Source organism: Thermodesulfobacteriota bacterium, from assembly GCA_040758155.1.
Taxonomy (GTDB): Bacteria; Desulfobacterota; Deferrimicrobia; order Deferrimicrobiales; family Deferrimicrobiaceae; genus UBA2219.
In genome coordinates, this window is the sequence record JBFLWB010000099.1 from 1 (window position 1) to 40,852 (window position 40,852).

Genomic DNA, 40,852 nt, shown 5'->3' on the forward strand with positions numbered 1-40,852 from the left:
CGCCGCCGCGCGAACCGCCGCCTCCGCGGAATTCTCCGCCGCCGCGCGAACCGCCGCCGCGATCGCCGCCGCGGAACTCGCCGCCGCCGCGCGAGTCGTCCCCGCCGCGCGAACCGCCGCTGCCGCCGCCGATGCTGCGGTCAGGCGCCGGCCTGGCCGGGGCGCGCTCCATCTCGACCGGCGCGCTGTCCCGCGACCTTGCGCCGGATCCGCCGCCCCCTCGCGAGCCGCCGCCGGAGCCGGAGCCGCTCCCTCCGGACCGCGTCGCGCCGTCCCGCACTACCGGCGCGGAGCGCGAGCCGGAAGAGCCGGACGAACCGGATCCGCTGCGCGGGGCCGTCACCTGCGGCTGCCGCTGCTGCGATCCGCCCTGCCCACGGCTGCCCTGCGGCACGCTGCCGCGCAGCTCCGGCCGAACCTGGCGGACGTCCCTGCGCCCGCTGCCGGAGGAGTCGGTCCGGATCGCCGCCTGCCGCTCGGTCCGCACGACCGTCACGTCGCGCCACTCGCTCCGCGAGCCGCCGCCCGACGGGCCGGAGCGCGAGAACACCCGGCCTCCTTCAAGCCGGCGATCGAAACGCGCGAGGCGCGCGTCGCCGCGGGGGATGTCCGCACGGCGGAAACGCTCCCCGGGGCGCAGAGGCACCCAGCGGAAGTCGCGCCCGTCGGACACGAACCGGACGTTGCTGGTGTGGAACCGGAAGTGCCGGTGGTGGAAGAAGGCGTTATGGTGGAAGTGGTCGTGGATCCCGAAGACGAACCCCACCGAGACGAACGAGTGGAACGGCGACCAGCACCATCCGAACACCGGATCGCTGTACCAGTAGCCGCTGTGATACGGGTACCAGCCCCACGGCTCGTACGACACCCATGTCCATCCGTACGGGGAGATCCAGACCCAGCGCCCGTACGTGTACGGCGACCAGCCGGCCGCAACGCGGGGACGCCAGACGTAGCCGTACGCCGGCGTGTGGACCCATTCGCCGTAATCGCGCAGCTCGTATCCGACCACCGGCGGGACGCCGGCGCTGCGCTCGGTCTCCGACAACGGCTCGGGCAGCGGCTCGCTGTCGGGCGGGCCCTCGTACCTCGCGACCGTGATGTCGCGGCCGATCGTCGCCGTGTCCCCCTCGTTCATCCGGTATTTCGCGCCGTCCTGCGAGACCGACGCCTCGCCCCGCCGGACGACGAGCCGCGTGGTGTCGTCGTCGTTCACCGTGAGCCAGTACCGCCCCGGCGTCGGGAATTCCGCCCGGCCGCCGCCGGGGACCCGGACGTTCACGGGCGCGAAGTCGTCGCCCGGCAGGTCGAACCGGATCTCGCCCGCCCGCAGGCGGAAAGCGGTCTTCTGCTCCGCCATCTCCCGAACCTCAAGGTCGGTGCCCGACCGGAGCAGGACGAACTGCCCGCCGTGGAACTGCAGCTCGGCTTCGGATCCCTCGGGGACGCTGACCCGGCTGTTCGGCGTCAAGGGGGTGTTCGTCGAGGCCTCCGCCCAGTCGCCGTCCTCCGCGGACCGGGTCCAGGCCGTCCCGGCGAGCACCTTGAGGCGCGCTATCGAATACGCCGGGATCCCCTCGTCGTCCGTCTCGGCTGCGGATACGGGCGCAACGAAAGCGATCGAGGCGAAAATCATCAGAAAAAGGGCTTGCTTTGCGAGCTTCATGGCAAGCGATCCTCCCCTCGCATCATGCAGATTAGACGGGTCCCGGGGCGGGAAATATTCAATCCGGGCGAAGGTTATCGGCCCGGCGCGGCGATGGCCCTCACCTCGATCGATTCGACCTTCCCGGGGGGATCGAAGAACACCGCCATGAAGGGGACGGATTCCCCCTTCGGGATCTCCCGGCTCCCGGACTTCCGCGTCAGGAACTCCTCGACGGCGTCCTGCTTCATGTGGCGCAGCACCTGGTTCTCGATCCAGTTTCCCGCGAGGACCTCCTTCTCCATGCGGAACGCGTTGTCCTGCCCATAGAGCAGCGCCCGGATGCGGATATCGCCCGTCTCGATCCGGGCGACGTTCGTGACGTTCCCCGCGACGGCGAAGATCGTTCCCCCTTCGTATGCGTTATCCAGGAAATAGCGCACGTCGCTGACCTCGTAGACCGGCCCGGCGTTCGTTCCCTTCGCGGAGGCGTCCTGCGTTCCCTGCGCGCGCCCGCTCCCTCTGAACCGGTCGAAATACCCGGTCCCGAAAAAGAGCGCCGCCCCGGCCAGCAGCAGGACCCAGAGGACGGCCAGCACGACGAACAGGGGACTGGCGTACGGAGGCCGCTCGCGGACCGTCACGGGCTGTTCCTTCCGCGCCGCGGAAACGGCCGGCCCGGCCTTCGGCGGCTCTTTCGGAACGGGGGGAACGGCTTCCCGTTCGGCCGCGGGAGCGGGCTGCTGCCGGAACAGGTCTTCCAGCGCGGACGCCAGCGCCTCTGTCCCGTAGGAGGAATCCGTTCGCCGTGTCAACTCGGGTGGGAGGTCCCGCGAGAGATCGCGCGGCTCGGGAGATTCGGGCGGCCCGGCGGGCTCCCGATCCTGCTCCCCCTCGATCTCGCGCAGCAGCTCCGCCATCGCCCGCGTCGGGTCGGCGGCGGGCGGCGGTTCCGGGGACGGCTGCGGCTCCGTTACGGGCTCGTCCGGCGGCGGCGCAAGCGAGATCGCCGGCTCGGGCACAGGCACGGGCACGGGCTCGGGCGGCGGCGCGGGCTCGGGCGGCGGTTCCGCGAAGGCCGGCAGATCGGGATTCTCGACGACGATCTGCCCGCCGCACTTCCGGCAGCGGACGCGGATCGCCCGCGAATCCTTGAACAGGGATTTCGCGAGCCGGAAGCGGGAGCCGCAGCTCCCGCATTCGATGACCATGATCATAGGGGACGCACTCCGTTTTCGGGACGCGGGATCATTATCGAAATTAGCCCCGGAAAAGGCAAGAACGCACTCTTGGGGTATACTTCTTACCCGTTGCATGCCTTGGAGGAAATCCGGCTTGTACCGACTCGACGAACGGAACCGCGCCATCGGGGAGATGTTCTCCCGGATCGCGCCGAAGTACGACCTGCTGAACCGGCTCCTGTCGGCGGGGATCGACCGCCGGTGGCGGCGCGTCGCGGTGTCGGAGATGTCGCCGGAGACCGGAGGGCGTCACCTCGACCTGGCGACCGGCACGGCCGACATGGCGCTGGAGATCCTGCGGCAGAAGGGACCCTCCGCGAGCGTCGCGGGAGCGGACCTGTCGCTCGAGATGATGCGGATCGGGCGCGAAAAGTGCGCGAAGGAAGGGCGGGGTGCGAACGTCTCCTTCGCCCGCGCGGCCGGGGAATCGCTCCCCTTCCGAAACGGATCGTTCGACTCCGCCTGCGTCGCCTTCGGCATCCGCAACGTGGTGGATCGGGAGCTGGCGTTGAAGGAGCTTTGCCGCGTCGTCCGCCCGGGCGGGCGCGTCGTGGTCCTCGAGTTCTCCGTCCCGAAGCGGGGCCTTCTGGCCGCCCTGTACCGCTTCTACTTCACCCGGGCCCTGCCGCGGATCGCCGGGATCTTCTCGCGCAGGGACGCGTACGAATACCTCCCCGAGTCCGTGCTGTCGTTCCCGGAGCCGGAGCTGTTCGCGGCGATGATGCGCGCCGCCGGCTGCGCGACCGTGGAGCGCCGGCCGCTCACCCTCGGCATCGTCACGCTGTACGTCGGGACGATATGGCCTATGACTCGAACCATCCCTCGAACAGCGCCGTAGTCAGGTACCGCTCGCCCGCGTCCGGCAGGATCGCGACGATGGTCTTCCCGGAGAACTCGGGGAGCGCCGCGAGCCGCACGGCCACCGCCGCCGCCGCGCCGCTGGAGATCCCGGAGAGCATCCCTTCCTCCCGCGCCAGGCGCCGCGCGTAAGCGATCGACTCGTCGTTGGTCACCTGCTCGACGCGGTCGACGACGGAAAGGTCGAGCGTCCCGGGGATGAATCCCGCGCCGATCCCCTGGATCTTGTGCGGGCCGGGGACCAGCGGCTGCCCCGCGAGCTTCTGCGTGATGACCGGGCTGTGGGCCGGCTCCACCGCCACCGAGACGATCTTCTTCCCCTTCCTGTTCTTGATGTACCGCGAGACGCCGGTGATCGTGCCGCCGGTCCCTACGCCGGAGACGAGCACGTCGACCGCGCCGCCGGTGGCGTCCCAGATCTCCGGCCCCGTCGTCGTTTCGTGGATGGCGGGGTTCGCCGGGTTCTCGAACTGCATCGGCATGAAATGCTTCGCGGGATCGGACGCCACGATCTCCTCCGCCTTCGCGATCGCCCCCTTCATCCCCTTCGCCCCCTCGGTCAGGACGACCTTGGCCCCGAACGCCTTGAGGACCGTCCGCCGCTCCACGCTCATCGTCTCGGGCATCGTGAGGATCAGCTCGTAACCGCGTGCGGCCGCCACGTAGGCCAGCGCGATCCCCGTGTTCCCCGAGGTCGGCTCGACGATCGTTTTGCCCGGCCCGAGCAGCCCCTTCTCTTCCGCGTCCCATACCATCGAGGCGCCGATGCGGCACTTCACCGAGTAGGCCGGATTACGCCCTTCCACCTTGCCCAGGACGGTGGCGCCCGTCCCGGCGGCGATCCGGTTCAGGCGGACCAGCGGCGTGTTCCCGATGGAGAGCGAATTGTCCTCGAACCATTTCGGCATGACAGCATCCTCCATAATGTCTATAGTGTTAATAGTATTTACCCGGCGCCCGCCGTGTCAAGGGAATTGTTCCCTCTTCCCTTTTTCCTCCGGAGAGCCTATTTTCCCCTGCATGTATCTTCGCCGCCTGTGCGTCTTTTGCAGCTCGAGCAACCGCCTCCCGGAATCGTTCCGCGAGGAGGCGCGGGAGCTCGGCGAACGGATGGCCCGGGAAGGGATCGACCTGGTGTACGGGGGCGGCTCCGTGGGGCTGATGGGGGTGCTCGCCGACGCCGTGCTCGCGGGAGGCGGGAAGGTCACGGGCGTCATCCCGCGTTTCCTTTGCACGAAGGAGCTCGCGCACGAAGGGCTGACGAAGATGATCGTCACCCGCTCGATGCATGAGAGGAAAAAGGAGATGAGCCGCCTGGCGGACGCCTTCGCGATCCTGCCCGGCGGGTTCGGCACGCTGGACGAGTTCTTCGAGATCCTCACGTGGAAGCAGCTCGGCCTCCATTCCCGCCCGATCGTCGTCGCGAACACCGGCGGGTGGTTCGATCCGGTGATGGAGTACTGCCGGCGCGCGGCGGCGCTGGGCGCGGTGTCGAAGGGGAACCTCGACCTTTTCGCGGCGGTGGACCGCGCCGTCGACGTGGTGGATGCGCTGGTGCGGCTGCGGCGCGGGCCGGAGGCGCCGAAAGGGATCCCGCGGGCATGAAGGGCGGCTTGGCCCCTCAGGCGAACGCGCTCCCCTCTTCCTCCTTCTTTCGGAGGAGCAGCACGATCAGCGACGAGGCGAACACGACCAGCAGGCGCGCCTCGCGCAGGTCGACGGGCTCCGGCTCCTCCGGCCTTCCCTCCCCTTCCATCGGCAGGCCGCTGAGCGCGTGCGCGCGGCGCAGCAGCGCCTCGATGCCGGGCAGCAGCGGCCCGGGGATCCCCGCGGCGCGGGCGGCGTGCGCCACCGATCCGACCCGCAGGACGGGCGACGGATCCCCTTCCCGCGTCCCGCGCCTCGCGACCTCGTAAGCGGTCGCGGCCACCGCGAGGACCGCCTCGCGCAGCGCCGGGCGCGGCTCCGGCTCGGGGCGCCCGATGAGGTACACCTGCGCCGCGTCGAGGTGCCGCTTCGCGGCGTCGAGGTCGAACAGCCGCACCGCCTCTTCCGCCTCCACCGTCTCGTTGAACCCGAGCGCGTCCTGGTACGGGCGGAACCGGTCCCGGTACAGGCGCACCTCCGCGTCTTCCCGCTCGAGCAGCTCGTTCAGCGCGCGGCGGACCAGCTTCCGGTCCACCTCCTTCAGCCCCGCCTCGTCGCTGGTCAGGAAGAACTCGAACAGGGCGTACACCGCCGGCTCCGGAAGCGCGAAGAAACGCTCCTTGAGCGCGAGCCGGGAGGCGTCGTTGTCGGAAAGCGGCAGCTCGTCGACCGGCTCCCGGAAGAAGGAAAGCGCCGCGCCGCGAAGGACGGTCGACCACGCCGTCCGGGCGTAGTCGGTCGCGGAGAGCACGCGGAACAGAAGGTTCCAGAGCGAGTTGCGCAGCGGCGTCCCCGAGGGGCCGCCCGCATCGCCTTCCGCGCCCGCGTCGCCGCGCCTGCGGCCGTACATCTCCACCGCCGCTCCCCCCCGTCCCTAGCCCGCATTTCTCACCAGCCTCCTACTGCGGCGGCGGATACGGGCATGTCTATCGCGTTGCGCTCGGTCGGGCTACCCGATGCACTCCTTCAGAACGCGCAGGACGTTCCCGCCGAGGACCGCCTTCACGTCGCCCTGCGACATGCCGGCCTTGCGCAGCGCAAGCGCGAGGGCGCCGAGGTCCTGGACCCCCGCATATCCCTCGACCTTCGCCGGCAGCCCGCCTCCGCCGTCGGTGCCGATCCCGACGTGCGCGATGCCCAGGCGCTGCTTCATCAGGACGAGCTCGCGCGCCCACTCCGCGAGCGTCAGGCGCGACGCGGAGTCGGTCTGCCATGCAAACGGCCAGCTGCAAACAACCCCGCCGGTGCCCGCGATGTCCTCCATCTCCTCCCAGGTGCGGAGCCGGCGGGAGGGCGTCTCTCCCGTTTCGGGGCGCAGGCCGGTGTGGGAGTCGATGACGGGCTTCTGGGCGATCTCCGCGATGTCCCGCACCGTGTTCGCGTCGGCGTGCGCGACGTCGACGAGGATCCCCTTCTCCTGCAGCCGGGCGACGACATGCGCGCCCAGCGGCCTCAATCCGCCGTACGGCGCCCTCGGGTCGCTCGGGATGCGCGTCGACTGCGCATCCCCGAGGTCGTTGTGCCGGTAATGGAGGAGCTGGAAGATCCGGACGCCGAGCGCGTAATACTCGTCGATCCGCCGGTCGGCAATGTACTGTGGATCCGCGCCGACGGCGCCGCTGGTCAAAGGATCTCCCCCCTCGACGGCGAAGATCGCGCCGGGAAGAACTCCCACCCCGATCGCGTACGGGATGTCGGCGGTCTTGAGGACCTTCTTCACCTTCCCGTCGTCCGCCAGCTTCTGCGCAAGGGAGATCTGGTATTTCGTGCTCTCGTGTTCGCCCGCTCCGAGCGTGGCGGGATCGGACAGGTATTGAAGGTCGCCGATCGCCGCGAAGGAGCTGGCGACCATGCCGACCCCGACGATGTTTTCGATCAACGACGATTTGTCCGCCGGCTCGCTCACGTTCAGGTAGAACTGGTCGGGATGGGCGTGGGGATCGACGATGCGCACCCCCTGGAGGGCAAGATCTTCGAGGTCGCACCCGGAAAAGATGCCGCCTCCCGCAAGAGCCGCCCCTGCCGCCGCCGAAAGCCGAAGGAACTCGCGCCGGTCCATGACGCCCTCCCCCTCGCCCGGAATTTGATGGAACTATACCGCGAAATCCCCTGCGCGGGCGCGATATCATGGTTCCCGGCGCTTGTGATTCCTTCATCGCGGGGTGGGCCGTGCGGTCAACGGACGCTACACGGATCGGCGCGGGGGGCGCTTTCCTGAGGTTCGGCGCCCTCTCGCTGGCGCTCCACGCGGCGCTGGGCGCGGCCGTCGTCGCCTTCGCCGGCTTCCCCCGCCTCCCCGCGCTCCACCGCGTGATCCTGTTCGAGCTGGTCGATGCGCCCGGCGGTTCCGGGGCCCCCGCGAAGCCCGCCGCGGCGGGATCTGCAGCCGGGGGGGCCGTCGCTGCGGTCCGCGAGCCGCCCGCGCGTCCGTCCCCCGCCGAACCGGGCCCGCTTTCCGTTCCCGCATCGATCCCCGACGTTCCTCCTGCTCTCGCCGGGCCCGCGCCGGTTGCGGTCCCGGCCACCGCGGCGGAACCGGAGCGCACAGGCGATGTTTCCGGGATTATTGCCGCAGGTGCTGCACATCCGACAGCCGTTGCCGGATCAGGACAGGGATCGGGCGGCGCCGCTTCGCCCGGAGCGCGCTCGGAAGCGCCGGGCGGCTCAAGGACGGGTGATGAGGGCGACCCGTCCTCGCAGGCGAGGGCGGGATACATCGATCTGCTCCTCGGAAGCATCGACCGCCGCAAGGAGTACCCGCGCGCCGCGCGCCGCCTCGGGCACGAAGGGACGGTCGTCGTGGGATTCGAGGTCCGGGGCGACGGCCGGGTCGGGTCGGTGGCTGTCGAGCGCTCCTCCGGCAGCCCGATCCTCGACGCTGCGGCTCTCAAGGCCGTCTCGGGCGCGGGGCGCTTCCCTCCTCCCCCGCCGGCGTTCCGCGGCGGCGAAACGAAATTCGTTCTGCCGGTGCAATTCCGGCTGGATCCACCGGCCGGCCGTCGATCGATCCGGTGAGGATTGACATTATCACCTTTACCTGTTATGCTTGCGAAGCAAGCATAACAGGTAAAGGTGATAAACCGGCCAGTGGCTATTCGCTTCCCATACCGATGGGAAGAATTCCTCCGCTCCCTTACCGAGCGGCTTTCCACACCAACGCCTTCCCTGCCGTCCACCCGGTGCTTGACCCGTCACAACCTTTCCCGGATCTTCATGGAAATCCGGAAAGGATTGGATCTGCCCACAACGTTTCCCACCGGTAAAGAGATCATCGATCGCCTGATCCATATGGGACTGGCGTCCTGTTTGCCGGTCGAAGTCCATGGCGAACCATCGAAGGATTCTCCTTCGAAAGAGTTCATCCTTTTCGGGATCCGGGAATCCAGGGAACCGGAGATCGAGCCCGTGGAATTGCTCCAGGCCTATAACCAGAAAGGAGTGATCTGTTTTTTTTCCGCCTTGTCCTATTACGACCTTACGACGCAAGTACCCGTGCACCATCACATTGCCTCTTTGATCCACCCGACAGGCACCGCGAACGTCGATGCGCGTGAACCGTCTTCCACGAGCCCCGACCGGGAAATCGAACCGGGCAGATCCAGGCTCGGAACCCATGCATTCACATATATGGGAGTCCCGTTCTATTCGATAAAGCGCGCGGCGAATACCATTCCCGGCATAAAAACCCGGATCGTATCCGGCAGAACGAACATAAGAATCTCGACCGTGGAACAGACGCTGTTGGATACTCTGCAGTATCCCCTCCACTGCGGCGGGCCGGAGGTCGTCTTCGAGGCATGGAAGCGGTATTCGGGTCAACTCGATGAAGATCTGATGTCGGACTACCTGAGACGAATAAAGATCGATCCGCTGATCCGAAGGGCCGGAGCCATGCTCGATCTGCTGGGACATTCCCCCGGCAAGAATCTCCGCTCGTTCCTCGAGGAATCCAGAGACAGGATATTCGGTCTCGAAGAAGTTCCGACCATCCCGCTGCTCCGGGGGATCAACCTCCCCCGGCCGGATCGTTCATGGAATGTGCTGACCCCCTGAAATGAACGAAACCCAACGCGACAACTGGAAGTATGAAGTCCTGAACGAGTTGCTCCTCGCCTTGGGGAAAGATCGGGAAATCAGGAACGCTCTCGTATTCAAGGGAGCGCTTATCCTCAACCGCCTCCTGGGAGCGCAAAGAAAATCGCTGGACATCGATTCGAACCTCGATGCCGTCTTCGCCAGGCGACACCCGGACAGGGAAGCGCAGAAAAATTTTCTGGAGGAACATTTAAGCCGCGCGATCTCCCGTTATTTCGAATCGAAGGATCCGGTGCGATACGAGTTGAAAAACCTGCGCGTGGACGCGAATCCCAAAGACGGCCATCCTCTGGGCTGGGACGGGTTCCTCGCCACCGTTTCCCTGATCGACCACGCAAACCTCGGAACGAGAGGATTGCCTTCGCTGACGATCGACGTATCGGCTCCGGAAACGCTGTCGGAAGCATCCGTGGCGGATATGGAACTGGAGGGAGTCTCCATCAGAGCGTACACGCTGGAGCGCATTGCCGGAGAAAAGGCGCGAGCATTTTTAAGCACCCTCCCCGCCTACCGCGCGAAAGTACGAAAACCCGGGGAAGCCGTGCGGGTCAAGGATCTGTACGACCTGTCGAAGATCATCCGGTTCAGGCCCATCACCCGAAAGGATTTCTGGACGGCGGCCGGACTGGAATTCCGGATTGCATGCGAATCCCGCAGCATCGATTGCAGAGGAAAGGAATCCTTCTTCGAAAACTGGAAGGAAACAAAAGAGCTTTACCAAAAAGATCCCACGATCCCGGTCGACGTGAAATTCGCCGAGGCGGAGGAAACTGTCGACTCCATCCTTTCGATATGGTCTGCCCTGGGGATCATCCCCTTTTCTTTCCCGCTGCCGTAGGAAAAAATCGTAAAAAAAACCGCCCCGGGACTTTCCCGGGGCGGCCGTCGGGATCATGATGGGGAGGGAAGATGCCCGACGTTAGTGAATCATGTTGAGGGTTACCCGCGTACCTCCCAGTGGCCGGGAACCCAGACCTCTACCCGGACGTTCTCGTACCGTCCGGAGACCCACACCCTCGAATACCCGTCGGACGACCAGTACCCCGGGACCCACTGACGCTCGTACCGCATCTCGTACCGTCCGGGGATCCAGACCCGCTCCTGCGGGACGTAGACCGGCGGGGGCGGGGCCGAGTAGACCACCGCGGGCTGCGAGCTCGTGATGATGGTGCCGAGGATCGCGCCGCCCACCAGCCCGGCGAAGAACCCTCCGAAGCCGTGGCCGTGTCCGTGAAAATGCCCGCCGCCTCTGCCGCCCGCAAGCGCTGCGTACGGGAACGCCGCCAACATCCCGAGTGCCAGCAGTATGCAAATGGTCTTTTTCATCTCTCCACCTCCCTTGCAGCCGTTCGTACCTGTTCCGACGAAGGGGGGGAGGCGGTTATTCAACCGCCTGAGGGAAAATCCGGGGGGGGGATCAGCTTGCGGAAAGGATAAGGATGAGGACCCCGTCCTCGTGGGACGGGCCGCCGACCAGGACCATGCCGCCGCGCGACATCCCCACGGTCGTCGTCAGGAGGTTTTTCCCTCCCTCCCGGATCTGGACGGAGAGGCGGACCTTGTTTCCGGGCGCCGGCAGCGGGCTGACGTGCATCGCCCGGCGCCCCGGCAGCTCGAACGTTCCCGACTCCCCCACCGCCAGGGTGCGCCGCCTGCGGTCGATCATTTTATAGGAGGAGTAGTTGAACATGACCTGCAGCTTCCCCCGGAGATTCATCAGGCCCGGATCCACCTCGTCCCCCTTGTTGGAGGCGTACACCGTCCCGAGGTCGACGGTCACGGCTCCGCCCGCAAGGCATACCTCCGCCGCGCTCCCGAGCAGGAGGAGAACGAGGAGGAACGCGGCGATCCCGGACGCCGCCGGGGGAACGGATTTAGGACTCGGCATTTTCGATGATCCAGATCACCCGGGGCAGCTCCTCCCCCTTGTCCACAAGCGCCACGGTGGCGATATCGGACTCCACGTCCTCGACGGAGACATCGAAGGTGCGAGGGTTGAACGGCGAACGATCCGTCCCCGTAGGGTAGAACAGGACCCCGAAAACCACAAGGGCGACCGCCGCGGGCAGCCAGACCCATCTCCAGGCCGGGAAGGCGCGCCGCGCGGCCTTTTCCTCCTCGATGCCCGCCCGGACGCGGGTCCACATCGCGTCGAGCGCCGGCTCCGCCGTCCCTGCGCTCACCGCGGCGTGCAGGCGCAACATCCTTCCCACGGCTTCCGTATTCCGCCGCTCGGCCGCGCACGCGGCGCAGGCGGAAAGGTGCGCTTCGAGCTCCGCCCCCGCCTCGGCCGGCAGCAGCCCGTCGGCCCTGTGCTCGATCATCCTGCGCGCGGTTCCGCAATCCACCATCGTCCCTACCCCTTCACGTGCCGGCCCAAAGCCGTCTTGAGTTTCTCCCGCGCGTAATGCAGCCGGGACATGACCGTCCCCGTGGAGCAGCCCATCGTTTTGGCGATGTCCTCGTACGACATCCCTTCGACCTCCCGCAGGAGGATGACCGTCCTGTGATGCTCCGGCAGCGCCGCGATCGCCTTCTCCAGGGCGTCCCCCAGCTCCCGGTTCATCAGGAGCTCCTCCGGCGTGGCCGGGTATGCGAAGGAGTCCGGGGGCGATGCGTCCTCGGTGAGCCAGGTTTCGTCGAGGGGGACATCCCCCGAGCGGGAGGTCTTCCTCCACCGGTCGATCGCCTGGTTCACCAGCAGGCGGTAGAACCAGGTGTAGAAGTTCGACCCGAACCGGAACTCCTTCAGCTTGTAATACGCCTTAACGAACGATTCCTGGACCACGTCGAGGGCGTCGTCCCGGTTCCCTACGATCCCTACGACGACCGCGAAAGCCCGCGTCTTGTATCGTTCCACGAGCTCCCGGAACGCCTCCTGGTCGCCGCCGAGGGTCGCGCGGATCAGCGCGTCGTCCCGGACGTCCTTGCCGGCGCTCTCAGTCATAGGACGGAGCCGCCCCGCGGACTATTCACGGGCAGCAGGGGATTTTTCAGTGGATTTCCCCCCAATTCCTCCCCCGGCTCACGGAAACGGTCAGCGGCACCGACAGTTTCGCCACCCCCGTCATCGCCCCGGTGAGCATCCGTTCCGCGTCCGCCGCCTCGCGTTCCGGCGCCTCGACGATCAGCTCGTCGTGCACCTGGAGGATCAGGCGCGCGTCCATCCGTTTCCCCCGGAACTCGCGGTCCACCCGGATCATGGCCAGCTTGATCAGGTCCGCGGCGCTCCCCTGGATCGGCGTGTTCACAGCCATCCGCTCCGCGGCCTCCCGGAGGACCCGGTTCTGCGAGTCGATGTCCTTCAGGAAGCGACGCCTCCCCATGATCGTCAAAACATACCCGTTTTTCCGGGCACTTGCCTTTATATCCTCAATGTATTCCTTTACCCCTGGGTACCGGTGGAAATATTGCTCGATGTACTCCTTGGCCTCCTTCCCCCCGATCCCCAGCTCCCGGGAGAGGCCGAACGGGCTCATCCCGTAAAGGATGCCGAAATTGATCACCTTGGCCTTGCGGCGCTGGTCCGCGGTGACCCTGCCGGCGGGGACGTTGAAGACCGCGGCGGCGGTGGCGGTATGGATGTCTTCCTCGCCCCGGAACCGGCGGATCAGCTCCGCGTCGCCGGAAAGATGCGCCAGGAGCCGCAGCTCCACCTGGGAGTAGTCCGCCCCCACGAGGACATTCCCGCGGTCCGCGACGAAGCCGGCCCGGATGCGCGCCCCCAGCTCCGTGCGGATCGGGATGTTCTGCAGGTTCGGGTCGGAGGAGGAGAGGCGGCCGGTGGCGGCCTGCGTCTGGTTGAAGGTGCTGTGGATCCGGCCGTCCTTCGGATCGACCAGCCCGGGGAGGACCTCCACGTACGTGGAGCGGATCTTCGCCAGCGTCCGGTAATCGAGCACCATCGAAGGGATCTCGTGAAGGGCTTTGAGCTGCTCGAGCACGTCCACGTCCGTGGAGTAGCCGGTCTTGGTCTTCTTGACGGGCGGCAGCTTGAGCTTCTCGAAGAGCAGGAAGGCGAGCTGCTTGGGCGAATTGATGTTGAAGCCGCCGCCGGCGGCCTCCGCCACCTTCTTCTCGATGGCGGCGATGTCGCGGGCAAGCTCCACCGACAGCTCCCTGAAGATCTCCGGGTCGATCCGGATGCCGCGCTCCTCCATCCGGTGCAGGACGGGCAACAGCGGCATGTCGAGATCGCGGAACACCTCGACGAGCCCCGCGTCGCGGAGCATCCCTTCCAGCTTCTCCCCCATGGCGAGCGTGACTTCCGCCAGCTCCGCCGCATGGTCCTCGCGCGACTCCCCTTCGGCGGCCGACAGCGACGACGGCAGGTAGCGGGCGCGCAGCTTGGGGAATGTCGGCGTCCCCTCCTCGGGCGCGAGGAGGTATCCCGCCACCTGCAGGTCGAACAGCGGCAGGTCCTCCCCGCCCTCCGTATCCTTGCGGTACAGCGCCTTCCCGTCGAAAAGATGAACGGTCGCGCCGAGGCGGCCGAGCGCCCGGGCCGCGGCGGCGGCCGAATCGGGGGGCAGGACGAAGACTCCGCTCCCCTCCACGGCGAACGCGGCGCACGTCTGCCGGTCTCCGTCGTACGCGAGGCCGGCGGCGCGCGGCTTCTTCCCCTTGAGCGCGGAAACGAGCTCCTCCGGGCCGGCGGCCCGCTTCCAGGGTACGGTCTCCGGGCCCCGTCCCGGTTTGCCGGCGGGCGCGGCGGCGGGCAGGTCGAGCTCCTCCAGGAGTTTGCGGAAGCCAAGCCGGCGGAACAGCGGCGCCACGCGCGCGGCGTCGATCGGGGCGGGAGCGAGCGCGGAGACCTTCTCGCGCAGCGGAACGCCGCGGTCGATCGTCACCAGCTTCATCGACAGCCGGGCGGCGTCGGCCCCCTTCGCGATCTTCTCCTTCCGCGCTCCTTTGAGCCTCTCCGTCCCCGACAGCACGGCGTCGAGGGAGCCGAACTCGCGGATCAGCTCCGATGCCGTCTTCTCGCCGATGCCGGCGACTCCGGGGACGTTGTCCGACGGGTCGCCCGCCAGCGCCAGCAGGTCGGCCACCCTGTCCGGCGGGACGCCGAAGGTCTCCACGACCTGCTCCTCCCCGACCTCGTTCCCCTTGAGGCCGTCGCGCACCTTCACGCGCTTCGAGACGAGCTGGTACATGTCCTTGTCGGAGGAGACGATGACGACGTCCATCCCCTCCTCCTCCGCCTTCCGGGAGAGGGTGCCGATGATGTCGTCCGCCTCGACGCCGGGCATCGCGACGCGGCGCACCCCCAGCGCGTCGATCAGCTCGTCGACCAGCGGAATCTGCGCCAGCAGGTCCTCCGGCACCTTCAGCCGGGTCGCCTTGTATTCCGGGAAGAGCGCGTGCCGCGGCGTGGGCTCGCGCGAGTCGAAGATCGCGGCGACGCCCGCGGGCTCCTCCGTCCGCAGGATCTTGAGGAGAATGCGGGCCACGCCGAGGACCACGTTGGTCGGCGTCCCGTCCGGCGCGGTGAGCCGCGGGACGCCGTAGAAGGTCCTGTAGAGGACGTTATGCCCGTCGATCAGATACAGGGTTGGCATCGGATTCCTGACGGAACTCCACCACGAGCGTCCCCGCGACGGTGTCCCCCGCCCGCTGCCCCTCGGGATCGTAGAACCCGAGGTACGCCTCCACGAACAGGATCGCCGCGCCCACGGTCCAGGCGAGGAACGGGCCGATCGCCGGGAGGAGGTAGAGCAGGAACGGGACGGCCACCGTGAAGTTCCGCTTCATGGAGGCAGGGAAGTCCATCGCGTCCCGGTCGATCCGAACGACCTTGAGCCCCGTGAGCCACTTCCCGGCGCTGCGCCCGCCGGGGAATCCGTCGCACATGAGGATGTAGAAGAGCGACGCGCAGGCCCCGGCCGCGTCGGGGATGTGCCAGAGCGACATCGCGACGATGAGGTCGGCCGCCTTCCCGATCAGGCGCGAAAGGTAGCGCCCCCGCCGCGCGGTGAGGTCCCGCTCCCGCCGCTCGTCCCGCGCGTCGTACGCCATCGCCTCAGCGGACCCCGGGCCGTTCCGCCCGGGTGAAGAACAGGAATCCCATGGCGGGGCGCCGGTTCCCCGGCTGCGTGACGAAGTGGACCGACTCGAAGCGCCAGCCCTCCCCCGCCTCGCGGTTGAGCGCCTCCTCGATCGTCCGGTCGCTCACGTCGACGAGCTCCACGACGCGGTACGCCGGCCCGGCATCCCGCTCCGCCAAGCCCGTCACCTCCCGAGCGCCCGCGCCGCTTCCTTCGCGGCGTAGGTGATGATCAGGTCCGCGCCCGCCCGCTTGATCGACACGAGGATCTCCATCATCACCCGGTCGCCGTCGATCCAGCCCAGCTTCGCGGCCCCCTTGACCATCGAGTACTCCCCGCTGACGTTGTAGGCCGCCACCGGCAGGTCGAACCGTTCGCGGACCCGGTGGATGACGTCGAGGTAGGAGAGCGCGGGCTTGACCATCACGATGTCGGCGCCCTCCTCGATGTCGAGGGCGACCTCGCGCAGCGCCTCCCGGGCGTTGGGCGGGTCCATCTGGTAGGAGCGGCGGTCGCCGAACGAGGGCGTGCTGTCGGCCGCGTCGCGGAACGGCCCGTAGAATCCGCCGGCGTACTTGGCCGCGTACGACATGATCGGCACGTTGCGGAACCGCTCCTTGTCGAGCGCGCGGCGGATCGCACCCACGCGGCCGTCCATCATGTCGGACGGCGCGACGATGTCGGCCCCGGCACGGGCGTGGGAGACGGCGCTTTTGGCCAGGATCTCGAGCGTGGCGTCGTTGTCGACGTCGCCGTCTTTAAGGATCCCGCAGTGGCCGTGGTCGGTGTACTCGCAGAAGCAGACGTCGGTGATCACGACCAGCTCGGGCACGGCGTCCTTGAGCGCCCGCACCGCGGTCTGGACGATCCCCCGGTCGGAGTACGCGTCCTTCCCCAGCGGGTCCTTCTTCGCGGGGATGCCGAAGAGGAGCACGGCGGGGATGCCGAGGCGGGCGACCTCGCGCGCCTCCTTCGCCAGGTTCTCGACGGAGAGGTTGAACACGCCCGGCATCGATGGGACTTCACGGCGGATGTTTTTCCCCGCCGCGACGAACAGCGGGTAGATCAGGTCGTCCACCGAGAGCTTCGTCTCGCGGACCATCCGCCGCAGCGTCTCGTTGCGCCGGAGCCGGCGGCCCCTGTATTCGGGGAACCCCATCTTTCACCTCCCGTCGGCGAGCGACGCCTCGATGGCGTCCACCATCGCCTTCAGCGTATACGTTTCGGGCATGATGTCCACCCGGAAATCCCTTTCCCGGACGGCCCGCGCGGTCACCTCGCCGATGACCGCGATGCGGCTTTTCGAAAGCATCTCCCGCACGCTCTCCTCCCCCAGCAGGAGGAACAGGTTGCGGAACGCCGACGGGGAGGCGAAGGTGCAGACGTCCGGCGGATCCGCCAGGATCTCCGAAGCCGTCTCCTCGTCCTTCTCCGCGGGCGCGTTCCTGTAGGCGACCACGGGGACGACCTGCCCCCCTTCCTTGCGGATCGCCTCCGGAAGGATCTCCCGCCCCTCTTCCGCCCGCGGCAGGAGGAAGCGCCGCCCCGCGATCCCTTCGTCCCGCAGCGCCGCGAAGAGCCCCTCGGCCGTGTGTTTCCTCGCGGTGAGGTGGACCGCCACCCCGCGGGACGAGAGCTCGCCGGTGGTCCCCGGCCCGACGCTCGCCGCGCGCAGCGACGCCGGCCAGGACACGACCCCCAGCCGCGCGGCCCGGTCCAGGAAGAAGCGCGCCGCGTTGGCGCTGGTGAAAAGGATCCAGTCGAAGGAGGAGAGCCGCCCGATCTCCCGGTCCAGCGGTCCGCAGTCGGCCGGGGGGACCAGCCGGATCGTCGGGAAGGGGACGGGAACGCCGCCCGCGCGCCGGACCAGCGCCGAAAGGTCCTCGTTCCCGTCCGCGGCGCGCGTGATCAGGATCCGCATCCCTCCGAGCCCCATCTCAGCGCTCCAATTCACTCACCCGCCGGACTGCCTGTACACTTCGTCGAGGATCTGCCGGCCGCCCCGCGCCAGCAGCTCTTCGGCCAGGGCGACGCCGATCGCTTCCGGGTCGTCGACGGAGCCGGTCCGGCTCGCCCGCAGGATCTCCGTGCCGTCCGGGCGCCCCACCAGCCCGTCGATCCGGATCCCGCTCCCGTTCCGTTCGGCGTGCGCCGCGATGGGGACCTGGCACCCCCCTTCGAGGCGCTTCAGGAACCCCCGCTCCGCGCGGACCGCCAGCGACGTGTCCGGGTCGTCGAGGAACGCCACCGCCGACCGGGTGCGCCCGTCGGCAGTGCGGATCTCGATCCCCAGCGCCCCCTGCCCGATGGCCGGGATCGACACGGAGGCGGGAAGGTACTGCCGGATCTTCCCGTCCCAGCCCAGGCGCCGAAGCCCCGCCGCGGCCAGGACGATGGCGTCGTACTGCCCCTCCTCCATCTTCCGGATCCGGCTGTCGAGATTCCCCCGCAGCGACACGATGTCGAGGTCGGGGCGCAGCCCCAACAGCTGCGTCTGCCGGCGCAGCGAGCTGGTCCCCACCTTCGCGCCCTTCGGCAGCTCCTCGAACCGCGCGTATTTCGCGGAAAGGAAGGCGTCCCGAGGGTCCTCCCGCTTCGTGATGCAGGCCAGGCAGAGCCCTTCGGGGAGGTCCGTGGGGACGTCCTTCATCGAGTGGACGGCCAGGTCGATCCGCCCGTCGAGGAGCGCCTCCTCGATCTCCTTCACGAAGAGCCCCTTCCCCCCGACCCGCGCCAGCGGAACGTCGAGGATCATGTCGCCCGTCGTCCGGATCTTTACGATCTCGACCGCGAAGCCGCTCCCGCGCTCGATCTCGGACTTCACGAACTCCGCCTGCCACAGGGCCAGCGTGCTGCCCCGCGACCCGAGACGGAGCGTCTCACGCTCTGCCATCGTCTCCTCCCTGCGCCGCGTCGCCTTCCTCTTCCTCTCCCTCTTCCGGAAGGTCGAAGACCTCCCGCACCACCGCGATCCGCTGCGCGGGGCTGTGCTCCTCGCAGTCGCGCTTGAGCGACGCGATCGGGGAGTGCAGCACCTTGTTGAGCAGCGAGGACGCCAGCGACTCCACCACCTGCCGCGTCTTCGGGTCCGCCTCGCCCAGCGCCGCCAGCGCCTTCCCGACCTCCGCCGCCTTGATCTCCTCGTACTTCCTGCGGAGGGAGACGATCGTGGGCGTGACCTGCTGCGCCTCGAGCCACTTCCGGAAGGAGTCCGCCTCCGCGGCCACGATCTCCTCGGCCTTCGCCGCCTCCCGCTGCCGCTCCTCGAGGTTCGTCTCGATGACGTTGTTCAGGTCGTCGATGTCGTACACGTAGACGTTGTCGATCTGGTTCGCGTCGGGATCGATGTCGCGCGGGACCGCCATGTCGATGAAGAACATCGGCCGGTTCTTCCGGACCCGGAGGACGTCCGCGATGTCGTCGCGCTTCAGGATGAAGCGCGGGGAGCCCGTCGAGGAGAGGACGATGTCGGCGCGCTTGAGGTGCGTGGTCAGCTCCTCGAAGCGGACCGGCGTGCCGTCGAACTCCTCGGCGAGCCGCACGGCGCGCTCGAAGGTGCGGTTGGTCACCAGGATCCCGCGGGCGCCCGCGTTGAGCAGGTGGCGGGCCGCCAGCTCGCACATCTCCCCCGCCCCGATGAGCATCACGGTGTTGTCCGAGAGATCGCCCATGATCTTCTTCGCCAGCTCCACCGCCGCGTAGGAGACCGACACGGCGCTGTTGGCCACGCGCGTCTCGGTGCGCACCCGCTTGGCCGCGGAGAACGCCTTGGTGAAGAACTTGTCGAGGATCGGCCCGATCGCCTTGAACTCGGCGGCGTACCCGTAGGCGTCCTTGACCTGTCCCAGGATCTGCGGCTCGCCCAGGACCATGGAGTCGAGGGAGCTGGCGACGCGGAACAGGTGGCGCACCGCCTCGTCGCCCGACCGGTGATAGAGGTACGGCTGCAGCTCCGCGGGGGTCATCCCGTGGAAGGAGGCGAGGAAGCGGCGGACCGCCTCGTCGCCCCGGTACCCCTCCTCCGCGAGGACGCACACCTCCACGCGGTTGCAGGTGGAAAGGATGACGCCCTCCGAGATGCCGTCCGATTCGACCAGCGCGCGCAGGGCGTGCCCGATCGTGTCCGCGGGGAACGCGAGGCGCTCCCGTACCTCGACCGGCGCCGACCGGTGGTTCAATCCCGTTATGACGATACGGCTGGTCATCGACCCGGGCTTTCTTCTATCCGGAGAGGTTCGAGTAGGTGTGGAGCCCCGGCAGCAGGAGGTTCACGCCCAGGAAAGTGAACAGGATCGCGCAGAAGCCGACGATGGCCAGGATCGCCGCCTTCCGCCCGCGCCACCCCACGGTCATCCGCCCGTGGAGGAGCGCCGCGTACAGGAACCAGGTGATGAGCGACCAGACTTCCTTGGGGTCCCAGCTCCAGTAGGAGCCCCAGGCGAACTCCGCCCAGATCGAGCCCGTGATGATCCCCAGCGTCAGCAGCGGGAACCCGATCTGGAGGCAGCGGTAGTTGATGCCGTCGAGCACGTCGAGCGAGGGGAGCCGCTTGAAGACGGCGCCCATCCGCTTGCGCTTCAGCTCCCGCTCCATCAGCAGGTACATGATCCCCGCGGCGAAGGCCACGGCGAACACGGCGTTGCCGAAGAACAGCAGCAGCACGTGGACGGGAAGCCAGTTCGAGTCCAGCGCCGGCGGCAGGGTGCGGACCTCGGCCGGCAGGAAGACCGTGGACAGGCTGAAGAGGAACGCCAGCGGGGCGACGAACGCGCCCAGCACCCGCAGGTTGTATCGCAGCTCGAACGCGAGGAAGACGCAGACGATCGCGAAGGCGGAGAAGGAGAGCGACTCGAACAGGCTGGTGATCGGCGTGTACCCGGCCGCGACGTACCGCGCGACGAAGGCCGCCCCGTGCAGGACGGCGCCGATCGCGAGGAACATCCTGCCGAGCCGGGCGCCGCGCTCGTTCAGCGAGAGGATGAAGTAAAGGTACAGCACGGTCCCGACAAGGTAGATGAGGGCCGTGGCCTTCAGGAGGGCGATCTGCATCCGGTTATCTTACCAGAAGTACCGGTTCAGGGTGAGGGTCCCCTCGGTCCGCGCGACCCGCCGGACCCGCTCCACGGAAAGGTCGGCCTTCAGCGCCAGCTCCCGGGAGAGACGGAAGCCCTGGCGCAGCGACGCCGACAGGTCGGGCCCTTCCTTCGTCTCCCCGAGCACGCCCCGGATGCCGCGCCCCTCCAGCCAGAGCTGCCAGCCGCGCGCCGGCTCCGCCGTCACGCCCAGCGACCCGCCTGCGCCGATCCGGTAGGAGGCATGGTAATCCCGGGAGATCGCCGCCTCCGCCTCCGCCAGCGCGTAGGCGACGGCCCGCTCCGCGACCTTGACCGTCACGCCGATCCCGGCGCCCGCGTTCGGAACGAGGGAGTCCTTCGTCTTCGTGAAGTCCCTCGTCTCGACCGCGAACCGGGCCTTCCACGACTTCGGGCGGAAGATCGGGTCGACCGGGTCGATCGACTGGATCCGGATGAAGTCGAGCCGGTCCAGCCGGACCCGGTCGCTTTCCGGAAAAAACCGCGCCGCCCCGGCGAAGATCTCGATCAGCGCGCCCGGAGTGTACCCGTCGGGGAAATCGGTGTAGTCGTGGTAGGCGGGACGCCATCCCGCCTCCAGGAACCCCTCGCTTCCCCGCCAGCCGCCTCCCGCGTGGACCCGGGCGCTCGAGTGCCCCTCCTCCGGCGGCGCGGGGCGCGGCGGGGGCGGCGTCGCGTCCTTCCCCGGGCGCAGGCGGGTCCGTGCGGAGAGGATGGCGTGGAAACGCTCCTGGAACTCCTTGTGCTCCATCTGCCTCTTCGCGATCCGGTACTGGAGCAGCTCCGCGGCCAGATCGAGCGCGCGCGCCTTCTCCGCGTCGGAGGCCGGCCCGGAGAGGATCTCGCCCGGCGGGGCCTTCCCGTCGGCCACCCGCAGCGACAGCTCCCGTTCGCGCCCCGGCAGCAGGGAGCGGGCGTGTCGGATCTTGACCGCCCGCGAAGGGCGCCAGGCGACGGCGCCGTTGTCGACGAGCCCCGCGTCGAGGACCGCGCGGACGGTGTCCATGGGGATGACCCAGCCGCGGTCCATCGTGCCGGTCAGGCGCGCCGACGGGCGCGCGGCGTCGAGGAGGAAGAGCAGCTCGTACGAGCAGTTCTCGTCGAAAAAGTAGTAGTCGGTGGCGATCCCCCGCAGCTCGACGAGGTGCAGCATCAACGGGCGCACCTCCTCCGGCGTCAGGTTCAGCGGGTATTCCCACATGTCGCGCTGGTCTATGCCGGAATATTCCCGCACCTTGTCGTAGTACGGCATCAGGGAGTAGTAGCCGTCGTACCCTCCCAGCATCCCCTTCACCGTGAAGGTCACGCCGCCGTCCGCGGGGTTCGTGAGCGCGGCGTAGTTGACCGCGTAGCCGAGGAGGGGGCTGGCCAGCGGCGAATCGATCCGCAGGAACGTGTGGCCGAACATCGACGCCGGCGAGTTGACGTAGCCGGAGGCGAAGACCATCCCGACGGAGCGGGCGTCCACGGCGCGCAGGATGTTGTCCACCTCGGGGCAGGCGGGAATCCGCGGGAGGCGGCGCGGGTCGATCCCGAGCTTGTCCGCCAGCCAGGCGTAACGGCCCGGGAAGCGGCAGAAGGCCGGCGGGTCGAGCGCGAGGTCGAAAAGCCCGTCGAGCGTGGCGTTCAGCTCCGCCGCGGGATCGGTCTTGCCGGACGGGGCGAGGAAGAACTTCGGGTCGTCGACGAGGCTGCGCTCGCCGGAGATCCCCCGGCGAAGGTGCAGCAGGATCTTCCAGTACGGGTCGGCGGAGAGGCCGGCGGATTCCGCCCGGCTTTTCAGCTCCGCGAGGTACGGGTCGCCGGAGGCGCGCGCGGGGACGGCCGCGGCCGCCAGCAGCGCGGACAGGAAAACGGAAAGGGCACGCATCCGAGCGATGCGTGCCCTTCCGGTGGCCTTGTACGCTTTCAGGTCCGGTCAGCCCCGGGCGGCGATCTTCGTGATCGCGTCGACCACGTGGGCGGTGTCGGTCGTCGGGGTCGGGAAGATCTCGGGGAAGCCGGCCTGCAGGTTCTTGTAGAACGCCGGGCGCGATTCCACCGGGACGTCGAGGAGGACGGCGACCGTCGTCACGGTCTCCCCCTGCCCCGCCGCGATGTCGCGGGCGAGGTCGTCGAGGTTCTTGTAGGCGAACTCGTTCAGCCGCTCGTTGCCGGCGACGTTCTTCGGCTTGGCGCACTCGGAGGTGCCGGAGGAAATGCCGAAGGTGCCGTTTCCGCAGAGTCCGTTCAGGAAGGTTGCGACCAGCTGCAGCAGGATGCTGTCGTTCGCTCCGCCGTCCTTGAAGACGGTGGCGCCGAGCCCGCAGCCGTAGTTGAGCTGGCCGGGGGGAGCGGCGATTGCCGGTGCTGCGAGGACCAGAACCAGTGCGGCCACAAACAGGATTTTCTTCATTTTGCGCCCTCCTCGCGAAATGGGTGGTTGAAAATCACGGTAAACCGCACCCCATGGGCTGTCAAGCGGGATATCGATCCGTCGGAATGCGGCTCACGGCGCGCACGCGCCGCCGCTCCCCGCGGGGATCCACGCCTCCAGGAAGGCGAGGAACTGCGCCCTCACCTCCGCGTTGCGCAGGCCGGATATGTGCCCCCCTCCCTCGATCGTCCAGATGCCCTTCGGGTCCCGGGCGCGCTCGTAAAGCTCTTTCCCGTGTTCATACGGCACGATTCCGTCCGCCGTCCCGTGGATGACGATGACGGGGCCGGGTCCCGCCTTGTCGATCCACCGGGCGGGGCTGTACCCGTCCTCCAGGAAGACGCTCGCCGGCCACGCGAACGGCCAGGTGATCAGGAACGACTTCATCTTCTCCCGGAAGATGCGGCGGTACCCCGCGAACGCGCTGTCGACGATCAACGCCCGGGGCTTCCGCTCCGGCGGCAGCGTCGCGACGGTGTAGACCGCGATCGAGCCGCCGATCGACTGCCCGAACACGACGTACCGGTCCGCGGACGCCCCCCGGAGGGAAAGCAACTGCCCGACCGCCGCCTTCGCGTCCCGGTGCACGCCCGGGATGTCGGGCTCCCCGCCCGAAAGGCCGTACCCCCGGTAGTCGAAGGTAAAGACCTCGTAGCCCGCCTCGACGAGCCACAGGACCGCCCGGGAGTGCGTGCTGACGTTCTCCGCGTTGCCGTGAAGGAAGAGGATCGTCCCGCGCGGCGCCTCCGCGCGCGGGCACATCAGCCACCCGTGGAGAGGGACCCTGTCTTCGGACGCGAACCGGATATCGCGATACGGGATGTTGTCCTGCGCGGGATTCCAGACCAGCTTCCGTTCCGGATAGAAGAAGGCGGAGCCGCATCCGGCGGCGGGAAGCAGCAGCCCGGAAAGCGCGAGGAGCGCGAGGATACGGAAGGAAGCGGGCATCGGTATGCTCCGGTCGGATTTCTCCGATTCTGCCATATCCTCCGATTCGCGGGATAAAATAGAAAACGGGATCTTCGGCGACCAACGAGGCGATATGGGAATCCGGAAGGCAGTCGACAACACCCTGCGGGAATCGGGCATCCCTTCCGTCGGCAGTTTGCCCTGGGGCAGCCATTTCTGCCAGTTCTACCGGACGAAAAAAGACCTTGTGGACGTACTCGTCCCGTTTTTCATCGCGGGGCTCGAAAACAACGAGTCCTGCGTCTGGGTGACCCCCGGCATCCTCCGGGAGGAGGTCGCCGGAAAAGCGATGGAAATGGCATCCCGTCAGTTCCACGCCTCCGCCGCTACCGGGCAGATGGAGATCGTTCCCCTCGGACGGTGGATGGCACAGGACGGAGGATCCTCAGGGGCGATCCTTTCGCGGCTCGACAAGGCCATCGCCGACGGCTTCGACGGCCTCCGGATCGCCTGCGCCTCCATCCCGGGCAAGGCCGGCAAGGAAGGTTGCGCCTGCTGTACCCCGGGCGATCTCGACGCGATCCGCGGGAACAAGGTGATCGCGGCGTTTTCCTGTCCGAAGGGCTCGTTCGACGCGCCGGGAATCATGGAGGTGGTCAAGACCCACCGCTTCGCCCTGGTCTGGAACGCGGGCAAGTGGGATGTCATCGAGAGCTCGGATGCGCGTACCGTAAAGGACTACCTGAAGCGGAGCGAGGAGAAGCTCAAGACCCTTTTTCAGAGCATGCTGGAAGGATTCGCCTACCACCGGATCGTGCTGGGCGCCGGGGGAAGGCCCGCCGATTACATCTTCCTCGAGGTGAACGACGCCTTCGAACGGCTGCTCGGGATCAAGGCGGAGGACATCGTCGGCAAGCGGGTAACCGCCGCATTCCCGGGGATCGAGAAGGACCCGGCGGATTGGATCGGGAAATACGGTGCGGTCGCGTTGACCGGCAAGCCGATGCAGTTCGAGAGTTATTCGCAGCCCCTGGGCCGCTGGTACACGGTCTCCGCCTTCAGCGACCACCGGGGGTTCTTCGCCACCACGTTCAGCGACATCACCGAGCGCAAGCTGGCGGAAGAGACGTCGGGACGCAGCCTTCGGCGCTTCGAGATCCTGGCCGACACGGCGGGCGAACTGCTTCGGTCCCGTGAGCCGCGGACAGCCGTCGAGTCGGTCTGCAGGAAGGTGATGGACCACCTTGAATGCGATGTCTTTTTCAACTTCCTCGCGGACGGGAAGGCCGGGAAGCTGCGCCTGAACGCCTGCGCGGGCATCCCGGAAGAGGAAGCGATGCGCATCGAGGGGGCCGCCCCCGATGATCGCACCGGCCTCGCGATATCGTACGGCGTGAAGGCATACGCGCGGTACCCGCTCCTGGGCGCGGGCGGGAAGGCCTTCGGTACCCTCTCCTTCGGGGCCCGCGGGAGGGAAACGTTCGGCGACGAGGAGCTGTCGCTGATGAAGGCGGTGACGGACCATGTGGCGATCGCGATGACCCGCATCCGGAACGAGGAGGCGCTCATGGCTTCGCTGGCGGACAAGGATCTCCTCATGCGGGAACTCGCCCACCGGACGAAGAACAACATGCAGGTCATCGGCAGCCTTCTGACGCTGCAGGCCGCCGCGTTGCCGGAAAAGGGCTTCACGGCCGCCCTGTCGGACACCCAGGACCGGATCCGGGCGATGGCGCTCGTCCATGAAAATCTGTACCGCTCCGGAAGCGTGGCCTCCCTGAACATCAAGGATTACGTGGACGACCTGGTGAATTCCCTCCTGTACGCCCACCGGAGGCTCGATGCGTCCGTCCGCGCGGTCCTCGACGTCGACGATCTCTTCCTGTCCATCGACGAGGCCCTTCCCTGCGGCCTGATCATCAACGAGCTGGTCTCGAATTCGCTTAAGCACGCATTTCCGGCCCGGGGATCCGGGGAAATCTCCATTATGCTCCGGCGGGCCGGAGACCGGGTGGAGCTTCGGTACCGGGACGACGGCCCGGGGCTGCCCCGGGACCTTGACCTGACCCGGGTCAAGACGCTCGGATTGAAACTGGTTTACAATCTCTCCGTGCGACAGCTCCGGGGAACGCTGGACGTGCGCCGCGAGCCGGCGGAGGAAATCGTTATCCGGTTCGCCGGATCCAACCTGACGGGGAGAAACCGGCCATGACCCGAAGTGTGCTGATCGTCGAGGACGAAGTCATCAACGGGATGGCGCTGGCCGACCAGATCCCCTGCTGGGGCTGCCGCGTGGTGGACCTGGTGACGAGCGGAGAAGATGCCATCCGGCTCGCCGAGGAGCACAGGCCCGACATCGTCCTCATGGACATCAACATTCACGGATCGATCGACGGCCTGGACGCCGCCCGCGACATCATCGGGCGCCTGGGGATTCCGGTCGTCTTCATGACCGGCTACAGCGACAAGGAGACGGTCCGGAAGGCCGAAGCCCTCGGGCCCGCCGGCTTCCTGGTCAAGCCGCTGGACCCTGCGCAGCTCAAAGCGATCCTCCTGGGAACATGATCCGGACTCCGCGGCTCGTCGTCGCGGCGGCCTTCCTTGCGGCCGTCGCGACGGGCTGCGCGCAGAAGCTGCCGATCGACGAGGGGCGGCTGGCGATCGCCCTCCCGGGAACGCCGGTCTCCCTCGACCCGCGGCTGGCCACCGACGCCTACGGCGAACAGCTCCTCCAGATGACCCACGCCTGCCTCGTGCGCCTCGACGCGGCGGGGAACCCCGTGCCGGAGCTGGCGGCCTCCTGGGAGACGCCCGACCCGCGGACCTACGTGTTCCGGCTGAAGCCGGGGGCGAGCTTCCACGACGGGCGCCCGCTCAGCTCGGCCGATGTGCGCGACACCTTCGCCTGGATCCTCTACCCGGCGAACCGCTCGCCGCACCGGGCGACCTACCGGAACATCGAAAGGATCGAGACGCCCGACGCCGCGACCGTCGTTTTCCGTCTGACGGAGCCGTTCGCCCCTTTCCTCTCCACGATGGTCCGCGGCATCGTCCCCTCCGGCAGCCGCGCGGGCGGATACTCCCCGCCGGCCGGAGCGGGGCCGTACCGCATCGAGGACGTCTCGCCCGACGGCGCCGCCGAGCTTTCCGCCTTCGACGGCTGCGTCCTCGGGCCGCCCGGCATCCGCGCGGTCACGGTGAAATTCATCCCCGACAGCAACGTCCGGTTTCTCGAGCTGAAGATGGGCAGCGTCAACTTCGCGCTGAACGGCGTGGACCCCGACATGCTGCCGGCGGTGGAAAAGACGGGGCGGCTCGCCTGGGAAGAAGCGCCCGGGGGGAACGTCTCGTACCTCGGCTTCAACCTGCGCGACCGCGCCCTTTCCGACCCTAAAGTGCGCCGGGCGATCGCGCTGTCAATCGACCGTGAGGCCATCGTCCGGACGATATGGAAGGGGCGCGCGGATGTCGTCGAATCGATCCTCCCCCCCGGCTCCTGGGCGCACGACCCGGGGCTTCCGCGGATCGTCCCCGATCCGGCGCGGGCGAAGCGCCTCCTCGACGAGGCGGGCTATCGCGACCCGGACGGCAAGGGGCCGCTCCCCCGCCTCCGGCTGACCTTCAAGACCTCGCAGAACGAGGTGCGCCGCCGGGTCGCCACGGTGGTCCAGGAGCAGCTCCGGCAGGTTGGAATTCACGTTGAAATCCAATCCCTTGAATGGGGAACCTTCTTCTCCGACGTGAAGAAGGGAAATTTCCAGCTTTACGGGCTGACGTGGGTGGGAATCTTCGACCCGGACATCTATTACCATGCCTTCCATTCGACCGCCGTCCCCCCCGACGGAGCCAACCGCGGCGGGTACTCGAATCCGCGGATCGACCTGCTGACGGAAGCCGCCCGGCGCGAGCCGTCGCGGGAGAAGCGGCGGGAGATGTACGTCCAGGTGCAGCGTATCCTCGCGGGCGACCTGCCCGTCTTCCCGCTTTGGGCCGGGAGGAATATCCTGGTGCGCGACCGGCGCCTCCAGGGATTCGCGCTGACGCCCGACGAAAGTTACGTCCCCGTGCGCGGGATGCGGATCGCCCGTTGAGCGGCTATTTCCGCAGGCGGATCCTCCATGTGGTCCCGGTGGCCTTCGGCGTGGTCACCGTCGTCTTCTTCCTCCTTCATCTGATCCCCGGCGACCCGGTCGAAATCATGCTGGGAGAAAGCGCCGTCCCGGCGTTGAAGGAGGAGCTGCGGCGGGAGCTGCGACTCGACCGCCCGGTCCTCGTCCAGTACGCCGATTTCCTCGCAGGGCTCCCCCGGGGGGACCTGGGGGTGTCGTTCCGCAGCCGCGAGCCCGTGGCGCGGGAGATCGCCCGGCGCTTCCCCGCCACGCTGCTGCTGGCCTCGGCCTCCATCGCCGTCGCGCTGCTGGTCGCCCTGCCGCTGGGGGTGCTCGCGGCGATGCGCCGGGGGAAGGCGGCCGACTACCTGTCCGGCGCCGCGGCGATGGTCTCGCTGTCGATCCCCAACTTCCTGCTCGGGCCGCTGCTGGTCCTGGTTTTCTCGGTGCAATTCGGCGTCTTCCCCGTCTCCGGCTACGGGACGGCGCGGCACCTCGTCCTTCCCGCCTTGACGCTCGGGACGGGGATGGCCGCCCTGATGATGCGGATGATCCGGGCTACGCTGCTCGAGGAGCTGGGGAAGGAGTACGTCACCGCGGCGACCGCACGGGGACTGTCGCGACGCGCCGCGGTTGCGCTGCACGCCCTGCGCAATGCGCTGGTCCCGACGGCCACGGTGCTCGGGCTGTCGTTCGGCGCAGTGCTGGCGGGGAGCGTCATCGCGGAGACGATCTTCGCCTGGCCGGGGATCGGGCGGCTGCTGATCCAGGCGATCGACGCGCGAGATTACCCGCTGGTCCAAGGGTGCGTACTGGTCATCGCGCTGTGCACTGTGCTGGTGAACCTGGCCACGGACCTGCTCTGCGCGCGGCTGGATCCGAGGATCCGGTATGAATGATTCCCCGCGCCTTGCCGCGCTGCTGCGCCGGACCGCCCGCCACAGGGGGGCGGCGGCCGGCATGGCCGTGCTCGCCGTCCTGATCCTGGCCGCCCTTCTCGCCCCGGTCCTGGCGCCGTACGACCCCTACGTCCAGTTTCTCGACGAGGGGCTCACCGGGCCGGGCCGCGCGCACTGGCTCGGGCAGGACAAGTTCGGGCGCGACGTGCTTTCGCGGCTGATCCATGGCGCGCGCTTGTCGCTCGCGGTGGGGATCGGGACGGTGTCGATCTCGCTGGCGGTCGGGCTGCTCCTCGGCTCGCTGGCGGGGTTCCTCGGCGGGCGGACCGACCGCGCCTTCACCGCCGCCTGCGACGTGCTGATGGCCTTCCCCGGCATCCTGCTGGCCATCGGGATCGCCGCGGTTCGCGGCCCCTCCTTCGGCAACGTGCTCTTCGCGCTGTCCGTATTAGGCTGGGTCGGCTACGCCCGGGTGATCCGGGCGCAGGTGCTCAAGGTGAAGGCGATGGAGTTCGTCGAGTCGGCGCGGGCGGTGGGAGCCCCGCCGTCGCGGATGCTGCTGGCCCACATCCTCCCCAACGCCCTCTCCCCCATCCTCGTCGAGGCGACCTTCGGCATCGCGCGCGCCATCGTCGCGGAGGCGGGGCTCTCGTTCCTCGGGCTCGGGGTGGCGCCGCCGGCGGCCTCCTGGGGCTCGATGATCGGCGACGGGCGGCACTTCCTCTTCGTCGCGCCGCACCTGGTGACGGCGCCGGGCGCGGCGATCCTGCTCACGGTGATGGCGTTCAACTTCGTCGGGGACGGGCTGAGGGACGCGCTGGACGCCCGGACATAAGGAGAAGATCACTCCATCCAGCGGGACACCGGCGTCGCCAGGAATTCCTCCAGCGGGATCCCCTGCCCGCCGACGACCAGCGTCCTGCGGGAGGAGAACCGCTTCCCGAAGGCTTCCATGCCGGGAAACCCTGTCCGTACCCGCCCGCTCTTTACCTCTATGGGAACGACCGCCTCGTCGCTCGCCAGGACGAAATCGACCTCGCGGTTCCGGTCCCGCCAATAATAGATCTCCATCGACGACCCGGCGCTCCCGTTCAACAGGTGCGTCCCCACCGCGGATTCCACGAGCCGCCCCCAGTATTCGCGATCCCGCCGCGCCGCCGGCATAGAGGACCGGGATTGGGATGTCATCAGCGCCGTGTTCAATACCTGCAGCTTGGGGCTCGATCCCCGCTGCAGGACTTTCTTTCCGGAATATTTCGGGATACCTTTCAGCATCCCTGCACCGGCGAGCAGCTCCAGGTAGCGTGCAAGGGTTGTCGTGTTCCCCGACTCCTGGAGTTGTCCGAGCATCTTCTGGTACGAAAGCACCTGGCCTGAATAATCGCACCCGAGAAGGAAAAGGCGCCGCAGGAGCGCCGGCTTGTCCACCCGGGTCATCAGGAGAAGATCCAGGGAAACCGTCGTCTCGATCAGGGAATCGACGATGTAGCGGGACCACCGCTGCGGTTCTTCGATCAACGGCGCAGCCCCCGGATACCCTCCGAAAAACACGTATCGCTCCACGTCCCACCCGAAAGCGTCCCGCATCTCCGCGAACGACCAGTGGGTGACATGGAGCAGCTCGAACCTTCCCGCAAGGCTCTCCGTCAATCCCCGCTGCAACAAAAGCGGCGATGACCCGAGAAGCACGCACTTCAGGGGAACGCCCTTCAAGCTGTCCTCGTCCCAGAGCCGCTTCACGACTTCCGACCAGCCGGGGATTTTCTGAACCTCGTCGAGCACCAGCAGGGCGTCGCCTTCCGCCGCCTTCAGGCGGCCGATATCCCACTGCTGCCCGATCCATGCCCGATCACGCAAGGTGGGCTCGTCCGCCGAGGCATAATGGGACCGGATCCGCAACGCTTCCATAGCCTGCCGCGCCAGCGTCGTCTTTCCGACCTGCCGCGGACCGGCAAGGACTTGCAGGAACCGGCGCGGTTCCCGCAGTCGCGATTGCAGTGTCCGGAACATGGGTCTCCTGTACACGAGCGCCCTCCGAAATACAATTTACTCAATACTATGAGTAATTTTACTCAAAACCAAAAACGCGTGTCAAATCCGCGTCTCCGGGAAATCCTCCGTCGTGTTACAGTCTGTCCAATGATCGTCGGAAGGGAAAACATCGCATCGCCGCTCTGGGTCGGTTTCGAGGGAACCTCGCTCCCGCCGGAGACCGCGCGGTGGCTCGCGCAAGGGCTGGCGGGCGGCGTCGTCCTGTTCGCCCGCAACATCGAGTCTCCTGAACAGGTGCGCGGGCTTTGCAGGGAGGTCCGCGCCGCCGCGGGCGAGGGGAATCCGCTCCCGCTGATCGCGGTCGACCAGGAGGGGGGGCTGGTGGCCCGCTTCCGGGAGCCGTTCCTCCCGGAGTTCCCTCCCGCCCGCGCCTGCACCCTGTTCGGCCGCCGGGGAGAGGAGGTGGCGGAGCGTTTCGGAGAGGCGTTCGGGGCGGGATTGCGGTCGCTGGGGATCGACGTCGATTTCGCCCCCGTGCTCGACGTGGCCTCGAACCCGGAGAACCCCGTGATCGGCAACCGGGCGTTCTCCGCCGACCCGAACGAAGCGGCGCGGCTGGCGCTGGCCTTCGCCCGCGGGCTGATGTCGCGGGGCGTCCTCGCCGTCGGGAAGCACTTTCCGGGGCACGGAGACAGCTCCACGGATTCCCACAAGGAGCTCCCCGTCGTCCGGGCTTCCCGGGAAACGCTCCGCGGGCGGGAGCTGCTCCCCTTCCGCCGCGCGGTCCGGGCGGGGATCCCGGGGATCATGACCGCCCACGTGGTGTATCCCGCGCTCGATCCCGACTTCCCCGCCACGCTGTCCTCAAGGATCCTCAAGGGGCTGCTGCGGGAAACGATGCGCTACCGCGGGACGGTCTTCTCGGACGCGCTGGAGATGAAGGCGATCTCGGGGCATCGCGGGATGGGAGAGGCGGCGGTCCTCGCCGTCAGGGCGGGATGCGACGCGGTGCTGGTCTGCCGCGGGGAAGCGCTCCAGGAGGAGGCGATCGAGCGGCTCGAACGGGAATGCCGGGACGACGCTACATTCCGTCGGTCGCTGTCGTCGGCGGCTCGGCGGTCGGGACGGCTCCGGGCGTGGACGGCGTCGGAGGGACGTCGCCTCCCGGATCCGAAGGGGCCGGAGCCGGAGCGGACCCGGGAGCTGTCGGCGCTGCTGCGGGAGCGCTGGGAAGGTAGCGGGCGAACATCGACGGCCGATAGAGCCGGTAATATTGGAGAAGGTTGAAGAACACCTTCCGAAGATACAAGCGCGTCTCCTGGTAGCTGACACGCTCTAGGAACGCCGCCGGGTCCCCGCCGGACGCCTCCCACCAGCGGCTCACCGCCTTCTCCCCCCCGTTGTACGCGGCGACGGTGCGGAAGTAGTCCCCGTCGAAGCGCTTCAGCAGGTGCGACAGGTACGCAGCCCCGAGCCGCACGTTGACCGCGGGGCGGGTCAGGTCGGTCCGGCCCGGCTTCGGGAGTTTCTCCCTGCGGGCGGTCTCGGCAGCCGTTTTCGGCATGAGCTGCATCAGCCCCACGGCGCCCGCCGAGGAGAGAACGTCCGCCTGGAACATTGACTCCTGGCGGATGAGCGCGTGGAGGAACAGCGGGTCGATCCCGGACTTCCGGGAATCGCAGTCGCCCAGGAACTCCGGCGCGAGCGGGTACCGGATCCGGTCGATCAGCCCGGGATTCGCGAAGTCCACGGGGATGTCCGCCGTCTCCCGGATGGCGCCCCTCAGGTCTCCCGCCAGGTAGCGGAACAGCCCCGCAGCCCCTTCGTCCGCCAGCCCGATCGCATTCTTCATGGCGGCCCGGTCGACCCGCTGCGACTCCAGCACCGCGTAGTTCGCCACCCCCAGGCTCCCGAGCCGCGCGACGCGGAGCACCTTCTCCTTGTCCGCCGGATCCCACGGGGCGCCGAGGACCCTGCCCCACAGGAGATCCCTTTCCTGCCGGCACGCGTCCGTCTCGCCGCTGGAAGGAGCGTTGATCATCCCGAAGGGATCGCGCCCCTGGTCCTTCAACGCGAGCAGGGCATAGATTCCCGCGGAAGGATCGGCGGAAAGGCCGGCGAGGATCCGTTCGGCCTCCTGCGCCCGCCCGCTCTCCCGAAGCGCCCGCGCCCGCCAGAACCGGTGCCGGGCGGATTCCACCTCGCCGAACCCGCCGCGCTCCCCCGTGCGGAAGGCGGCGACCGCTTCATCGTACTTTTTCTGCTGGTACAGCCCGAAGGCGTGGCGGAAGAGCGACTCCTGCCGGATCCGGTCGTTCGACGCCAGCCGCAGCAGCCCGAACGCATCCGTCGCGCCCGCGAAGTCACCGTCGTCCAGGGAGATCCACGCCGCCTGGTAGCGCGCCCGCTCCGCCGTCGAGAAGGCCGGGCTCTCCGCGGCGACTTCGAGAAACACCTTCTTCGCCTCCGCCAGCTTCCCTGCCTTCCAGTCGATGCGCGCCTGCAGGTACCGCATCTCCGCCCGCAGGACCGGCAGCCCTTCCGCGAACCGTTTCGACAGGAGATCGGACGCCGCCGCCGTCTCCCCCTGCTTCCGCAGCAGCTCCGCGTAATCGAGCACCATGTTGTAGTATTCCGTGGACTCGGGGTACCGGTTCACGGCGTCCTCGTAGATCGCGCGCGCCCGCTCGAAGTCGCCCGCCCGCCCGGCGGCCTTCGCCATCTTCGCGTGGAACCCCACGGGGAGGCCGAACGACGCCAGCCGCCCCTCCTTCCACCAGCTCCACAGCCGCTCGTACGAAAGGGCGGCCGCCGACTGCGCGGGATACGCGCTGAAGTTCTCCAGGTGGAGCCCGGCCGCCTCGGGCGTAGGACCGCTTTCCTCGGCCAGGAGCGTCGCCGCGTACCCTTCCTCCGACCTCCTTCCGTTGCCGGTCACCTTCCCGCGGGAGACGGAAAGGGCCGCGCGCGCCGCCGGCAGGTCGTTGTCGAGCGCCGACGCGTATGCGATCTCGTGCCGCATGTAGGGGACCAGGGGCGAGCGCGGGTACAGCTCTTCGAGCCGGGCCGCGACCTCCGCCGCCTCGGGACGCTTCCGCTCCCGCGCGAAGGCCATCCCCGTGAAGTACACTACGTAGTCCCCCAGGTCGTACTCCGCCGGGGGGATCTTCGAGAGCTCGGCGCGCGCCTCCGCGTACCGTTCCCGGTCGAGGTGGCCCCACGCCTCGCGGAAGGAGCGGTCGTGGAGCCCGGAATCGCCGCGGCAGGGGGCGGCGGGCAGGGAAAGCAGGAGGAGGAGCGGCGCCCAAAGGGCGGCCGCGGAAATCGCGCGTTTCATCATGTTATTATCGGCGGAACGAAGCAGAATTCTCAAGGAGACCTCCGGTCCCGTGAACGTTTCCCTTTCCACGCACCTTTTCGTCTTCCACCCGCTGGACGACGCGGTCCTTTCCCTGTTTCCGAAGTACGGCTTCTCCCTCACGGAGATCTGGGCGATGCCGCCGCATTTCCCCTACGCCGACGGGCCGGCCGCGGACCGGATCGCGGAGGGGCTGGCGCGGCACGGCGTCCGGATCGCGAGTCTCCACGGCCCGATCTATCCCGACGTGCGCAGCTATAAAAAGGACCGCTGGTTCTCCCTTTCCTCCACGGACGAGGAGCGCCGTCTCGAATCCGTGGACGCCAACCGGACGGCGGCGGAGTGGCTCGCGCGCCGCGGGGGCGGGACGGTGGTGCTCCACACGGGATTCCCGGAGGGCGACTGGTACCCGCACCGGTGGGCCTCCTTTCTTTCCTCGCTTGGAGAGCTCGTCGCGTCGGCGCCCGCGGGCGTCCGGTTCGCCGTGGAGAACACGCCGGTGGGCTCCGGAAGCACGGACATCGTCCGCGACATCGTGGAGCGCTTCCCCCCGGACCGGGTCGGGATCTGCATCGACCTGGGGCACGCCCACGTCCTCGAGACGGTGGAGGGGGCCGTGCGGACCGCCGGAGACCGCCTCATCCACGTGCATGCCTCCGACAACCACGGGATCAAGGACGACCACCTCGTTCCGGGCAGGGGGTCGATCCCCTGGGACCGGGCGATATCCGCGCTTGCCGAGGCCGGCTTCGGCGGCCCCTTCACGATCGAGCTGCGCGACTATACGCGCGGCGATTCCCCGCCCTACAACGACTTCGACCAGATCCTCGCGGAGACGCGCTCCGCCCTCGACCGGATCCTCGGAGGCGCGGCTTGACGGCCGGGCCCGATCTCTCCGCGGTCCGCCGGGGGATCTCGGCGCTCCATCCTTCCATCGACCCCGCGGCGGCGGAAATCGTTCCGCTGGCGGGAGACGCTTCGACCCGCTCCTACTTCCGCGTGCGCCTCCCCGCGGGCTCCGCCGTCCCTTCGGTCGTCGTGATGCACTACCCGGACGAGGTCCCGCCGGGGGAGGAGCTGCCGTTCCTGAACGTCCACCGCTATCTCCGGAAAGCGGGCGTCCCTGTGCCTGCGTCGCTGCGCCACGAACCGGAGGCAAGGCTGCTGTTCCTCGAAGACGCCGGCGACACGATGCTCGAGGACGCCGTCCGGGAGCGCGGCACGGCCGGATGCCTTTCGCTGTACGAGCAGTGCGTCGAAATCCTGGTGAGGATCCAGTCCGAGGGCACCCGCTGCCTGGACGGGGCGGCGATCGCCTCGCGCCTGGCGTTCGACCTTCGGAAATTCTCCGAGGAGATCGATTTCTTCTTCCTGCACGCCGTGCGGGAATACGGGGGGATCCCCCTGTCGGACGGCGAGGAGCGCGCCATCGAGGAGCTCTTCCTCCCCTTCCTCGAGAAGACCGTCTCCCTGCCGCGGGTGCTGGCGCACCGCGACTATCACAGCCGGAACGTGATGGTCCTGGGGGAAGAGCGGAGCCCGGGGCATGCGAACCTGCGGGTCCTCGACTTCCAGGATGCGCGGATGGGGAGCGTATTCTACGACCTCGCCTCCCTGCTGCGCGATTCCTACGTCACCCTCGCGGAGGAGGAGGTCGATCATCTCGGATACGCATGGCGGCACGCGGCAACCCGGGAGCTGCTCCGCTCGGCGGGCGATCCCGGGGGGTTCGGGGCGCTGCTGGACGCGGCGGCGCTGCAGCGCAACGTCAAGGCGATCGGCACCTTCGGGAACCAGGCGCACAACCGCGGCAAGCGGCTCTACCTCCGGTTCATCCCGCCGACCGTGGCGCACCTGCGCGGGAATTTCGGGCGAAACGCCGAAACGCGCGCCCTCGCCGCGAGGCTGCTCCCACTGCTGGACGCGCTGGCGGAGAAGGCGCGGGAGGACGCCGGTCGCGAAGAGGCGGCGACGTGAGGGCGATGGTCCTGGCCGCAGGGCTCGGGACGCGGTTGCGGCCGCTGACCCTCGAGATCCCGAAGCCGGCCGTCCCGGTGCTGGGGTGTCCCCTGTGCGGCTACGCGATGGAGTTCCTCCACACTCACGGCGCGACGGAGTTCCTTCTCAACCTCCACCACGGGCCGGACGCCGTCAGGCAGCGCGTGGATGCGTGGGCCGCGGGGCGGTTCCCGGTGGCGTACGCCTTCGAGCCGGAGATCCTCGGCACCGGCGGCGGAATCGGCAATGCGCGGGAGTTCCTTAAAGGGGGGACCTTCCTCGTCGCCAATTCCGACGTGATCGCCCGCTTCCCTCTGGACGAGGCGCTGGACCGTCACCGGGAATCCGGCGCGCTGGCGACGCTGGTGCTGTTCCCGGACCCGGGTAAGCGGTACACGCCGGTGCGCGCCCGGGAGGACGGGTCGGTGACCGGATTCGGGGAGGATGCGCCCGGAGGGGCGTTCGAGGGGTTCTTCACGGGATATCAGATCATCGAGCCGGAGCTTCTGGAGCATATCCCGCGGGGGAGGCCCTCCTGCATCGTCCGCGAGACCTACGCCCCGCTGATCGCCCGCGGGGCGCCGATCCGCGCGTTCCGGACCTCCGGCGCCTTTCTCGATTTCGGGACGCCCGCCGACTACCTCGCGGGGGCGATCTCCCTGCTCGGCGGCCTGGACGGCGGCGGCCGGAAGAACGCCGGCCGCGTTTTCATCGCCCCCGGGGCCCGCGTCGATCCTTCGGCATCGGTGGGGCCGGACGCGGCGATCGAGTCGGGAGCGGTGGTGGAAGCGGGTGCCCGTGTGCGGCGCGCGATCGTCTGGCCCGGCGCCCGGGTCGCGCCCGGGGCCGTGGTCGAAAACGGGATCCTCACGCCGAGGCAATTCGTTCCGGCCGGCTGGCCCCCTCTGGCCCCCTCTATACCTCCTCGGTCCATGTAGCTATAATGGCCACATAGACCGGGGAGGTGTGTCATGCACATCGTCGGAGTGCGGGAGCTGAAGAACCGGCTCACCCATTACCTGTCGCTCACCCGCCGCGGCATGCCGGTCATCGTCACGGACCGCAACGAGCCGATCGCCGTCCTGCACGCGCTGGACAAGATCGAGAAGACGGCGGGAACCGAGGAGCGGCTGGCGTCGCTGGCCCACGCGAAACGGCTCAGGATGCCTACGGACCTTTCCGCTTTCCGGCCGGTCCGGCGGGCTGCCGGAGGGAAAAAAGCGTCGGAGCTGATCATCGAGGAGCGGCGATGATCTACCTCGAAAGCAGCGCGCTGGTGAAACGATATGTGGAGGAACCCGGTTCCGATGCCGTGGACCGGTTGCTTGCCGAGCACCGCCACGCGGCGATCTCCCGGCTGGGATACCCGGAAATCCTGTCTGCCTTGAACCGGAAGCGCGGTATGAAGGAACTCTCCGCGCGCGCCCTCGGGAAGCTCATCGCCGCGTTCGAAGCCGACTGGGCGAAGCTGTTCGTCCTCGAATTCGACGAGGAGCTGCTTCCCGGCATCAAGGACGCTATCCTGAGGCATTCCCTCCGGGGGGCGGACGCCGTCCACCTCGTCACCGCCATGTGGCTCCGTTCGGTATTGAAGGAGGATGTCGTGTTCGCCTGCGCCGACGCGAAACTGCTCGCCGCGGCGCAAAGGGAACGGCTGATCGCGTTCGATCCTGGCGGTTAGTTCGCCTTCCGGTAAAGAAGCAGGGCGCTGCCGTAGGGCGCAGCGAAGGCGCCGCGCCGGTCCGCTTCGGCGGACAGCCCGCACAGGACGCGGACGGCGATGCCGAACAGGTCGTCCCGCGCGGCGGCCCGGGCGAACCGCATGAGGGCCATCGCTGCCGTCGCGTTTGCGCCGAACGGATACAGCTCGACCGACAGGTGGCCGATATCGCCGGCGGCCGGAATCCTGTCGGCGAATCCCGACGATCCCTCCCGGTACAGGCGCCCGACGATGAAGGACAGCGCATCCTCCGCGGACCGCAGGTATCCCTCCTTCCCCGTGGCGTCGAACAGGTCGAGATGCGCCGCGGCCGCGGCGGCGTTGTCGGCGAGCAGGCCGCACGGAGGATCGCCCGCGACCCCCGGCCGCGCGAGGAACCGCGCCTGCCCGTCCCCCCTGTCCCACAGCGACTCCCGCAGGAAGTCCGCGAGCCGCTCCGCCCTGCCCAGGAGGGAGTCCCCTCCCGCCTCGTCGCCCCGGGGCGGGCCGAACGCCCGGTGCGCCGCCGCAAGCGCCGAGACCGTCTTCGCGTTGTACTCGGAGAAGATCGTGCGGTCGACCGAGGGCGGGAGGCGCCGCGCCCTTTCGTCCGCCGGCAGCGGGTAGTACGTCTCGTCCGCGCACTGGCTGCCGAAAAACGCGCCGGTGCCGGGGTCGTGCAGCCTGCCGAACAGGAACCGGAGGATGTCCCTTGCGGTCCCGGCGAAGCAGGCGTCGCCCGTCTTCCCGTAGGCCGAGGCGTACAGCGAGAGCAGTTCCGCGTTGTCGGAAAGCACCTTCTCGTAGTGCGGTGCGGTCCAGTCCCTGCGCGTGGCGTATCGGAAGAATCCGCCCTCCACCGGATCGAACAGCCCGGACGCGCCCATCGTCCGAAGCACTTTCAGGAGGATGTCCCCCATCTCCGCATCCCCTTCCAGGAGCCATGCATCCCGCAGGAAGGCGAGGATTTCCGCGACGGGGAACTTCGGCTCCTTGAAGAAGCCGGGGTGCGCGGAATCGTACATCGCGAGCACGGAACGTCTCACAAGGGAAAGGTCCTCCGGACGAGGGGACTCCGGCGCCGATTTCCTCGGCGCGGACGGATCGTCCGGGACGCTTTCGTTCGCGCGCATGTAATCGTCGACCTTCGCCCTCTCCTGCCGGTAGAAGTCGCGGCACTTCTCCAGCACGCCGGCAAGGGCGTCCGCGGGGAGGTACGTCGCGCCCGTCAGCAGCTTCCCGTCCGGCAGGAGGACCGCCATGCTGGGCCACCCTCCCTGGTTGTATCGCTCGTTGATGTCGGGACGGCGGTCGGTATCCACGCGTACGGAAATGTAGTCCTCGTTGAGCATCCTCACGACCCGCGGATCGGCAAGCGACGTCATGTCGAGGACGCGGCACCAGTGGCACCAGGTCGCCCCGATGTCGAGGAAGATCAGCTTCCCTTCCTCCGCCGCGCGCGCCAGCGTCTCCGGTTCCCACTCGTTCCAGAGGACGGAGGTCCCATCGTTGCCGTTGCCGTTCTCCATCGTATGCCTCCCTTCTCCGTTCCTCAGTTCGATGAACCTTGCCGTTCGCGGTTTCAGTAATCGTCCCTTCCTGGTAGACGCCCTATGTACCCCCTGTATTCCGTAGCCCCAGAGACTACAAGCGAGGACGGTATGCCGTTCCCCATGTCTGTCCCCATTCTGCGGAAGTTCTGAGGAACGTCCCCGTTCTGCTGTAGTCTCCGAGGCTACAGATTTCAGGAGGAGTATGGGGGTAGTGGGAGATCAGGAAACGTAATACAGGTAGAAACAGAGCCCCGACAGGGCCAGCGTGTACGGGGCGAAGCGGTGAAAGCGGCCGCGCACGACCAGCCCCTCGACCAGGATCAGGGCGGCGTATCCCGTCGCCATGGCAACGAGGAAGCCCGCGGTCGAGACGGCCGCGCCGTGCAATCCGGAAACGCCTTTCAGCATCGTGAACACCGTCCCGCCGAGGATCGCGGGGATGGACAGAAGGAAGGAGAACTTCGCGGCTTTCATCGGCCCGATGCCGAGCAGCAGCGCCAGGATGATCGTCGAGCCGGACCGCGAAAGGCCGGGGAACACCGCCAGCCCCTGGACGGTCCCGATCAGCAGCGCCTCCCACCATTCGATCCGGTCGGGCTCGTCCTTGTAGCGGAACCGGGCAAGCGTCAGGAGGAGCAGGGTCGTGAGGACCAGGTACCGGAGCCCGATCCCGCGGAGGGTGATGCCCGTTTCCACGATGTCATGGAAGGCGAAGCCGATGGCGGCGGTTGGGATCGACGCAAGGATCCCCAGCCACAGGTCCCGCCTGCCCCAGTCGGAAGGAGCCGACCAGGGATCGGGCTCGGACCGGAACAGGGAGCGGAGGATCTGGAAGAGCTCTCCGCGCAGGAAGACGACGACCGCCGCGAGCGTCCCGAGGTGGAGCAGGAGGTCGAATGCCAGCTCCGGTTGCCGCAGGCCCAGGAGATGCTGCGCGAGGAACAGGTGGGCGGAGCTGCTCACCGGAAGGAACTCGGTCGCCCCCTGGATGGCCCCCAGGAGGGCCGCCTCGAGGACCGTCACCTCCCGGACCCGGTGCGGGCTTCCGACACGGCCGTTTCCATCATTTCGCGGATCCGGCGGACGGTCTCCTCGTCCCGCCCCTCGAAGCGGAGCACGATCACCGGCTGTGTGTTCGAGGCGCGGACCAGCCCCCATCCTCCGTCGAACAGCGCCCGGATCCCGTCGACGTCGATGACCTCGCGCGCCTTGGGGGCGACGGCCTCCGCCACCGCCTTCACGACGCGGAACTTGATCTCGTCGGGGCAGTCGACCCGGATCTCGGGAGTGGAC

At 68.2% G+C, this 40,852-nt stretch carries 40 protein-coding genes and 1 pseudogene; 16 read left to right on the forward strand and 25 right to left on the reverse strand.

Features of this window, described 5'->3' with window-relative positions:
- Window positions 1-1,666, reverse strand: a 1,666-nt coding sequence (locus tag AB1346_05805; GenBank protein MEW6719944.1) for a DUF6600 domain-containing protein, incomplete at its 3' end; no start/stop codon positions are given.
- Between the two features lie 74 nt (window positions 1,667-1,740).
- On the reverse strand, window positions 1,741-2,862 hold the full coding sequence (locus tag AB1346_05810) for a hypothetical protein (protein ID MEW6719945.1): 1,122 nt from the start codon (window positions 2,860-2,862) through the stop codon (window positions 1,741-1,743).
- A 97-nt stretch (window positions 2,863-2,959) separates the two neighbouring features.
- Here AB1346_05810 and ubiE point away from each other — a divergent pair, with 97 nt between their 5' ends.
- On the forward strand, window positions 2,960-3,724 hold the full coding sequence (gene ubiE, locus AB1346_05815; GenBank protein ID MEW6719946.1) for a bifunctional demethylmenaquinone methyltransferase/2-methoxy-6-polyprenyl-1,4-benzoquinol methylase UbiE: 765 nt from the start codon (window positions 2,960-2,962) through the stop codon (window positions 3,722-3,724).
- Here the strand turns inward: ubiE and cysK are convergent.
- Window positions 3,690-4,652 (reverse strand): cysteine synthase A, encoded by a 963-nt coding sequence (cysK, locus tag AB1346_05820; GenBank protein ID MEW6719947.1) that lies wholly within the window; start codon window positions 4,650-4,652, stop codon window positions 3,690-3,692. The two genes, ubiE and cysK, sit on opposite strands and share 35 nt — an antisense overlap.
- Before the next feature lie 112 nt (window positions 4,653-4,764).
- Between cysK and AB1346_05825 the strand changes: the two genes are divergently transcribed.
- Complete coding sequence (locus AB1346_05825; GenBank protein ID MEW6719948.1) at window positions 4,765-5,349, forward strand: TIGR00730 family Rossman fold protein; 585 nt, start codon at window positions 4,765-4,767, stop codon at window positions 5,347-5,349.
- A 16-nt stretch (window positions 5,350-5,365) separates the two neighbouring features.
- Here the strand turns inward: AB1346_05825 and AB1346_05830 are convergent, their stop codons facing one another.
- Complete coding sequence (locus tag AB1346_05830) at window positions 5,366-6,247, reverse strand: hypothetical protein (GenBank protein ID MEW6719949.1); 882 nt, start codon at window positions 6,245-6,247, stop codon at window positions 5,366-5,368.
- 93 nt (window positions 6,248-6,340) lie between these two features.
- A complete protein-coding gene (locus AB1346_05835) occupies window positions 6,341-7,450 on the reverse strand; it encodes a membrane dipeptidase (GenBank protein ID MEW6719950.1) in 1,110 nt (369 codons plus the stop codon).
- 110 nt (window positions 7,451-7,560) lie between these two features.
- On the opposite strand from AB1346_05835, the gene AB1346_05840 reads away from it, so the two are divergent.
- From AB1346_05840 to AB1346_05850, 3 genes are all read left to right on the forward strand, one after another.
- Window positions 7,561-8,406, forward strand: a complete 846-nt coding sequence (locus tag AB1346_05840) for an energy transducer TonB (protein MEW6719951.1) — start codon at window positions 7,561-7,563, stop codon at window positions 8,404-8,406.
- Between the two features lie 198 nt (window positions 8,407-8,604).
- The gene (locus AB1346_05845; GenBank protein MEW6719952.1) at window positions 8,605-9,444 is read left to right on the forward strand and encodes a hypothetical protein; all 840 of its coding nucleotides are present in this window, start codon (window positions 8,605-8,607) and stop codon (window positions 9,442-9,444) included.
- Window position 9,445: 1 nt separating this feature from the next.
- The gene (locus AB1346_05850) at window positions 9,446-10,324 is read left to right on the forward strand and encodes a nucleotidyl transferase AbiEii/AbiGii toxin family protein (GenBank protein MEW6719953.1); all 879 of its coding nucleotides are present in this window, start codon (window positions 9,446-9,448) and stop codon (window positions 10,322-10,324) included.
- Between the two features lie 101 nt (window positions 10,325-10,425).
- Here AB1346_05850 and AB1346_05855 read toward each other — a convergent pair whose 3' ends face one another.
- From AB1346_05855 to AB1346_05925, 15 genes are all read right to left on the reverse strand, one after another.
- Window positions 10,426-10,812: a hypothetical protein gene (locus AB1346_05855; GenBank protein MEW6719954.1), complete on the reverse strand. Its 387-nt coding sequence runs from the start codon at window positions 10,810-10,812 to the stop codon at window positions 10,426-10,428.
- A gap of 91 nt (window positions 10,813-10,903) precedes the next feature.
- Window positions 10,904-11,374, reverse strand: a complete 471-nt coding sequence (locus AB1346_05860; GenBank protein ID MEW6719955.1) for a hypothetical protein — start codon at window positions 11,372-11,374, stop codon at window positions 10,904-10,906.
- Window positions 11,361-11,837, reverse strand: coding sequence for a zf-HC2 domain-containing protein (locus AB1346_05865; protein ID MEW6719956.1), 477 nt, complete (start codon window positions 11,835-11,837; stop codon window positions 11,361-11,363). Before AB1346_05865 ends, AB1346_05860 begins: the two co-directional genes overlap by 14 nt.
- 5 nt (window positions 11,838-11,842) lie before the next feature.
- Window positions 11,843-12,433: a sigma-70 family RNA polymerase sigma factor gene (locus AB1346_05870; protein ID MEW6719957.1), complete on the reverse strand. Its 591-nt coding sequence runs from the start codon at window positions 12,431-12,433 to the stop codon at window positions 11,843-11,845.
- Window positions 12,434-12,479: 46 nt separating this feature from the next.
- Entirely contained in the window at window positions 12,480-15,047 is a 2,568-nt protein-coding gene (polA, locus tag AB1346_05875) for a DNA polymerase I (protein ID MEW6719958.1), read from the reverse strand.
- Window positions 15,016-15,504 (reverse strand): RDD family protein, encoded by a 489-nt coding sequence (locus AB1346_05880; GenBank protein MEW6719959.1) that lies wholly within the window; start codon window positions 15,502-15,504, stop codon window positions 15,016-15,018. The genes polA and AB1346_05880 overlap by 32 nt, the downstream gene beginning before the upstream one ends.
- A gap of 4 nt (window positions 15,505-15,508) precedes the next feature.
- The gene (locus AB1346_05885) at window positions 15,509-15,712 is read right to left on the reverse strand and encodes a DUF4177 domain-containing protein (protein ID MEW6719960.1); all 204 of its coding nucleotides are present in this window, start codon (window positions 15,710-15,712) and stop codon (window positions 15,509-15,511) included.
- Window positions 15,713-15,717: 5 nt separating this feature from the next.
- Entirely contained in the window at window positions 15,718-16,692 is a 975-nt protein-coding gene (gene hemB, locus AB1346_05890; protein ID MEW6719961.1) for a porphobilinogen synthase, read from the reverse strand.
- 3 nt (window positions 16,693-16,695) lie between these two features.
- Window positions 16,696-17,487 carry a uroporphyrinogen-III synthase gene (locus AB1346_05895; protein ID MEW6719962.1) on the reverse strand — a complete coding sequence of 264 codons (792 nt, stop codon included), beginning with the start codon at window positions 17,485-17,487 and terminating at the stop codon, window positions 16,696-16,698.
- Window positions 17,488-18,426, reverse strand: coding sequence for a hydroxymethylbilane synthase (hemC, locus tag AB1346_05900; GenBank protein ID MEW6719963.1), 939 nt, complete (start codon window positions 18,424-18,426; stop codon window positions 17,488-17,490).
- Window positions 18,413-19,738, reverse strand: a complete 1,326-nt coding sequence (hemA, locus tag AB1346_05905; protein ID MEW6719964.1) for a glutamyl-tRNA reductase — start codon at window positions 19,736-19,738, stop codon at window positions 18,413-18,415. The genes hemC and hemA overlap by 14 nt, the downstream gene beginning before the upstream one ends.
- Before the next feature lie 16 nt (window positions 19,739-19,754).
- A complete protein-coding gene (ccsB, locus tag AB1346_05910) occupies window positions 19,755-20,582 on the reverse strand; it encodes a c-type cytochrome biogenesis protein CcsB (protein ID MEW6719965.1) in 828 nt (275 codons plus the stop codon).
- Between the two features lie 9 nt (window positions 20,583-20,591).
- A complete protein-coding gene (locus tag AB1346_05915) occupies window positions 20,592-22,496 on the reverse strand; it encodes a DUF4105 domain-containing protein (protein ID MEW6719966.1) in 1,905 nt (634 codons plus the stop codon).
- A gap of 48 nt (window positions 22,497-22,544) precedes the next feature.
- A complete protein-coding gene (locus AB1346_05920) occupies window positions 22,545-23,021 on the reverse strand; it encodes a DUF3015 family protein (protein ID MEW6719967.1) in 477 nt (158 codons plus the stop codon).
- A 93-nt stretch (window positions 23,022-23,114) separates the two neighbouring features.
- A complete protein-coding gene (locus tag AB1346_05925; GenBank protein MEW6719968.1) occupies window positions 23,115-23,990 on the reverse strand; it encodes an alpha/beta hydrolase in 876 nt (291 codons plus the stop codon).
- A gap of 94 nt (window positions 23,991-24,084) precedes the next feature.
- On the opposite strand from AB1346_05925, the gene AB1346_05930 reads away from it, so the two are divergent.
- From AB1346_05930 to AB1346_05950, 5 genes are read left to right on the forward strand one after another with little or no spacing between them, the layout of a single operon-like run.
- Window positions 24,085-26,163: a histidine kinase dimerization/phosphoacceptor domain -containing protein gene (locus AB1346_05930; GenBank protein MEW6719969.1), complete on the forward strand. Its 2,079-nt coding sequence runs from the start codon at window positions 24,085-24,087 to the stop codon at window positions 26,161-26,163.
- The gene (locus tag AB1346_05935) at window positions 26,160-26,516 is read left to right on the forward strand and encodes a response regulator (GenBank protein ID MEW6719970.1); all 357 of its coding nucleotides are present in this window, start codon (window positions 26,160-26,162) and stop codon (window positions 26,514-26,516) included. Before AB1346_05930 ends, AB1346_05935 begins: the two co-directional genes overlap by 4 nt.
- Window positions 26,513-28,042: an ABC transporter substrate-binding protein gene (locus AB1346_05940; protein ID MEW6719971.1), complete on the forward strand. Its 1,530-nt coding sequence runs from the start codon at window positions 26,513-26,515 to the stop codon at window positions 28,040-28,042. The genes AB1346_05935 and AB1346_05940 overlap by 4 nt, the downstream gene beginning before the upstream one ends.
- On the forward strand, window positions 28,039-28,959 hold the full coding sequence (locus tag AB1346_05945) for an ABC transporter permease (protein ID MEW6719972.1): 921 nt from the start codon (window positions 28,039-28,041) through the stop codon (window positions 28,957-28,959). The genes AB1346_05940 and AB1346_05945 overlap by 4 nt, the downstream gene beginning before the upstream one ends.
- Window positions 28,952-29,794: an ABC transporter permease gene (locus tag AB1346_05950; GenBank protein ID MEW6719973.1), complete on the forward strand. Its 843-nt coding sequence runs from the start codon at window positions 28,952-28,954 to the stop codon at window positions 29,792-29,794. The genes AB1346_05945 and AB1346_05950 overlap by 8 nt, the downstream gene beginning before the upstream one ends.
- Before the next feature lie 8 nt (window positions 29,795-29,802).
- On the opposite strand, the gene AB1346_05955 is transcribed toward AB1346_05950, so the two are convergent.
- Window positions 29,803-30,969: an ATP-binding protein gene (locus tag AB1346_05955; GenBank protein MEW6719974.1), complete on the reverse strand. Its 1,167-nt coding sequence runs from the start codon at window positions 30,967-30,969 to the stop codon at window positions 29,803-29,805.
- A gap of 129 nt (window positions 30,970-31,098) precedes the next feature.
- Here AB1346_05955 and nagZ point away from each other — a divergent pair, with 129 nt between their 5' ends.
- Window positions 31,099-32,238, forward strand: a complete 1,140-nt coding sequence (nagZ, locus tag AB1346_05960) for a beta-N-acetylhexosaminidase (GenBank protein ID MEW6719975.1) — start codon at window positions 31,099-31,101, stop codon at window positions 32,236-32,238.
- An 82-nt stretch (window positions 32,239-32,320) separates the two neighbouring features.
- Here nagZ and AB1346_05965 read toward each other — a convergent pair.
- Window positions 32,321-34,291 (reverse strand): annotated as a pseudogene (locus AB1346_05965) (transglycosylase SLT domain-containing protein).
- A gap of 49 nt (window positions 34,292-34,340) precedes the next feature.
- On the opposite strand from AB1346_05965, the gene AB1346_05970 reads away from it, so the two are divergent.
- From AB1346_05970 to AB1346_05990, 5 genes are read left to right on the forward strand one after another with little or no spacing between them, the layout of a single operon-like run.
- On the forward strand, window positions 34,341-35,186 hold the full coding sequence (locus AB1346_05970) for a sugar phosphate isomerase/epimerase family protein (GenBank protein ID MEW6719976.1): 846 nt from the start codon (window positions 34,341-34,343) through the stop codon (window positions 35,184-35,186).
- On the forward strand, window positions 35,183-36,286 hold the full coding sequence (locus AB1346_05975) for a phosphotransferase (GenBank protein MEW6719977.1): 1,104 nt from the start codon (window positions 35,183-35,185) through the stop codon (window positions 36,284-36,286). The genes AB1346_05970 and AB1346_05975 overlap by 4 nt, the downstream gene beginning before the upstream one ends.
- A 5-nt stretch (window positions 36,287-36,291) precedes the next feature.
- Window positions 36,292-37,245 carry an NDP-sugar synthase gene (locus tag AB1346_05980; GenBank protein ID MEW6719978.1) on the forward strand — a complete coding sequence of 318 codons (954 nt, stop codon included), beginning with the start codon at window positions 36,292-36,294 and terminating at the stop codon, window positions 37,243-37,245.
- 33 nt (window positions 37,246-37,278) lie between these two features.
- Window positions 37,279-37,560, forward strand: a complete 282-nt coding sequence (locus AB1346_05985; protein MEW6719979.1) for a type II toxin-antitoxin system prevent-host-death family antitoxin — start codon at window positions 37,279-37,281, stop codon at window positions 37,558-37,560.
- A complete protein-coding gene (locus AB1346_05990; protein ID MEW6719980.1) occupies window positions 37,557-37,988 on the forward strand; it encodes a type II toxin-antitoxin system VapC family toxin in 432 nt (143 codons plus the stop codon). The genes AB1346_05985 and AB1346_05990 overlap by 4 nt, the downstream gene beginning before the upstream one ends.
- On the opposite strand, the gene AB1346_05995 is transcribed toward AB1346_05990, so the two are convergent.
- From AB1346_05995 to AB1346_06005, 3 genes are all read right to left on the reverse strand, one after another.
- Window positions 37,985-39,535, reverse strand: a complete 1,551-nt coding sequence (locus tag AB1346_05995) for a DUF255 domain-containing protein (protein MEW6719981.1) — start codon at window positions 39,533-39,535, stop codon at window positions 37,985-37,987. The two genes, AB1346_05990 and AB1346_05995, sit on opposite strands and share 4 nt — an antisense overlap.
- Window positions 39,536-39,778: 243 nt before the next feature.
- Window positions 39,779-40,582, reverse strand: a complete 804-nt coding sequence (locus AB1346_06000; GenBank protein MEW6719982.1) for an undecaprenyl-diphosphate phosphatase — start codon at window positions 40,580-40,582, stop codon at window positions 39,779-39,781.
- Window positions 40,579-40,852 (reverse strand): phosphomannomutase (locus tag AB1346_06005; GenBank protein ID MEW6719983.1); only part of this gene is annotated, 274 nt, incomplete at its 5' end. The genes AB1346_06000 and AB1346_06005, both read right to left, overlap by 4 nt.

Excerpts from the sequence above, each read along its gene's own strand:
- AB1346_05925 (MEW6719968.1), bottom strand. The coding sequence starts at position 23,990 with ATGCCCGCTTCCTTCCGTATCCTCGCGCTCCTCGCGCTTTCCGGGCTG.
- AB1346_05920 (MEW6719967.1), bottom strand. The coding sequence starts at position 23,021 with ATGAAGAAAATCCTGTTTGTGGCCGCACTGGTTCTGGTCCTCGCAGCA.
- AB1346_05870 (MEW6719957.1), bottom strand. The coding sequence starts at position 12,433 with ATGACTGAGAGCGCCGGCAAGGACGTCCGGGACGACGCGCTGATCCGC.
- AB1346_05850 (MEW6719953.1), top strand. The coding sequence starts at position 9,446 with ATGAACGAAACCCAACGCGACAACTGGAAGTATGAAGTCCTGAACGAG.
- AB1346_05935 (MEW6719970.1), top strand. The coding sequence starts at position 26,160 with ATGACCCGAAGTGTGCTGATCGTCGAGGACGAAGTCATCAACGGGATG.
- AB1346_05835 (MEW6719950.1), bottom strand. The coding sequence starts at position 7,450 with ATGGACCGGCGCGAGTTCCTTCGGCTTTCGGCGGCGGCAGGGGCGGCT.
- AB1346_05855 (MEW6719954.1), bottom strand. The coding sequence starts at position 10,812 with ATGAAAAAGACCATTTGCATACTGCTGGCACTCGGGATGTTGGCGGCG.
- AB1346_05880 (MEW6719959.1), bottom strand. The coding sequence starts at position 15,504 with ATGGCGTACGACGCGCGGGACGAGCGGCGGGAGCGGGACCTCACCGCG.
- ubiE (MEW6719946.1), top strand. The coding sequence starts at position 2,960 with ATGCCTTGGAGGAAATCCGGCTTGTACCGACTCGACGAACGGAACCGC.
- AB1346_05810 (MEW6719945.1), bottom strand. The coding sequence starts at position 2,862 with ATGATCATGGTCATCGAATGCGGGAGCTGCGGCTCCCGCTTCCGGCTC.
- nagZ (MEW6719975.1), top strand. The coding sequence starts at position 31,099 with ATGATCGTCGGAAGGGAAAACATCGCATCGCCGCTCTGGGTCGGTTTC.
- AB1346_05950 (MEW6719973.1), top strand. The coding sequence starts at position 28,952 with ATGAATGATTCCCCGCGCCTTGCCGCGCTGCTGCGCCGGACCGCCCGC.
- AB1346_05915 (MEW6719966.1), bottom strand. The coding sequence starts at position 22,496 with ATGCGTGCCCTTTCCGTTTTCCTGTCCGCGCTGCTGGCGGCCGCGGCC.
- AB1346_05865 (MEW6719956.1), bottom strand. The coding sequence starts at position 11,837 with ATGGTGGATTGCGGAACCGCGCGCAGGATGATCGAGCACAGGGCCGAC.
- polA (MEW6719958.1), bottom strand. The coding sequence starts at position 15,047 with ATGCCAACCCTGTATCTGATCGACGGGCATAACGTCCTCTACAGGACC.
- AB1346_05980 (MEW6719978.1), top strand. The coding sequence starts at position 36,292 with ATGGTCCTGGCCGCAGGGCTCGGGACGCGGTTGCGGCCGCTGACCCTC.
- hemC (MEW6719963.1), bottom strand. The coding sequence starts at position 18,426 with ATGGCAGAGCGTGAGACGCTCCGTCTCGGGTCGCGGGGCAGCACGCTG.
- AB1346_05825 (MEW6719948.1), top strand. The coding sequence starts at position 4,765 with ATGTATCTTCGCCGCCTGTGCGTCTTTTGCAGCTCGAGCAACCGCCTC.
- ccsB (MEW6719965.1), bottom strand. The coding sequence starts at position 20,582 with ATGCAGATCGCCCTCCTGAAGGCCACGGCCCTCATCTACCTTGTCGGG.
- cysK (MEW6719947.1), bottom strand. The coding sequence starts at position 4,652 with ATGCCGAAATGGTTCGAGGACAATTCGCTCTCCATCGGGAACACGCCG.
- AB1346_05955 (MEW6719974.1), bottom strand. The coding sequence starts at position 30,969 with ATGTTCCGGACACTGCAATCGCGACTGCGGGAACCGCGCCGGTTCCTG.
- hemA (MEW6719964.1), bottom strand. The coding sequence starts at position 19,738 with ATGACCAGCCGTATCGTCATAACGGGATTGAACCACCGGTCGGCGCCG.
- AB1346_05995 (MEW6719981.1), bottom strand. The coding sequence starts at position 39,535 with ATGGAGAACGGCAACGGCAACGATGGGACCTCCGTCCTCTGGAACGAG.
- AB1346_05940 (MEW6719971.1), top strand. The coding sequence starts at position 26,513 with ATGATCCGGACTCCGCGGCTCGTCGTCGCGGCGGCCTTCCTTGCGGCC.
- AB1346_05985 (MEW6719979.1), top strand. The coding sequence starts at position 37,279 with ATGCACATCGTCGGAGTGCGGGAGCTGAAGAACCGGCTCACCCATTAC.
- AB1346_05930 (MEW6719969.1), top strand. The coding sequence starts at position 24,085 with ATGGGAATCCGGAAGGCAGTCGACAACACCCTGCGGGAATCGGGCATC.
- AB1346_05845 (MEW6719952.1), top strand. The coding sequence starts at position 8,605 with ATGGAAATCCGGAAAGGATTGGATCTGCCCACAACGTTTCCCACCGGT.
- hemB (MEW6719961.1), bottom strand. The coding sequence starts at position 16,692 with ATGGGGTTCCCCGAATACAGGGGCCGCCGGCTCCGGCGCAACGAGACG.
- AB1346_05860 (MEW6719955.1), bottom strand. The coding sequence starts at position 11,374 with ATGCCGAGTCCTAAATCCGTTCCCCCGGCGGCGTCCGGGATCGCCGCG.
- AB1346_05990 (MEW6719980.1), top strand. The coding sequence starts at position 37,557 with ATGATCTACCTCGAAAGCAGCGCGCTGGTGAAACGATATGTGGAGGAA.